This window comes from Natrinema thermotolerans (assembly GCF_031165565.1).
In the GTDB taxonomy this organism is placed as follows: domain Archaea; phylum Halobacteriota; class Halobacteria; order Halobacteriales; family Natrialbaceae; genus Natrinema; species Natrinema thermotolerans.
In genome coordinates this window covers 1-56899 of the sequence record NZ_CP101874.1, presented here as the reverse complement: position 1 = coordinate 56899, position 56899 = coordinate 1, and the positions used below count along the sequence as shown (strand labels likewise).

Annotated in this window: 60 protein-coding genes (1 of these 60 cut by a window edge); 20 read left to right on the top strand and 40 right to left on the bottom strand. The window is 55.8% G+C overall.

The features are described 5' to 3' along the window. Window positions 1–333: the 3' end of an IS5 family transposase gene (locus NP511_RS22355; protein WP_049967185.1), read on the top strand. The gene continues 489 nt to the left of window position 1, outside the view; 333 of the gene's 822 nt are visible here — the last part of the coding sequence; its start codon lies beyond the left edge, outside the window; the stop codon is at window positions 331–333. A gap of 327 nt (window positions 334–660) precedes the next feature. Here NP511_RS22355 and NP511_RS22350 read toward each other — a convergent pair whose 3' ends face one another. The 3 genes from NP511_RS22350 to NP511_RS22340 all read right to left on the bottom strand — a co-directional run bounded on the left by NP511_RS22350 (window position 661) and on the right by NP511_RS22340 (window position 2694). Then, window positions 661–1275 (bottom strand): outer membrane protein assembly factor BamB family protein, encoded by a 615-nt coding sequence (locus NP511_RS22350; protein ID WP_049967184.1) that lies wholly within the window; start codon window positions 1273–1275, stop codon window positions 661–663. A 266-nt stretch (window positions 1276–1541) separates the two neighbouring features. Continuing rightward, entirely contained in the window at window positions 1542–1766 is a 225-nt protein-coding gene (locus tag NP511_RS22345; RefSeq protein WP_049967183.1) for a HalOD1 output domain-containing protein, read from the bottom strand. Then, window positions 1759–2694, bottom strand: coding sequence for an ArdC-like ssDNA-binding domain-containing protein (locus tag NP511_RS22340; protein ID WP_049967182.1), 936 nt, complete (start codon window positions 2692–2694; stop codon window positions 1759–1761). The genes NP511_RS22345 and NP511_RS22340 overlap by 8 nt, the downstream gene beginning before the upstream one ends. Before the next feature lie 861 nt (window positions 2695–3555). Here NP511_RS22340 and NP511_RS22335 point away from each other — a divergent pair. Beyond that, window positions 3556–4530 carry a DUF7983 family protein gene (locus NP511_RS22335; protein ID WP_049967181.1) on the top strand — a complete coding sequence of 325 codons (975 nt, stop codon included), beginning with the start codon at window positions 3556–3558 and terminating at the stop codon, window positions 4528–4530. An 86-nt stretch (window positions 4531–4616) separates the two neighbouring features. Here NP511_RS22335 and NP511_RS22330 read toward each other — a convergent pair whose 3' ends face one another. The 29 genes from NP511_RS22330 to NP511_RS22200 form a co-directional block, all read right to left on the bottom strand. Beyond that, window positions 4617–5009, bottom strand: a complete 393-nt coding sequence (locus tag NP511_RS22330; protein ID WP_049908052.1) for a hypothetical protein — start codon at window positions 5007–5009, stop codon at window positions 4617–4619. 166 nt (window positions 5010–5175) lie between these two features. Further along, on the bottom strand, window positions 5176–5403 hold the full coding sequence (locus NP511_RS22325; protein ID WP_049967180.1) for a DUF8129 domain-containing protein: 228 nt from the start codon (window positions 5401–5403) through the stop codon (window positions 5176–5178). 124 nt (window positions 5404–5527) lie between these two features. Next, entirely contained in the window at window positions 5528–6079 is a 552-nt protein-coding gene (locus NP511_RS22320; protein ID WP_049967179.1) for an HD domain-containing protein, read from the bottom strand. Window positions 6080–6159: 80 nt separating this feature from the next. After that, entirely contained in the window at window positions 6160–6525 is a 366-nt protein-coding gene (locus NP511_RS22315; RefSeq protein ID WP_049967178.1) for a DUF7568 family protein, read from the bottom strand. A 6-nt stretch (window positions 6526–6531) separates the two neighbouring features. Further along, entirely contained in the window at window positions 6532–7032 is a 501-nt protein-coding gene (locus NP511_RS22310; protein ID WP_049967177.1) for a DUF7995 family protein, read from the bottom strand. Window positions 7033–7117: 85 nt separating this feature from the next. Continuing rightward, entirely contained in the window at window positions 7118–7591 is a 474-nt protein-coding gene (locus tag NP511_RS22305; protein ID WP_084158388.1) for a PIN domain-containing protein, read from the bottom strand. After that, window positions 7588–7839: a hypothetical protein gene (locus NP511_RS22300; protein WP_008015331.1), complete on the bottom strand. Its 252-nt coding sequence runs from the start codon at window positions 7837–7839 to the stop codon at window positions 7588–7590. The genes NP511_RS22305 and NP511_RS22300 overlap by 4 nt, the downstream gene beginning before the upstream one ends. Window positions 7840–7872: 33 nt before the next feature. Beyond that, window positions 7873–8046, bottom strand: a complete 174-nt coding sequence (locus tag NP511_RS23065) for a DUF8012 family protein (RefSeq protein ID WP_478212185.1) — start codon at window positions 8044–8046, stop codon at window positions 7873–7875. Window positions 8047–8170: 124 nt separating this feature from the next. Continuing rightward, the gene (locus tag NP511_RS22295) at window positions 8171–9055 is read right to left on the bottom strand and encodes a biosurfactant protein 1 (RefSeq protein WP_084158386.1); all 885 of its coding nucleotides are present in this window, start codon (window positions 9053–9055) and stop codon (window positions 8171–8173) included. Window positions 9056–9141: 86 nt separating this feature from the next. Further along, a complete protein-coding gene (locus NP511_RS23010) occupies window positions 9142–9279 on the bottom strand; it encodes a DUF7563 family protein (RefSeq protein WP_419894497.1) in 138 nt (45 codons plus the stop codon). Window positions 9280–9755: 476 nt separating this feature from the next. Continuing rightward, complete coding sequence (locus tag NP511_RS22290; RefSeq protein ID WP_049967175.1) at window positions 9756–10652, bottom strand: SOSS complex subunit B family protein; 897 nt, start codon at window positions 10650–10652, stop codon at window positions 9756–9758. A 903-nt stretch (window positions 10653–11555) separates the two neighbouring features. Then, on the bottom strand, window positions 11556–11843 hold the full coding sequence (locus NP511_RS22285) for a hypothetical protein (protein WP_136396792.1): 288 nt from the start codon (window positions 11841–11843) through the stop codon (window positions 11556–11558). 347 nt (window positions 11844–12190) lie between these two features. Further along, entirely contained in the window at window positions 12191–12463 is a 273-nt protein-coding gene (locus NP511_RS22280; protein ID WP_006648263.1) for a PadR family transcriptional regulator, read from the bottom strand. Window positions 12464–12649: 186 nt separating this feature from the next. Next, window positions 12650–12943, bottom strand: a complete 294-nt coding sequence (locus NP511_RS22275) for a PadR family transcriptional regulator (protein WP_006648264.1) — start codon at window positions 12941–12943, stop codon at window positions 12650–12652. 184 nt (window positions 12944–13127) lie between these two features. Continuing rightward, window positions 13128–13640, bottom strand: a complete 513-nt coding sequence (locus NP511_RS22270; RefSeq protein WP_049967173.1) for a PIN domain-containing protein — start codon at window positions 13638–13640, stop codon at window positions 13128–13130. After that, a complete protein-coding gene (locus NP511_RS22265; RefSeq protein WP_008452507.1) occupies window positions 13641–13943 on the bottom strand; it encodes a hypothetical protein in 303 nt (100 codons plus the stop codon). A gap of 92 nt (window positions 13944–14035) precedes the next feature. Beyond that, window positions 14036–14362 (bottom strand): DUF7558 family protein, encoded by a 327-nt coding sequence (locus NP511_RS22260; protein WP_084158384.1) that lies wholly within the window; start codon window positions 14360–14362, stop codon window positions 14036–14038. After that, on the bottom strand, window positions 14362–14652 hold the full coding sequence (locus NP511_RS22255) for a DUF8069 family protein (protein WP_084158383.1): 291 nt from the start codon (window positions 14650–14652) through the stop codon (window positions 14362–14364). The genes NP511_RS22260 and NP511_RS22255 overlap by 1 nt, the downstream gene beginning before the upstream one ends. Before the next feature lie 99 nt (window positions 14653–14751). Then, window positions 14752–15216, bottom strand: coding sequence for a DUF8030 family protein (locus tag NP511_RS22250; protein ID WP_084158382.1), 465 nt, complete (start codon window positions 15214–15216; stop codon window positions 14752–14754). Window positions 15217–15922: 706 nt separating this feature from the next. After that, complete coding sequence (locus NP511_RS22245) at window positions 15923–16819, bottom strand: M48 family metalloprotease (RefSeq protein WP_084158380.1); 897 nt, start codon at window positions 16817–16819, stop codon at window positions 15923–15925. A 5-nt stretch (window positions 16820–16824) separates the two neighbouring features. Beyond that, window positions 16825–18126: a phage NrS-1 polymerase family protein gene (locus tag NP511_RS22240; protein ID WP_049967226.1), complete on the bottom strand. Its 1302-nt coding sequence runs from the start codon at window positions 18124–18126 to the stop codon at window positions 16825–16827. 340 nt (window positions 18127–18466) lie between these two features. Then, window positions 18467–21532, bottom strand: a complete 3066-nt coding sequence (locus NP511_RS22235) for a TraM recognition domain-containing protein (protein ID WP_211249142.1) — start codon at window positions 21530–21532, stop codon at window positions 18467–18469. Then, complete coding sequence (locus NP511_RS22230; protein WP_049967170.1) at window positions 21522–22721, bottom strand: DUF8128 domain-containing protein; 1200 nt, start codon at window positions 22719–22721, stop codon at window positions 21522–21524. Before NP511_RS22230 ends, NP511_RS22235 begins: the two co-directional genes overlap by 11 nt. Further along, complete coding sequence (locus tag NP511_RS22225) at window positions 22714–26037, bottom strand: VirB4 family type IV secretion system protein (protein WP_049967169.1); 3324 nt, start codon at window positions 26035–26037, stop codon at window positions 22714–22716. Before NP511_RS22225 ends, NP511_RS22230 begins: the two co-directional genes overlap by 8 nt. Window positions 26038–26042: 5 nt before the next feature. Then, the gene (locus NP511_RS22220; RefSeq protein WP_084158379.1) at window positions 26043–27251 is read right to left on the bottom strand and encodes a TrbL/VirB6 family protein; all 1209 of its coding nucleotides are present in this window, start codon (window positions 27249–27251) and stop codon (window positions 26043–26045) included. Continuing rightward, the gene (locus NP511_RS22215; protein WP_233274400.1) at window positions 27252–28121 is read right to left on the bottom strand and encodes a hypothetical protein; all 870 of its coding nucleotides are present in this window, start codon (window positions 28119–28121) and stop codon (window positions 27252–27254) included. Next, complete coding sequence (locus NP511_RS22210) at window positions 28121–29878, bottom strand: DUF8186 domain-containing protein (RefSeq protein WP_049967167.1); 1758 nt, start codon at window positions 29876–29878, stop codon at window positions 28121–28123. Before NP511_RS22210 ends, NP511_RS22215 begins: the two co-directional genes overlap by 1 nt. 30 nt (window positions 29879–29908) lie before the next feature. Next, window positions 29909–30364, bottom strand: coding sequence for a pilin (locus tag NP511_RS22205; RefSeq protein ID WP_049967166.1), 456 nt, complete (start codon window positions 30362–30364; stop codon window positions 29909–29911). A gap of 1382 nt (window positions 30365–31746) precedes the next feature. Further along, entirely contained in the window at window positions 31747–32646 is a 900-nt protein-coding gene (locus NP511_RS22200; RefSeq protein WP_049967165.1) for a coiled-coil domain-containing protein, read from the bottom strand. A 505-nt stretch (window positions 32647–33151) separates the two neighbouring features. On the opposite strand from NP511_RS22200, the gene NP511_RS22195 reads away from it, so the two are divergent. Next, the gene (locus NP511_RS22195; RefSeq protein ID WP_049907727.1) at window positions 33152–33706 is read left to right on the top strand and encodes a DUF2238 domain-containing protein; all 555 of its coding nucleotides are present in this window, start codon (window positions 33152–33154) and stop codon (window positions 33704–33706) included. A 45-nt stretch (window positions 33707–33751) separates the two neighbouring features. Here the strand turns inward: NP511_RS22195 and NP511_RS22190 are convergent, their stop codons facing one another. Next, on the bottom strand, window positions 33752–34735 hold the full coding sequence (locus NP511_RS22190; protein WP_136396791.1) for a transcription initiation factor IIB: 984 nt from the start codon (window positions 34733–34735) through the stop codon (window positions 33752–33754). Window positions 34736–35743: 1008 nt separating this feature from the next. Between NP511_RS22190 and tnpC the strand changes: the two genes are divergently transcribed. Then, window positions 35744–37177 (top strand): IS66 family transposase, encoded by a 1434-nt coding sequence (gene tnpC, locus NP511_RS22185; protein WP_049967224.1) that lies wholly within the window; start codon window positions 35744–35746, stop codon window positions 37175–37177. 335 nt (window positions 37178–37512) lie between these two features. Beyond that, the gene (locus tag NP511_RS22175) at window positions 37513–38391 is read left to right on the top strand and encodes a mechanosensitive ion channel family protein (protein WP_049967223.1); all 879 of its coding nucleotides are present in this window, start codon (window positions 37513–37515) and stop codon (window positions 38389–38391) included. 333 nt (window positions 38392–38724) lie between these two features. Here the strand turns inward: NP511_RS22175 and NP511_RS22170 are convergent, their stop codons facing one another. Continuing rightward, on the bottom strand, window positions 38725–39867 hold the full coding sequence (locus NP511_RS22170; protein WP_049967222.1) for a tyrosine-type recombinase/integrase: 1143 nt from the start codon (window positions 39865–39867) through the stop codon (window positions 38725–38727). A 956-nt stretch (window positions 39868–40823) separates the two neighbouring features. Between NP511_RS22170 and NP511_RS22165 the strand changes: the two genes are divergently transcribed. The 3 genes from NP511_RS22165 to NP511_RS22155 all read left to right on the top strand — a co-directional run bounded on the left by NP511_RS22165 (window position 40824) and on the right by NP511_RS22155 (window position 43765). Next, the gene (locus NP511_RS22165; RefSeq protein ID WP_084158410.1) at window positions 40824–41207 is read left to right on the top strand and encodes a hypothetical protein; all 384 of its coding nucleotides are present in this window, start codon (window positions 40824–40826) and stop codon (window positions 41205–41207) included. Between the two features lie 143 nt (window positions 41208–41350). Continuing rightward, on the top strand, window positions 41351–41569 hold the full coding sequence (locus NP511_RS22160; RefSeq protein ID WP_136396790.1) for a hypothetical protein: 219 nt from the start codon (window positions 41351–41353) through the stop codon (window positions 41567–41569). A 264-nt stretch (window positions 41570–41833) separates the two neighbouring features. Beyond that, window positions 41834–43765 carry a transposase gene (locus NP511_RS22155; RefSeq protein ID WP_136396789.1) on the top strand — a complete coding sequence of 644 codons (1932 nt, stop codon included), beginning with the start codon at window positions 41834–41836 and terminating at the stop codon, window positions 43763–43765. 281 nt (window positions 43766–44046) lie between these two features. On the opposite strand, the gene NP511_RS22150 is transcribed toward NP511_RS22155, so the two are convergent. Continuing rightward, on the bottom strand, window positions 44047–44226 hold the full coding sequence (locus tag NP511_RS22150; RefSeq protein ID WP_136396788.1) for a hypothetical protein: 180 nt from the start codon (window positions 44224–44226) through the stop codon (window positions 44047–44049). Window positions 44227–44376: 150 nt separating this feature from the next. Between NP511_RS22150 and NP511_RS22145 the strand changes: the two genes are divergently transcribed. Then, entirely contained in the window at window positions 44377–44682 is a 306-nt protein-coding gene (locus tag NP511_RS22145; RefSeq protein WP_136396787.1) for a hypothetical protein, read from the top strand. A gap of 310 nt (window positions 44683–44992) precedes the next feature. On the opposite strand, the gene NP511_RS22140 is transcribed toward NP511_RS22145, so the two are convergent. Next, window positions 44993–45295 carry a hypothetical protein gene (locus NP511_RS22140; protein ID WP_049967219.1) on the bottom strand — a complete coding sequence of 101 codons (303 nt, stop codon included), beginning with the start codon at window positions 45293–45295 and terminating at the stop codon, window positions 44993–44995. Between the two features lie 143 nt (window positions 45296–45438). Here NP511_RS22140 and NP511_RS22135 point away from each other — a divergent pair, with 143 nt between their 5' ends. The 11 genes from NP511_RS22135 (at window position 45439) to NP511_RS22085 (ending at window position 53808) form a co-directional block, all read left to right on the top strand. After that, window positions 45439–46824 carry a DUF2334 domain-containing protein gene (locus tag NP511_RS22135; protein WP_084158409.1) on the top strand — a complete coding sequence of 462 codons (1386 nt, stop codon included), beginning with the start codon at window positions 45439–45441 and terminating at the stop codon, window positions 46822–46824. After that, a complete protein-coding gene (locus tag NP511_RS22130) occupies window positions 46817–48304 on the top strand; it encodes a glycosyltransferase family 2 protein (RefSeq protein WP_049967217.1) in 1488 nt (495 codons plus the stop codon). The genes NP511_RS22135 and NP511_RS22130 overlap by 8 nt, the downstream gene beginning before the upstream one ends. A 402-nt stretch (window positions 48305–48706) precedes the next feature. Continuing rightward, complete coding sequence (locus NP511_RS22125; RefSeq protein ID WP_049967216.1) at window positions 48707–49510, top strand: bactofilin family protein; 804 nt, start codon at window positions 48707–48709, stop codon at window positions 49508–49510. 374 nt (window positions 49511–49884) lie between these two features. Further along, window positions 49885–50184: a hypothetical protein gene (locus NP511_RS22120; protein WP_049967215.1), complete on the top strand. Its 300-nt coding sequence runs from the start codon at window positions 49885–49887 to the stop codon at window positions 50182–50184. Continuing rightward, entirely contained in the window at window positions 50174–50329 is a 156-nt protein-coding gene (locus tag NP511_RS22115) for a hypothetical protein (protein WP_158413773.1), read from the top strand. Before NP511_RS22120 ends, NP511_RS22115 begins: the two co-directional genes overlap by 11 nt. Next, window positions 50330–50914 carry a hypothetical protein gene (locus NP511_RS22110; RefSeq protein ID WP_049967214.1) on the top strand — a complete coding sequence of 195 codons (585 nt, stop codon included), beginning with the start codon at window positions 50330–50332 and terminating at the stop codon, window positions 50912–50914. A 636-nt stretch (window positions 50915–51550) separates the two neighbouring features. Beyond that, window positions 51551–51976, top strand: a complete 426-nt coding sequence (locus tag NP511_RS22105) for a hypothetical protein (protein ID WP_049967213.1) — start codon at window positions 51551–51553, stop codon at window positions 51974–51976. Next, complete coding sequence (locus NP511_RS22100) at window positions 51969–52211, top strand: glyoxalase/bleomycin resistance/dioxygenase family protein (RefSeq protein WP_049967212.1); 243 nt, start codon at window positions 51969–51971, stop codon at window positions 52209–52211. The genes NP511_RS22105 and NP511_RS22100 overlap by 8 nt, the downstream gene beginning before the upstream one ends. After that, window positions 52204–52587, top strand: a complete 384-nt coding sequence (locus tag NP511_RS22095) for a hypothetical protein (RefSeq protein WP_049967211.1) — start codon at window positions 52204–52206, stop codon at window positions 52585–52587. The genes NP511_RS22100 and NP511_RS22095 overlap by 8 nt, the downstream gene beginning before the upstream one ends. Continuing rightward, window positions 52584–53489 carry a hypothetical protein gene (locus NP511_RS22090; protein ID WP_049967210.1) on the top strand — a complete coding sequence of 302 codons (906 nt, stop codon included), beginning with the start codon at window positions 52584–52586 and terminating at the stop codon, window positions 53487–53489. The genes NP511_RS22095 and NP511_RS22090 overlap by 4 nt, the downstream gene beginning before the upstream one ends. A gap of 184 nt (window positions 53490–53673) precedes the next feature. Continuing rightward, on the top strand, window positions 53674–53808 hold the full coding sequence (locus NP511_RS22085; protein WP_257720324.1) for a hypothetical protein: 135 nt from the start codon (window positions 53674–53676) through the stop codon (window positions 53806–53808). Between the two features lie 274 nt (window positions 53809–54082). Here the strand turns inward: NP511_RS22085 and NP511_RS22080 are convergent, their stop codons facing one another. The 4 genes from NP511_RS22080 to NP511_RS22065 form a co-directional block, all read right to left on the bottom strand. Further along, complete coding sequence (locus NP511_RS22080) at window positions 54083–54247, bottom strand: DUF7970 domain-containing protein (protein ID WP_211249148.1); 165 nt, start codon at window positions 54245–54247, stop codon at window positions 54083–54085. Between the two features lie 38 nt (window positions 54248–54285). Further along, window positions 54286–54522, bottom strand: a complete 237-nt coding sequence (locus NP511_RS22075; RefSeq protein ID WP_049967209.1) for a hypothetical protein — start codon at window positions 54520–54522, stop codon at window positions 54286–54288. A gap of 194 nt (window positions 54523–54716) precedes the next feature. Then, window positions 54717–55154, bottom strand: a complete 438-nt coding sequence (locus NP511_RS22070) for a DUF7970 domain-containing protein (RefSeq protein WP_049967208.1) — start codon at window positions 55152–55154, stop codon at window positions 54717–54719. Next, window positions 55151–56077, bottom strand: coding sequence for a ParA family protein (locus NP511_RS22065; RefSeq protein WP_049967207.1), 927 nt, complete (start codon window positions 56075–56077; stop codon window positions 55151–55153). The genes NP511_RS22070 and NP511_RS22065 overlap by 4 nt, the downstream gene beginning before the upstream one ends. Between the last annotated feature and the right edge of the window lie 822 nt (window positions 56078–56899).

Genomic DNA, 56899 nt, shown 5'->3' with positions numbered 1-56899 from the left:
GACTCGAAGATCGCGCCATCACTCATTAAACGAAATGCTGGTGAAGTAGCAGTGCTCCTCGGCGATAAGGGATACGACGACCAGCAGATTCGCGCGTTAGCTCGTGAAGATGGCATTCGTCCCCTGATCAAGCACCGAGAATTTTCGTCACTCCACAAGGCATGGAACGCTCGGTTGGACGACGACCTCTACGGCCAACGGAGTCAGAATGAGACTGTGAACTCTCGCCTGAAACGGAAATATGGCGCATTCATCCGATCACGACGCTGGTGGAAGCAGTTCCGTGAACTCGTTGTCGGCTGTCTCACTCACAACCTCGAAAAGGCACTCTGAACGTTCAATAGAGGGAGCTTAGTCCTCACCATGAGAATCAGCGTATCGGAGAACAAGCCAAATAGGGATTATACTTGCAAGTATGAGGAATACGATGCCAGCCACCCAGTTCACACCAGAGATATACTCATATACACCCCCCATAGCGCCTCTTGTGGCTATTAGGAGCAGTACAAGAAGTGCGAAGACTAAAATAAAGCTAAGTCCCTTTCTTGAGTGTAGGTTACCTGTATCCATACTGTAGAGATTCTAGCTACTTTCAAGTAGTTCTTTCCCTATTCAGTGCGCAATCCTACCTAACGGCTGTTTCAGCGGAAAGGTGTCGAACTAATAGGGTTTCAACAGAGCCACTTCTCCGGGTTCAGTCGTGCGCCACCAGTCGTCGCCGTTACGCGTGAATGCAGCCACCTCGCCGCTGCCGTTGCTCCCTGCGCCGACATAGACACGATCGGCCACGGCAACTCCCTGCGCACTGTGATCTGTCTGTGCGTGCCAGCGTTCATCACCCGTTTCGGCGTTAAGGGCGGCGATTCCGCCCACCGCGACGTAGATTGTATCGTCAACCACGACCGGCGAAGTAGATACGCCGCTATGTGCCCCTCCGTCCACTCGCCAGAGCACATCTCCGTTCTCTGAATCGAGTGCGAGCGTTTCGTTGAGCGTACTCACGTAGACGGTCCCGCAGGCTAAAACCGGACTCGTATTGACGCCGTCCTCGGGGTCGGTTTCCCACAGACGTGTCCCGGTCTCGATATCGCGGGCTTCGATTCGGGTGTCCCCCGCGACGTAGGCAATCCCATCATTGACGACTGGCGGCGCTTCGACACTCCCACCGCCACCTGTTTGAGCACCGGTCTGGGAGAATCGACCCACCTCAGCGTCAGCCGACGGCAGATCACGAGAAGCCACATGGCTCGTGCGAGCGGCATCGTAGCCGTACATAGGCCATGCAGAGACTGTGGGAGAGCATTCGATAGGTGGTTTAGACAAGCCAGTCTCAAAGACGTCTGAGCAGCCGGCAAGCATGGTAGTCCCGCAGGCGGCGAGGACCGTGCGGCGTATCGGTGAGGATTGGCCATCGGAGGGCGGCATACTCTATTGGTTCTGGTAAGATATCATATTGTTTCTGGTATGAAAGAACCCACTCCAAAATAATGCTCAGAGGATCTATGAACGATCCTATGACATCCTTGGCTTGGCGACCCGTTTTACGGGATACGGAGCACAGCTATATCGGATGATGTAACCACCACGCGGAACTCCTCAACCGAGAATCGAACCTCGAGATTAGTATCGGTCTGTGTCCCCGTTGAGCCTACAAGCCGCTCGAGGGCTTCGGCGTCGATCATCCGCTGTAGTTGGTACTCGTCTCGATCGAGGCCCTGTTCCTCGAGTGCAGTGATGATCTCGAGCAGAAGCGGTCGATCACTCATCTTCGACCACCTCACTGACGATGTCGATGATCTCCTGGGCGGTCGAACTGATCCGCTCAAGCCGGTCGAGGATCGTCTCCGGTTCGTCACCGTGCCACGCGGCGAGGTAAAACGCTGAGCCACTGGTATCCAACTCGAAGTGCCGTCCAACGATGTAACCGACCGCTTCGGCCTCGAGTTCGCGCTTCGATCGCTCAGCCTCGTCGTCGACGCCACTGTGTAACAGCGCATGCGCGTACTCGTGAACGAGCGTGACGGCGAGGTCAGCCTCGTTCTCACGATCACGGACGGCGACGCGTGGCTGCTCTTGAGGGCGGTACTCACAGACGCCCTTGGCGTTCCCATGCGACCAGTCTTGGGGTGACACGACCTCTACGTCTACTTCGAGTGAGTTTGCTGCCTCGAGGAGTGCGGGAACCAACTCGTCAGCCTGTCCCTTTGCTTCGGTCTCGAGGTTGGGCAGTGGCTCGCCGTCAGTCTGTGAGATATCGAAGACGGGTGCTGGCCGAAAGCCCACGAGTCCCTTTTCCCAGCTTTCCGGAGGGGTTTCATTATATTCACAGTCACTGCGCTCGTGGTACGACGGGGAGTTTCCGCAGTCGGGACACTGTTTCGCGATGATGGGTGCCCAGATCCAGATCGCTGTTTCCCCTTCTTTGACGTGTCGGTCAAATTCGTTTTGCCACGTTCGGTAGCCAGCAACGCGTGTTGCCTGCGGACACTGGAGTTTGATCAACAGCGTGTTTCGGTGCGAGTAGTCATGGAATCGACTCTGAACATCCAACCACGCTTTGAACTGCTCGCTCGAGACGGCGTCATCGACCTCGTTGACGAGGTCCTGAATCCATGCTTCGATCGTACTGTGCATCTCGTCGTGCCGGGTGTCCGAATCGTCGAACGTTTCCCGGGAGCTGCTGCTCGTAGCCATGTTCGATCACTGCTTCTCGAGTCGAGTCGAATCGAACTGAATTGAATTGAACTCGAGAAGACCTCCGCCCCTCAGGGGTCTCAAAAAGACGCCGGACTCGAGCAGCTGGAGAGCCGCTAATCAGCGGACGCCGCGATCTCCACTTTGATCGGCGCGTCGTCTGGTGTTCCGCTCTTGTTCAGGAGAGATGCTGGGTATGTACCGTACGCCGTCTAGATTATGATGTTATGGCTTATCTGGATAAGCATAGATATTTTATAATTCGCGTAGTACTAGAGTATCGTGGCTATACTCAACACACCCGGAGATTTGTCCGTTGCACCCGGCGTGAGTATCCAGCCCGGTGTAAGATTCTGGACCAAACCAATTCGAGAGAGTAACACTGGAAATATTTTAGTGGTGAACTCGATCGATCTCTGGGAAGCAGCTCACCTTATCCTACGAGATAAGTGCCATTCTAATGTCTATTCTCCGAAGGAGAAGATCAATCGAAATAAGCACTTGTTCGTCGAACTGAAACTGGAGAATAAGCAAAAGTTCGTCGAGGTCGTACCATACACTGAATGGCCTCGAGATGACTCACAAAGCACTGCTTCTGAACGCAAGAACACACATGACACCGAGTGGGAAGACAAGGAACAGAATCTTCAATTCTCAGGAGAGTGTGTGGAAAATCGTAACAGTGTTATGAAAGAGGATGACGTGCGGGGATCGCTGAACGGTCTTCTCTGATTTTGGCTAAGTACGCACATCTACTTACCAAGCAATTCGACGCAGAAATATGCATATCAAACCAGTGAATGTGTTCTCTGACACCCGCCGAGAACAAGGTTTAGTCGGGACGGCGCGTAACTTCTCCGTATGCCATTCAGCGTCAGTTGGCACACGCTTCTTGAGCGTCTGGATGAGCTGCCGGCGGACGCGACACTGATCACACCATTGTCGCACTCTCGCCTTCACATCATAGATATACAGGAACACCGCGTTATCGTCCAGTTTGACGAGTCCAACGAGAAGCGTCCGCTTCAACGCGATCAGTTTGAGACACTCTACCATCAGATACAGACCGCGCACGATGGGTTCGATCTCGATCGGCTGCCGCCAGATGCTGGCCCGTATCCAGCGGTGTTGAGTGTTCATCCCCGGTTCGCGATCGACGAGGACGCGGGTGTGATCGCCGAGACAGACGGACCGACGACGACCCAACTGGCCGACACAGCACACGAACCAGACACCGATGACGACCGCACGGAACCTGAGGGCCTCGATGTCTACTCGGATGCGCTGCTGCTGATCGATGCACTCGAGCGCCACGACGTAACCGACCTGCCTGACTTGGAGACGGCCACCCTCGTAAATCTCTACACACTGCTGTCGGATGTCCAGCGTGACGCCAACGATTTTCGACAGGAAGTCGCCGATGTGCTTCTCTCACGCCTCCATCACGACCGTCCTGTTGCCGGTCAGTATGGCTCGGTCCAGCGCACGAGTCGCCGTAACCGCTCGCTTAAAGACGATGAGGACGTCCTCTCGATGCTCGAGGCGGAAGGGATCGACCGCGAGCGCGTCATGAGCGTTGATCGCCAGAAGGTCGACGAAGCACTCGAGGTGACGACACTCACCGAGTCCGATGTCTACGAGATCAATGAGAGCGAGTACGTTCGCAAGGCTGAGGTCGACGACGACGTCAAAGAGTCACGCCTTCAGGGATTGAAGGACCGGCTTGCCGCCAGCGAGGAGACAGAAGCCGAGGAACTGCAACAGGAAATCGAAGCACTCGAAGAGCGTATCGACGACCTCACGAGTTTCCGGGCGGGGACAGAGGTACAGTACTGACTGCTAACGGCTTGTGTATCCCATTGTCTTCCGAGAACTGTTGGAGTGGTCCCGAGACGGGTCACTCCACGCAAAACCGTGTGCTGTTAGTTTTGCCGGGCCCGCTTGAAGAAGGCGATTGCAGCGCCGAGGAGCACGAGATTCTGGAGGAACGAGGTGAGTTCTTCGTCACGCGAGTCTTCGTCGACGGCCCAGAAATCGTGCATGACCGGAGTCACGCCGATGAAGAACGCGGCAACACTGGCTGCAGACAGCTTGGGCAGTTTCCAGAAGCCGATGCCAAGGCCGCCACCGAGAAGGAGACCACTCGAGGCAGGGACGAGTTTGTCTGCGAGGGGGACACCTTTGGCATCTGCATAGGCGATTCGTCCGTCAAGATTCGTGAGGTTGCGGAGTGCGAGTGCTGCAAGCCCGCTCCCAAAGAGGAGTCGACCGAGCAACGACGGTGGGCTCTCGTGAGCAGAGTCGGAATCAGACATCAACTAGAGCAGAGGGCGCTGGCGGGTTAACTGCCACTATCTCTGACGCTCCTGCCGCTATTTCGAGAAGAGTCATAGACAGTGACACACAGCGAATTGTGGCGTCTGCTCGAAGATGTTCAACAGAACCCTATCGGTGAAATACTATGTCAGATAACGTGTCGAGTTATTCATTGTCCTTCTGCGAACAGAGTTCGTTGGCCCGCTTCTCGAGTTGGCGGAGGATCGGAACGCGTTGTTGGTGCTGGTTTTCGTAGGCGATGCAGGCTCGAAGCGTCTCCATATCATTGATCGTCGCGATGCTGGCGTCAATCAGCCGTGTGTTTGGTGCCTCGAGCCGCTGTGCTGGAGAGAGTTCGCTCGAGTTTCGAGGTTGCTCTGGTGTATCGCTCATTGGATGTTGCCTCTACCCCTGTTGGGGCACGAAAAACTGCATTGCTCTCTGGTTTTTCCGCAAGTGAGAGATGACCACTTGCTACGGTAAGTACAGGGGAAGCACCGACCGTTCGGTGCAGCGGTTATACGGTTCGAAGGTCATCTGTCGCCTGTGACCGGATGGCGGCTGCTGCGACTTCGTCGGCTCTCCTGATGAGTTCCGCTTCGATCGTCGCCGGCTCGACCGGTGTTCGGCTCGTATGGGAGAGCACGATGTGTGCCAGTTCGAGTGGCAGGTCCACTGCTGCAACGACGTAGACGCCGTAGTAGGGATGTCCGAGCAGGTTGTAGACCGGCGTCTCGGCCATCCCGTCGAATTCGGCGAGTTTACTCACGTCGTGGATGAGTGCACCAGCAACTACCGTATCCACTGAGAGCGTGACCTCGCGCCGCTCAAGAAGTGTCTCTGCGAGCGCGACGGCACAGGCAGTTACGTCCCGAACGTGGCTTACCAGCCGTTCGTTCTCCAAACCTAACGCACGCTGTGTTGGGGGCAGCCACGGTACCTCGGTGAGGTCGTCGATGTCGTTCTCTTCGATGGCCATCGCCCACGCACTGACAACGTCCGCTCGAAGATCGTCGTCTTCGATCACCTCGAGTTCGGGAAACGCGGCCCTGACCACATCCTCGCTCATGTCTCTGCTGTCAGTATTGACTACTAAAAGTACTCGCCGTGCAGTGATGCTCACTTCGCAGCTGTCGCTCTCACCTGCTGCTAGCGTTCTGCACCATAGACGATTTTCGAGGGGGCTTCGTAGCCACAGTCAGGACAGTCGAACCATCGCTGGACCTTCGCACCAGCAGCAGATTTCTGGCCGACGATGACGTCGTCGTTTGGACACTCCGGACAAGCGAGTTCGGGGGCTGGGCGGTCCCGGAGTGCATCCCGAACGCTGGTCGCCTCCTTCGTCTCGAAGCCTTGCGACCACACTGGATAGCCGTCGACGAGAATCGCTGCCCGCCACTTGTACGCGTAGGAGTCCGGGGCACGATGCAGTACGGCTTGCGCTCCAGTCTCCGTGTTCCGATACGTCAGCGTAGGTGTTCGACTCTCTCGTGTCCAGTTGGTTATTCGGGGCATGATTACTCAGAAATGGACGTCTGCCGGCACGATCCAGCACGTCTCGCGCTCGTCAATCTCCTCGAGGAGGCGATCGAGGTGTCCGCGGTGGCGGATGCCTGTCACGTGTTGATCATACAGGCAGATTGACGGGCCACGGGAAGCACCGAACTGCTGGAAGGCATGCCGAGCGAGACCCTCGTCGCGCATGATCTCATCGTCGCTGCGTTCCTCGAGTGCTTGCTTCACCCGATTCAGATTTCGTTGGAACGTTTCCGTCGTGGTCTCCCAGGCCCGCTCGAGGAGTTCTTCACCTTCGTCGGACGTAACGGGTGCAGCTGTCGGTAGATCGCCCCACCGTGCTTTTCCAGCCACTGTTGTCTCCTCTTCGTCGAAGGTGACGTAGTAGTCGAACGCTGCGCAGGAATGCGGCTCCGCGCCAACCAGTCGGTCGAACACGGTCTTTCCGGTTGACAGTGCCTCGTCTGCTGTCGATGCCTCTACTAGTGCGTAAATGATCATATGCATCTGGGATACCTCACTGTGCCGACGCTCTGGTCAGTGTTCGCTTGGTCTTACCCAGTGCGCCGGCACCCATTACCGGCGCATAAAATCAAGATGAGTTTTCAAGCAGCGAAATCCCTTGTTCAACCACTGAATCCGTAATAAATAGGCTTGTTTCTGTTTGTAGTGCCCGCATTAGCTCGGCTGCTTTTGATTTCGCAAGTTGGTCACGATGATACGCAAGAACAATAACACCGATTGAACCGTGCACTTCGATACTGAGATCGTTAGCAGCATCTCGCGCTTCAAGATCATCAGTCAACAGAACAGCTGAGCGGTCGGACGCAACCGCGAGAGCGGCAGTTTCACCGGGATCGAGGTTCAGATTCACTGTGAGTTCAGTCGGATCAGCCTCGATGAGTTCGTACTCGAGATTGCTGAGTGCAGGTGGTACTGTACCTGCCTTGAGTTCCTCGTACACGGTCTGAGGGATGAGCAATCCATCGACTGCTGACAGCACGTCAACCGCACCGATTTCGTCGAGGTGAATGAGTGGGCCTGTATCAGCGACCGCGACGATCACGCACTCAGACCCCACTGAACATCGTCTTCAACTACCTGGAGTTCGCGCTCTGCACGCTTGACGCGATCTCGCCCAACGAGGTCAATTGCCGTTTCCCGATCGATTTCGTCGTTGACATACCGCGAGAGAACCAGATCGATCCAGAGATCTTCGACACCGCGTTCCAGAGCCTGTTCAAGGATCTCCGACTCGGCGACATCTCGTGCTTCTGCGATCTCTTGGACACGTTCGGTGAGATCGGTGGCCATGTCTACACAATCGGCTCGGGATGACTTAAACGTCTATGGAGAGCCTGGGATGATGGGGGAGCGAGTAAGAAGGCCCACTTCCTCCAAGAGCGCCGTTGTTGTCTCGATCCGTTCTCTGTCTGCGTCAGTCAGTTGATCGCCCTCGAGATGGTTGAGTTGACTGAGTACACGACGCAGTCTGTATCCTGGTGTGTTGCGTGGATCCATTGAATGCGCCTCAGCCGATCGCGGCGCAGACAAACATGACACGATAGCACGGGCGACCGTTCTGTTAACCAACAGCCACGCTGCACCATCGCCGTCTGTTGGTTAAGCCCTGACGCGGAGCAAGTCATTCTGGGCTCAGCCCATAGCGCGGCGTCCCGCAGACCTGGCACTCCCAGATTGCGTGGCCGGTCCAGGTTTCGTCGGGAACCGATTCATGACCGCTGAATCGATGATCGGTTGTGCGTCCGCACTGGTGACACTCGAGGCGTTCTTTGGTCGGAATGCCACTATCTTGATGCTCAGGTTCACGTTCTTGAGGTGCCTGCTGGAGGGCAATTGCAGGAACTAGCCACGCATCATCACCGACATTGTCGAGCACCGTCGCAAGTCGCTGCTCATCGCGAATGCCGGATCCACCCTCGTCGTAGAGATAGGTTGTTGGTTCACAGTCGTTATCCACCGCTGATTGGTCAGTCCACGCTGTTCGATCATGGGCCGCTGCGAAAAGCTGCTCACCGTCAGTGGACGAGATCCGTACTGCAGCGGGTAGTACAGGCCACCGATCGGTCAATTGGGCTGCAGGCTCGTCCTCGAGATCGTAGATGATCGTGCAGTCGTCGACAGCCTGTTCGGTCGCATTCGAGGCAAGGAGTGTCGCAGCGGCCGCGCCTTTCGCGACGGCACCGTAGAAGATAGACGACTCGACAAGCATGTGAACGACGCCAAGCAGTGTCCACTCTGTTGCTGGTGCGTTTGTCTCAGAAGAGGAGTCCTCGAGATGATTGGTAAGACAGAACAGGCATTTGGTCTGATCAGCTGGGATCGGTGCGCCACAGGAGCGACACTCAGTGTCTGTTTCCGTTGGAGTGTCTGGATATCCAGTCGTCGCCGTTGCAACTCGCTGTCGATTCGGCTCACCCTCAGTACACTCTCTGAGTCTCTCATCTGGGATATGCGACGCTTCGCCGGTCGGACGAAGCTCCTCGAAGTCAGAATCTCGATCAGTCATTGATTGGGTAGAGGGTTGTATGGTCTCGCATCTTGATCAGGTCCCAGTCCGGTAGAGAAGATCTTGGGAATAAGTTCACTTAGACGCTATTGCTGGCGAAGTCCTGCTTCTCGAGCTTCACGGTTGCTGGCACAATGGATACACGCTGGCAGATCACCATTAACAGCGAAAACCCGGTAGTAGTTTTCCGTGACATGAGAGCCACAGCCATCACATTCTGGCATTATCCAAATCTATGTTGTTACTCCAGTAAATATCTTGTTCCAATACTTGTGTAGTTTTTCTCAATGGCATTCTATCTAAGTGGAATTGACTCTTTTCTGGGCCTGGTATTGTTGCGGTTCGATAAGGAGACCACAGTCTTCACAACGAGTTTCGACTGCGTTGGTGGTCACCCGTCCGTTGCATTTGGGACACGGACTGGCGCTCGAGGCGGGCTGGACGTCTTCGTCGAATGTTGTCTCGTAAATCTCTCTGAAAGCCATGATGTTCACGAAGGGCAATGAACAGTTCTGACTACCCTTCACCCACTTGTAGGGCACAGAAACTCACCAGTAGATAGCAGCGTCATGAAACAGATTCATGCTGTGGCGAAAGCCCGGCAGCACAACGGCCACCGGCCGTGAGCAGCCCGGACCGTGGAGGTGGTGGGAGGTGGCGGTGACTGCGTTCACACCAGCAAAAAAGGGGTCTGCTTCGGCTATTCCCACCAGCAGCCGCGCTCGGGGAAGTGGATCGTCGTCCAGCCAGTCACGGCCAGTGAGACACGGCCCTCGTGCCAGTTCCGGGCAGCCTTGTAAATGCGCACCTGCTCGCCTTCCTCAATCCACGGCGCGTCTGAGGACTTCCAGATCGTCACACGCGTCTGGCCACTATCATCTGCGATGAGCCCGACCTGTGCGATGCTTGGATGCGAGGGATCCCACAGGGTTTCGACACGCCCTTCGATGCTCACCTCTTTTCGAGCAACCTCCTCGAGTTTCCCAATGGGGATGACGTGTCCAGGCGCCGTCTGCAACTCCTCGAACACGTTGACGACCGCACTCGTCAGGTCGTGGCCACCGACAACGGCTTCACTCAATCGCCGGCTGATCGCCGCTCGAGACCAGCCATCCAACTGCTTCGCGAGTCGCATCGACTGCTTGTTCACGGTCGCCAACTGCTCCTGGGTGAGTTCCGTCTGGGGATCCGCTCGCTCCGGGTCCGCTATTGGGTCCACGCTCGCCGCCCGTTTCTGGAACTCGAGACGTCGTGCTTTGTTCTGGTTCGCAGCGATTGCTCGCGTCCGTCTCTCACGACCTTCTTGTGTTCCTATCTCGGCCTGGGCACTGATCCGCTTGAGTTCGTCCTCTCGTGCTCGAATCCGCTCTTCCTGCTCAAGGGTCGCGCCATGAATCCGGTCGTCGCTCGTATTGACGATGCCATCCGGGTGGTTCGCATCCACCTTTGCTTGGACCGCTTGCTCGACCGTTGCCTCGAATTCCGGCGTCTCGTCGACGACCGGGAAGCCGTCTTCATCGACCGCCTGCTCGTCCGCCTGTTTGAGTGCCTGTTCATCGACCGTAACGACCTTGCTACTCGAGTTGTTACTAGACATTGGAGATCACTGAAGGCGCTCACGCGTCTGCCACCGCGATGCCCTTACATCGCGATTTTCCGACGACACCGACCGACTAGATCTATCTGCGCGCTCGCGCTCGCGCCTTCGAGAGCGCCCACTGGGCGCGAGCGAGAGCGCGCCTGAATGAAGTGCCCCAACCAGCACCGCGCGGCGACCCGCCCGGAGCGAGCGGCCAGCTTTAAGCCGTTTCTCGTGTCCGTCCCGGACTGCGGGTCCGTGTCCAGCGCGACTGTCGTCGAGAACGCGCGCCGCAGTGTGGCGCGCGACAGCGCAGGCGGCACCAAGCGCTGGAACGCGAAAGCCCGCGAGGGGCGCAACCGAAAACGCGCTTAATGCTGGCGCCGAGACCAGATTTACTTTAGCCCGGAACGGTGAGCGACGCTAGGAGCGAACCGCAGCCCGGAATGGTCGGTCGCGAGCGACGCGGAGGGCGGCACGCGGCGAGCGGGGCGGGCCGATACTCAAGAGCGGGCAACCAACGCAACAGCAGCCCGATCAGTCCACATGGGTGGGGCTGAAAGGGGCTGGCGTACTCGAGGAACCCCGACGATGCAAGCACCGCAACCTGTGAGGAGCGCAGCGAGGCGCGGGACTCGAGCGCGCCAGGGGCTTTCACCCTATTATCGAACGCTCTTGGATAGCACATTGTTGATGGGCCCTCTTGCGATTGTACGCTGATTGCAATAAACTGAGTCCTCGATCAGGAACCGCTCTACGCATAGAACTCAATCAAGCAGACGAGCAATGCAACTGGATCAACAATCTCCTACGGAAGAGCGTATACCGAAAACCTGGACGAGACGCACTCAAACACGCTATCAAAGCAACGCTCTGAAATCAACAATGTGCTACGCAAGAGCGTTCATCTTTAATTCGGCCTCATTTGACGACGACGTTTTCCTTAAGTTTGTAGACGTACTGAAACGGTTGATCGACTACTTCGAGTCGGTGGACATTGTCGTGGCGCCACATATCGGCGAGTACCGAGGAGGCACCCGAGGCGGAATTCGGCTTCGGAATGGAATCGTCCTCAGTGATAGCCCGGTGGACATCGTCTTTGCTCATCCATGCGTTGGTTGAGAGAACGAGTGCGACGTTTCCCCGGTGAGTACCAGCTGTGATGTGCTGGACGTCCGCATTGTCCCCACTTCTGGATGTCGAGTCCATACATAAAAAATGTGACTCGGTGTATATATAACTGTCCGTGAAAGTATTTATAAACAACTTGTTGGTAGAACACTCCTTAGAATTTAAAAAAAACCACTAGACGAGTTCAAGAACTCCCACGCATTTGTATCTTATCTCGAGTGGGGTAAGCTCAATAGCTGCTGACATCGAGTGAGTCGCCCTTTTCTTAATACAGGCATTGACTCCGTGCTGAATTCATTTCTCTCTATTCAGCAGGCGGCTTTTAGCATAGTTCGGATAGATCGATAGCCACTTCGATAACTGCTTGCCCTGTACTTACCGATTCGGGAGGGCAAAGCAAGAATCCAGATCGCTTCCGATTTCGATTAGTCGATGTACTGGGATTCCCACTCATAACGATCCTCGATCGCTTGCTCTCCCTCGTCTGTAATTGCGTAGTAGTTTGTGCGCCTGTCGAGTTGTCCTTTCTCGACGAGTTTCTTATTCACGACCGTATCGAGATTCGGGTATAGCCGACCATGATTGATCTCTGAACTGTAGTACTGCTCGATCTCGTCTTTAACATCCTGTCCAGATGGCTTGTCAGCGCCCACGATCACGTACAGCAGGTCTCGTTGGAATCCTGTAAGGTCGTCCATGGCCCAGCCATTCAGGCGAGATGATATTTGTTATTCTACACGTACGTAGATGTAAGGTAATCCAACTAGTCGATTCTTTATACCACTAGCTGACTCTCGTTCCATTCACGCCATCCTGAAAATATGGTTGTAATAGAGTACTCGGGAGATCAGATCTAGCGCGCACGCTCAGTGGTCAGGGCCGTCTCACTCTGTACTCGAGAGTAGCTCACCGACGTACTGATTTTCCCACTCTCGCCGGGCCTCGAGTTCGCGTTGACCACGCGCTGTGATCGTGTAGTAGTTCGTTCGTTTGTCGGCCTCTCCTTTCTCGACGAGCCCTTTGTCGACGACGTCGTCAAGATTCGGATACAGTCGCCCGTGGTTGATCTCGTTCTCGTAGTACTCCTCGAGTTCGTCTTTGATCGCGAGCCCATGTGGGTTGCTCTGGCCAGCAATCACGTACAAGATGTCACGTTGGAACGCAGTGAGATCGTACATATATGAATGTGAGTATATCGACTGATGAAGGTTCCGGGAGCAAGTGACACCTTAGAAATTTCTCGTATGTTGAAGATGTGGGAACGGCGAGACAGACTTGCACAGGGTCTGCGCCGAACAGAGGCTCAGGTACGGACGGGTATTCAGGGCGGTGACTGAGAACCGATGGGCGACAGCGTCAGTGTCAGGGCTCCTCGAGCAGTGACCGGGCACGTTGCACGTAGTTGTTTGCGTCCCAGCTGCGGGCATCGCTGATCTCGTCGAGAATAGCACGAGCATCGGCAGCTGACAGCTGTTCGGTGCGAACGAGTACTGAGAGCAGCGTTGGCGTCGTGACGAGCCGGGTATCGGCAAGCGAGGCGTGGACCAGGCCGAGTTGATTGAACTCATCACAGAGCAATAGTGTGGCGTCGAGGTCATTCGCGAGGGTGACAGCAGCGTTTTCACCGTCATCAAGCGGAAATTCGGCGTCGAGATCGACCGATCGTGCCTCGAGTGTCTCAGTTCGGTCGAGGACGGTCGTTGCAGCCCGACCGTGTACGTCATCATACGAGGCGATCTCTCGGAGTTCCTCGATGACCACTGTTGGAACGATGACCTCGTAGCAGGACAGACAGAGCGCGAGTGGATCGGGGTCGTCGTCAGCAACGACCCCGAGACTCACGAGGGCAGAGGCGTCAGCGATGAGCGTCGACATTTATGCGTCGGCGACCTCGTCGATGAAGTCCTCGTCCAGCTGCTGTTTCAACACTCGGAGGTTTGCCGCCTCTTCGGCACCGACGAGCGCTTTGAGTTGCTCGAAGGAGATTTCGTCGTCGTAGTAGGCAGCTGCGATTTCCTGCGTGAGCGCGTCGTCATGGGCCGCCTCTTGGAGGTACTCTCGCAACGCAGTTACGAGGACATCCGTCCGGTCTTCCCCGAGGACGTCTGCGAGGGCGTCGGTCCGGTCGATAAGTCGGTGGGGCGCCCGGAACTGAACGCGCTTTTTGTCGCTACTCATTATGTGTACATTGTGAGCCAGCCCACTTAGCATTTGTCGTGTGTACAATGTGAGCCACGCTTCCCTCACGTCGACGACCGGTCGGCCGGTCGTCAGTCAGATACGATATGCTTCTCGAGGTCGCGTGTCCAGTATGTCGCCGGGCCTCCGGGACTACACCTCGAACACAGCTGTAGCGAGCCCTCGAGATGGCCGAGTTCGACTCGGAATCGCGTGAGGGCTGCAAGCGCGTCGACGACGAGCCCACAGCCGTCACAGGTGCAGTGCTCTCGCTCGTCAGGGTCCGGCTCCGCCTGGATAGCGCAGTCGACACAGATGTAGTGAGAGACTCGCTCATCTTTTCCCCACGTATGTGCCTCGCCGGCCTCAGTGCCAGGCGGGGCATCGCAGAAGGCACAGCCAGCGAGCATCTGCTGCATCACTCACCCTCCTTGTCGGCGTTGCAGGCCGCTGTCCAGCCTTGATGGAAGACGGCAAGCTGAGTGCTCGAGTCAAAGGCAGTCCCACTTGGCTCGTGGACGAACACCCGCTTGCCAGGAACCGGCGTTACCATACCGTTATCGATGAGTTCCGTAACGAGCTGTCGAGCGGTTGTCTCGCCGATATCTGCTGTCACGACGCGAGTTGCATCCTGATCACGGGCAACGAGTCTGGCTTCGAACCGGCTGTAATCGTCTGTAGTGTCGTCAATCGGGTTTAGATCAGTCACTGGAACCTGGAAGTATAGTCAAGTCGAAGACACTGCATGATGCGTACTGGTGTCAGTGATCGATATTCAACAGCGAGCTGGAGTACTGACGGCTGGTGATTACTTTTCACCGGGCCGTCGGTCCATTCGAAGTTGCCACGTCGGCTTCACCCTGAACGTATCTGGTTCCTCAACAGAATGGGGATGGCTCTGATTCGTCGCTAATGACGCGGGTCGTGCGAGGCGGTTAATCAGTTCATCACGCACGTCCTGCCGAGACATCATCTGCTTGTGCCAGCCGAGCCGTTCGTCATAATGGAGTTTCTCGAATCTCTCGCCAACCGTATCGGCAGCGATGTACTGCGTCAGTTTAACTCCCCAAACGTTCGACGATCGATACTCGGCACCGACGTCTGCATGTGTGAGTTCGACGAGAACACACTCGACAAATGAGACGAGTGATTCCCGACTTCGGTCGTTCGGAACGCGTAACTCGAGGTCAGACCAGGGTTGCTTGGAGGGCTGCCGGTGAGTTGGTGTCCGATCAATTCCACGGTCTCGTGGGTGCTGTCGCTCAGTGGTCATTCGCTATCTCGGGGCAGTTCGATCGCCCCGCACCCATCTCGGGGCGAAAAAACACTCCGGTGGGATCGTTTTAGAATACGTAGCTCTGTCGAAACCCCATTCTTTAGTTATTTATTCCCGTGGAACCACTGCGCACTACGGGTGCGAACAGAACGGGCTGTAGTAGATCTCCCTCATCCCATTATTGGTAATCTCTATGGACCATATGCGAAAAGTAATCAAATATTTTAAATCCTTTGATGGGGGTACCGTAGAACGAAATGGGGGAGCTGAGTGCTGAAGGCAGACAACACTTAGAAGAAGCATTACAGAACAATGATCCATCAGAGAAGGATTTCCATATTCGACAAGTACTACAGGTGTGGGGTGTAGACGATCTTCCGAAAGAACTGAAATAGAGCGCCCACGTTCTCATCGGTTTGCTGATCCCTCTGTACTTACCGCAGAGGGTTCTGAACCTATTACTACCTGCAGGTTCCAGCAGAGCCGGATACGTACAACGAGAGAAGTCTGATTAAGTTAGCCGGTCGCTGCGGACATTCCATGGAACCGCACCAGTACTATAGTCAGTCAGCGTTCCGACTCAATCGCTCAACATGGCTAATCCGGTCGTCTATCGGAGGATGTGTAGACACTATGCGTGTCCAGCAGTTGCGGATTCGGCGTACAGCTCTCTCGTATAGCCTTCCGGGGGATTGTTCATCAGCTATCTCTGCCATCCGGGCGTCTCTGAGTGTACGTACCCATTGGCAACTTGGTGTGGGTCCTCGAGAAGGTTGACCGCGTATCTGTCTGCTCGATACTTGAGCTGTCGTCGGGTCCACGCGAAGACGACTCGTCCAACGAACACTGCGCTACCAGCAACCAGAAACAGCATCCAGTAGTGCTGCACAAAATACCGAACAGAGAGGAGGGACGAAGCTGTCAGCACTACTGCCCCGACCAGAGAGACGACTGCGTGGTTTTCGTCGACGTGCCCCAGTTCATGAGCTGCAATCATCGCGATGTATTCGTCGTCAAGTGCTTCAAACGAGTACTCGTTGATCAGAATGATTTTGTAAGCCGGAAAGACGCCGGCAGCAAGTCCGTTGATTGTCTGCCCGAACTCGCTAGTAGCTACTCGAAATGCAACGTCTTGGTCGGCACCGATCTCACATGCAGAGCGTTCTCGCTCGTTCAAGGGTCGTGTTGAGACATGATTGCGAATGAATGTACCCGACATCGCCACTACCCCTGCAAGAAGGAACACCGCAACAACAAGCTCGAGTAGTGATTCTCCAAAGATGAGCAGTGCACCGGCGACGGATAATACGAGAACGCTGAATCCGATGACTGTAATCCGCGTAATCGCATCCGTACGTGAACTCTCTTCATCGAGAATCCGCTGCACTTCCGATAGCACATATTGTGCTTGGGAAACGACAGAGTGTACGAGAGCAGATGCCATGTCACTCATGACTGCCAAGGGGATGGCGACCATAGAGAGGTCGACGGTCGGAACAGCCCATCTGACATAGAGAGTACAACCGAGAAATACAGCTACCGAGAGCAGTATCCACGGTATCAGCTCGGCTACAGATCTGCGTAGTAGATGTGTGACCATCAGAGCTACTCCTTTCTTCTGCCAACGAACTGCTTTGTACGAGTCCAGAGTGAATCGTGATCGGGAGACGAATCCACGTCTGTCTCGCGTTCTGAACGCTGATCGTGCATCTCAAGTCGTTTCTCACAAGTTGTCAGTTGATCGCGAAGCGTTCGATTGGTTGCCTCGAGGCGATCGATGCGCTCATTTTTCTGTTCGAGCGTGGCCTCGAGTTCGTCGACACGGTCAGTCAATAACTGGTTCTTCTCGGCTAGGTACGCTGCTCGCGTCCCTTCAGTCCCACCAAGGGTCTGCTCAGTTGTCGATGACTGTCCATCTTGAGCGGGTTCCTGTATGGTCGTCTGCCCTCGCTTCTTGGTCTGCTTTCCACGCGACGCCTCGCTGCTCGATGGGTCATAGACATCGTCTGTGTTCGCGATTGCTCGTTCGACCGTCTTCTCGCCGTATGTCGATCCATCCGCGTAATGGACCTCATCCCATTTGTCTCGAAGCAGTCCCGACTGTCGGAAGAGTTGGTCGACTCGAGCAGCGTCGCCACCGGTCCAGAACGCCAGCAAGAAACACAGCGCCATATCTGCTTCCGACTGACTTTCGTAGCCAGCAGTCGAGCCACGCCACAACCGCTTAAACTTCTCGCCATTCGATGCATTCCGCGCTCGCTTGAGCAGTTCTTCATCCTCGAGCGTCACGCTCTGGCTGGTTTCGTGCGTCGAAGCCTGCTGGTCTCGAACTTCGTTCTCGCTGTCAGATGGCTCTGTTTTAGCGATGTATTCGGTGTATACGCTCTCGAGTGCAGCAGGTCGCTCTATCACCTGTGACGGTGTTGTTTCGACACGATCACCAGTCACAGTGAAGAACCGTGCTGTTTCATACATCTCGACAGATCCACGTCGACTCCGGTCTCCAGGCAGTGACCCACAGACGATAACGTGATAGCCAGTCCCCGACGGCGAGACCTCTGTAAACGACTCGAGTTCGAGGATGATTTCTCGAGCATCTGTTCCCGGAGATTCGGTCTCTGGATCACGACAGTCATCGAGGTCAATCCCGACAAATGGATCATCGTCTGTGAAGACGAATCCGACACCAGCCGCTTCGCCACGCTCGAAATACTCGAGTGCCTCATCGAATGGTCGCCATGTTTGCGGATCAGTTGCTGAGGCATACTCGCCAGTCCCGGGAACAATTGGGACCTTCGTTGCTTTCCCATCACGCTCCTTGACACGCCAGCAGATCCACTGGTCGTACTCCTGTAGAGTCTCAGGAATGCCGCTCGTATCGATTGAATGTGTCTGCTTTTCTTTCATGTATTTCAACACCGCTGTAGCGCCGTGCTACTGTGCTGCCGCCGCATTATCAGCGGCACGATAGATCTCCAATAGCTCTCCCACCCTGCTTTGCCATGTTTTGCGGCGGCAACCCTCTCTATACTAGTTGGTTTTTGCCCCTCATTTACCCTGGACAGTAACGCCGTCTTGCGATTTTTACCCTGGACACCGAGACGAGCACGTGTCCTGAACAGAGATTTACCCTGGACAGTTCGATCCAAACTGCACGGAGAACGTTTCAAGCGCGGTTTTATGGAGCTTTTCTGATTCGGGAATACCCTGGACACGAGGTGATCCTGAAACACAGATGAACTACCCCTCATTCTGATTGATCCACCTCCTCAAGGAGACGGGAACCAGCGTCAGTCAGTTCAATTCCAGTGTGAACAGTGATACGTTCTCCATCTTTCCGCCGTCGGTCGCTACCAATCTCGAGATGGCCACTCAGTTTCCGCCCAAACCAGACATCGTTAGTGTAGTCGAGGTCATGTTCTTCTGCCCACGCCACATAGGCCTGATAGAGTTCTTTCTTCGGGACCAAGCCCTCGGTATCGGCAACGAGGAACTGATCGACAAAGACAGCAACACCATCTCCGTCAGGATCCAACTCGGGTGCGCCATCAGCCGTCTGCTGATCTTGGTCAGGTGCTGGCGAGGTGTCCGTGTCCTCTTGTAGAGACTCTTGATCGGCCTCCAAGAGTCTCTCAATCTCGTCTGACAGGGGCGCAGTTTTACCTTCCACATAGAGTTGTGGTGGTGCGTCTTCAGGCATGATCACCACGCCATAGCTGGCTCGGTCGTATTCTGGATCTGGCAGGTCAGTCTCAGGAACAAAGGGACGCTTGATTGGCGTCCAATCTGCCTCGAACGCATCTAACGTATCATAGATATGGGTTTCTCCCTGCTCATAGACCGTGTACTGATTCGTCTCACGGTCGTAGCTATAGTATGCTGGCACAGTATCCTTCGAGAGTGCAACCGACGATGCCGTTCGAATGAATTCTGTATTGCCGTCCGAGAGGACACGCTCACCGCCATCACGTTTCCAGACCGTTCGTGTTGACTCACCAGTAGCTGGTCGAACAGCCGTCACGCCGCCATGGGCCGTCGCTCCATCGCCAAACGTGATGCGTTCGTCCATATTGTAGAGTTTCTCTGTGCCATCAGCCATTTCTCGGAGTGGTGACGCAAGGATACTCTCAAGCCGGGCTGCCGCATGAGTAACCCTCTCATCTCCCGGCCGCACGACAAACAGGGGAATCCGGTTGTCTTCCTGAGCACGTTTGAGATTCTGCAGGACCTTCGCTGGCCGCTCCGGTGTCGTTGTTTCAGCTTCAAGAGCAAACTCACCGTCGTAATCAGGATGTGTGGCCGTCCCATCAGGCTGTTCACTCCCATCTTGTTCGTAGATATCAACAGTGAAGCCAAGCTTCGTCAGCGCTGCCTCGAGATCGAAGAGAAGGGCATCGTGTTCCGAGCCACCTGCAGAGCGCACATCACCAGTCTCAGGTGTCGCAACGTCTTCGCCCTCGTCAGTGAGTCGAACAACGACCATCTCATTGTTGACACTGAGATCGACATCAATCAACGGCGACTCCTGACGCACATCGGGGAGTTCCTCTGTTGCAGTGTCTGGAGTGAGGGCTTCAGCGGTCTCACCGGTATCACTCTCGAGACGATCGACCACCTCTGCGTCGACATCGGTCACGGGAACCCAGCCGTTCTGGTCGCGAACATCTTCACGTAACTGAACGGTACGAACTGCCTCGGCCATCAGCCGATCAACGATGAGTTCGTCAGGACTTGCCGCCTCATTGTACTCGCGATAGATGAGATTGCGGAGGATCTCGCTATCTGTCAGCGGATCAGTCCCATACCGCTCGAGACTTTGTTCGATGATGTCATCGACGTCGTCTGTCTCACGGAGAGGCGGGTATGGCGGAAACGTCCGAATCAAGACGGGTTCGGAGTATCGGCCTCCAGAGAGAGGAATCCGCGTCCACACTTTGAACTGATTCGTCGTAATGAGGTCTTCTGCGGTGTAGTCGCGGAACCGTTTCATCAATAATTCGGCGTCATCACTGTCGTTGACCGAGAACGTGAGGAGGTTGTCACAGTTGTTCTGCATCGCTTTCAGCGTGTCCTCGTCAAGCTGCGAGGGATACTGCGAGGCAAGAGTCACGGAGAGACGCATCGACCGAGCACGGGCTAGCATTGACTCGATATCGAGATTGTCGCTAGCGATGTCGTCGAACTCGTCACAGAGAACGAAGTAGGGATCCGGCGTCGTATCCATCTCGTACGACCGCCGTTGAATAGCACTCCAGAGATTACGCATCACGCCGAGCGTGACCATCTTCTTGATGTCCGTGTTCTCGACCGGCGTTCGGACGATGACGATTCGATCGTTGTCGATGATGTCTCGGAAATCGATCGTACTCTCACGATGGGCGATAATTCGGCGGATCACCGAATTCTCCACCCACGACTTGATCCGTTTCAGCAGCGGACGAACCGTCTCCTCCTCCATGTCAGCGATCTCGAGGCAGAACTCCCTGATATAGGGGTCCTCGACATCGACTGCGAACTCCTCGCGTCGCTCGGCGTTGAGCAACGTGAAGTACATATCGATGATCGAGAACGGCTGCTCCGACTTCATCATCGCCCGAGCCATCGACTCGGTGATCGCCTCCATGTTGATACCCCAGTAATCGGACGTATCGAACACCGCCTTCAGGTTCTCGACACGGTTTTCGATCTCGTTCTCGAAGTCCTCGGTCGTCTCACACTCGGGTACCTCGAGGAAGTTCAGTCCGACCGTCTTCTCGTGTGTCGTCGATCCGGGTTCGATCCAGACGACGTCCTCGAGACGATGTTTGGGGAGCATCCGGAGTAGTTCTCGAGAGTCACGGCCTTTCGGGTCGAAATACGTGAAGCCGTAACCGGAGTAGGCCCACTGGACCATCATATTCAGGAGTTCGGTCGTCTTTCCGTAGCCAGTCGTTCCAGCGATCCAGGTGTGCCGAAAGAGCGACTCGAACCGGAGCGGTGCCTCACGAAACCCAGTCTGGGGGTCCTCTGAGTAGCCGATCCAGAGTGGAGCTGGTGCATTGTGCATCCCAGCTTCGAACATTTCTCGAATGAACGGGCCTGCAACTGTCCCCTCGTCAGCTGTTTCTGTGATAACCTTCTTTCCGCCAATACGAGTCGTATTCTGTTCTACGATATCGTATTGGTCACCCTCATCGGGACTGGGTTGCTGGTGGGCTGGGGATTCAGCAGTCGTGTTTTCTTCCGGCTGTTTATCGCCTTCAGTAGCGTGCCCATCATGTTGGTCGTCACTGGAAGCCTCATCATCAGATCCGAAGAAGCGATCAAGCACCATCGAATCCCTCCTGCTCTCGCGTTGGCTCTTCAAAACTGACTGCTGTCTCGTTCGGAACGCCAGGGGCCTGCCCATCTACCGGAGAGTCGCCAGGTGATTCGTCAACTGCGTATCGGCTCCCATCTGCTGGCAGCCGATCGCCACGCTGTGTATACCGCCAGTCGATCTTTGGCGTTTCAATCTCCGAATTGGGGATATGTGCGACGCCGGCGAGTTCGTCGACAGTCATAATCATGTGCCGATCGATCCACTCGCGGTCACGCATTCGCTCGACAAACTGCCGAAGCCGTGTAGCACGTTTCCGCTCCCGGCGATGCCAAACAGGCTTGTCGTCGAGGCCCTGCTCAGTGATCGCATTGTAGTACTTCCTGAACATCCCCGCGACGCCACGGGCACGGGCCTCGGCTTCGTCTTGTTCTCTCGAGGTAGCGAGGACGCGAATGTTCACGTGGAAGGCCTGTTGGCCACGCTGCTGTTCGATGGTTTTCGCAGCCCGTTTGTCCTTCTCGCTTGGCGGTCGCGTACGAGGATTGAGCCAGCCGACGGACGTCCCTTGCCGAAGCGCGTGAGCGAGCTCGTCGACGCTATTGTGCTTGAGCTGGTCACCGTCGGTCCACGACTGTTTCGCAGGCCGAAAGACGACCTGTGTAACGACTGTACTCTCGTCAAGCGACAGCATCTCGCTCGTAATTTCGCCGTAAGGATCTGTCTTGAAGCCTTCGCTGTTGTGATGGCGAATCGGATAGTAGGGGATCTTCTCCATCTCGAGCCACGCACCAGCGACGTACTCATCAGAATCGATGACGGGGAACGCGTAGCCCTCCTCAACCGGGAAGACCTCACTGTTGGCGTAGTTGTTTCCGACACGACGACGGAACTTGTCGGCAGCTGCCTCAGTGGCAGCGTGCATGTAGAACTTGATTTTCCCTTCGTCAAACCAGACCTCAAAGGAGTGGTGTTCGCTTGTATTCTTCCCACGGAAATTCGTCGTCACATCGTGGACCGACTGGAGAACACCCGCTCCATCCGCGATACCATTGTTCTCTTTGTAGGGGCGGATCCGTAGCAGCGTCCCTGGCGTATCCGCTTGCCGTTGGACAAACGAGTCGTGCTCTCCAAAGTCGAGTTGCGTCGCCTCGTACTGTGGCGACGAACCCAAGATCGTCTTGATTTGCTTGAGACTAGTCATGATCTTGGGTGTCAGACTCTGTTTCAGTCGTGTCCTGTGCAATAGCTGATTCCCCACCGTCTGGTCGGACAGGCGACTTCTTACCATCCGTCTCGAGGGAATGCTCAACGACCGCATCGAGGACCTCCTCTTTCGTGAGATCGTCTTCGAGAAGTCGACTGGCGGCGTCTGCACTGAGATCGAGACGCGTTGCAAGCGCGTTGCGCTGAGCTTCGTTCTCGACGAACTTTTCGAAGGCGAGCAACTCTGCTGGCTCGTCGCGAATCGCCTGCTCAATGAAGGCCTGATCCTCAGGCTCGTAGTCGATGACTCGTTTCTCGAAGTCGTCAGCAACGATATGCAACGGATACGTCCCGTGTTCTTCGACGCGAACAAGTGCCTGACTGTAGCCAAGATCTTCGTTCCCAGCATCGGCACCCCTGACGTACCGGCGCTGCTCTTCGGTTAGCCCGATCTTGTCAGCCGTCCGGTCATCCAGCTCAGGGAGCTTATGGAGAACCTTGATTGGGCACATGCCGATGATCTTCTCCGCCTGCTCGGTTTCGTAGAACTCCTGGGCCGTCTGAGAGAGTAACACCATCCGAAGCCCCGCGTGACGTTGGTGCCGGAACGCTGTCTCGAGGAAGTCGAGATTCGCTTGATCCTCGAAGAGATAGTGGGCTTCGTCGATCGCGAGTTCGACGTTTCGCTGGGTGTTTTTCGCCTGCTGGTAGATCGTCGAGAGTAGCAGCTGCATCAAGAACGTCTGGCGATCGATTCCTGATGCACTGCCCTCGATCTGACCGAGGTCGATATAGACGACCTTGTTGTCGCCCTCGAGGATATCGATCTCAGAGTGGTGCGAGAGGTTTTCGTAGGAGCCACCCTCGCGGAATGGCTGGAACGCAATCGCGAGTTCGTCCGCATACTGTGCAGCACGCTCGCGAGCTGACTCGGACTCCGCGATATTGTGCTCGTCCGGGTTTTCGGCGATATCACAGAGAATCCGATGGACGTCCTGCATCGTCGGTGAATTTGCCGACGTGTGCGTCGAGACATCGTCCTCAACGATCCCCGCTTGCCGGTAGGCTTCATCAATGACGTACGAGAGGACACCCGTTTCGGTTCCGAGTTCGATATCGCGAGCGTCGAGGAAGTTCTCGAGGACAGCGTAGACTTCGTCTTTCTTCGCCGACAACGGCGAGATCCCGTCACCGGAATCGAGGACATGCTGGGGCGTCTCGCGGATCTCGAGTGGGTTCAGCTTCGTGTCGCCACCGACAGTGATCGTCTTCGCGTTCAGCGCGTCTGCGATCCCACGGAAGCCACCAACTGGATCGACGAGAACCAGCATCGTGTCGTTGCGGCGTTTCATCATCCGAAGGTGGCGCATGATATCGCCGAACGTCTTCCCAGCACCCGGCATCCCGACGACGAGCTCACTGTGGCCCGTCTCAAGCTCCCACGGGTTGAGCTGAATCGGAGAGCCGTTGTGCCCGTGATAGCCGTACTCGATACCCTCGTCCATCATCAAGTAGTTCGATGAGAACGGGAACATCGCGCCGATGGCTTGGTTCGTCAGCGTCGACATGCGGTCACGGCCAAGTTCGTTCGCGCCAAGCGGTGATACCGTTGCAAGTCCACGTTCCTGCCAGCGATTCGCAACCTTGAGCGTACAGTTCGCCGGCGCATCCTTGATGATCGAGCGGAGACGCGTCGTCTGATTATCGAGTTCCTGTTGACTATCAGCGGCGAGGCGAATGAATACGCCACCGCGATAGAACGACGCTTTGTTCGCACGGACGAGCGACCGCATGTACTTCGCCTGATCGATGTCTTCCTGGAGATCCTCGGATTTGAGACTGTTCGAGTCGTGCTGGTTGATCTTCAAATCCGAGATCCAGTCTGCCATCATATCCTGGGCCGACTGGCTGTCGAACGGATCGAGATGGATGCTGATGTCGGTCTGCAACTCCGTGTCGAGTAACAGTCGCTCGAGAAGGCCATCTGGCGGTTCCTCAGGGAATTGCTCAATCCAGAACGTGCGAACGTACGTCTCGTCGTTGATCACGGCGTAGGTCGTCTCCCAGTCGACTGTCGACGGTGCGACCACCGACTGGTGTATTGTCGACGTGTCTGGTAACCGATCGTCAGTTCCGGTTGACGAGTCGTCGACAGCATCCTCGTCGATAGTGTCCTCCGCCCGATCGCTCAAGGCCGTGCTTGACGGGCTATCACTGTCGTGCTCAGCCATCGCATCAAGGACATCATTGGGATCCGGTGTTGCTGGGACACCGTCGCTTATCCCGTGGGAGACGACCGGGAACGTGCCGAGAGCGTTCGTGATATTGCCGTACTCTTCGGGATGGCACGTCCAGTACTCCTTCGTGATCCGAGCGAGGTCGTAGGCATCGACGGGGCTGACCGAACACCGATAGAGCGACGACCCACCACGGCGGAGTTGTGTGAGTCGTGACTCGAGGTGTTCTTCTTTGAATTGCTCTCGCTCGGCGTCGGTCAGATCCTCAGTTTGGAACCGACCGAAGAACCGTCCAAGAGCAGGAAGGTTAGCAAGATAGGCGAGGACACTGTCATCAGTTGCGTCGAAGTGTTCAACATCCTTGTCGTTCACCGCAGTGATAAGGTAGTACTCGCGGATTGTGGTCGTCTCCGAGTCGATTTCGCCGTTGGCAGTCGTATTCGCTCCAACGTACTCCTCGAGCAGCCGTTTCAACACGGGACGTGAGCGGACGTCGGCGTCAGCGAGTCGATCCTGGTGTGCACGGATGGTTTCGTCGTCATCGACCTCGCGGCTAGTGACGTAGATCTTCACCGGAAAGTCGACAGTCGAGTTAGCGAACTCCGAGAGCGACTGGACAGCCTTCGCCCACGCATCGTCGTCCTCGAGGGCCATGTTCGCGGGCTCGACTTTCATCGCCCCAACGAGTGTGCCATCCGTTCGTTCGATCGCGTGTGGGTACACTCGCTGGAGGCGAGTCAGATACCGGACCTCACTATTGTCTTCACCGCCGTGCGTGTACTCCTTGTTCTTGATCGCCCAGCTAAGACGGGCAACAAGCCACTCAGTGAGCCACAGATATCGGGGCTTGACCTTGTGGAGCAAGAACAGCAACGTCACGAGCATGATCCCGAGTCCCAGTATCGGAATTGTCAGTGCTGCCGGAACAAACGTCGCTGCAACGACCGTGACGAACGCCACTGCGAGAAACAGCATGAGTTCACCGATCGTGTAGCCCCGGAAGAAGGCCGTTGTGCCACCCAAGGACTGGTGGATCTTTCGCGCGTTGTATTCGTAGTCTTCAGTGTTGGTACTCATCGAACTCACCACCTCGAGACCTTCTCTTTCGTGTTTTTGAGCCCACGCTTCGCTCGAGTCGACGCCTTCTGTGTAGCTTTGCGAGTATCATCAGCTGCTTTATCGCGCATTCGTCCTGTCTTCGACTTCCGCAAGTTGTTGTAGCGGCCGGCGTGATCCTTCGTTGAGCGAGCCGACGAGCCAAGCTTGTATGCTTTCGAATCGCCGCTCTCGAGTGTCGTCTGGCCGCTTTTCGTGACGGCACCAACCTGGTTCTCTGCGTATCCACGGTGGACGTTTCGGGCACCACGGACCGTCTTTCCAGAGGTGCGCTTTGCCTTTGCAGCGCCAGCTTTGGCCGCTGCAGGATTCGTCGTAGATGCTCCTTTCTGGGCGATCGTCCGCATTGCAGGGCTACTCCAGTAGACCGTCATGACCATCGCGATAATCGCTGCAGGGATCAATGTCAATCCGATAAACAAGGAGAAGAGCCCTTTCACAGAAGTCTCGAGACCACCAACCTCCCATCCAATCCGGAAGAGGATCGCTGGTGGAATCCCAGCAAGCACTAATCCAGGATAAATTCCTGCGACTCGACGTGCCATATTCGCCGCTGGACTGAACGGCCAAACCTCTATCGACCAAAGGACACCGAGTAGCGGCATAATCGGTGTGAGTACATAGAGAGCGATCCAGCGGAAAGCAACGACGAATCCTGCAACGACCAAAAAGAGGTTTGATATGACAACCATTGCCAGAATAGCGAACGTCCCACCGAGAGAAGACCGAATAAGTCCACCAAGTCCTGCTGACATCTCATTAGTTGGGGCAAGAGTCGTGCCTACTGCGTCAAAGAACTGCAGTGGGATCGATACCAATGGGAACCAGACAAAGGTACCCATAAATACGAGCCCAAGCCGCCGTAGGAGCTGTTTTCGACGGTACTCGCTCATGGAGCCAGACCGGAGACCAACGAAAGCAAAAGCGACAATTATCATCATGATGGAAAGTGGGAGAATATATGCGAGGTATACGTCCTGATACAAACTCACCCATGGCTCGTTATCTGGGGATCCGATGACCATATATCCAGAGTCCGATACTGGAGCTGGAACGCCGACAATAGGTGCTAGGATTGCGTCATAAATGTCATTGATCAGACTGAGAAGTGCGTCAGTGAAATCCTCAATGACGTTCTTGATTGCATTCTCGACTTCTTCTTGCAACCATGCCATCTAATTCTCACCTCCGCTAGATATGGATGTGCCAGTGCTGCCATCAACGATAGTGATATCGCATGACTGACTATCTCCGTACTTGATTTGCTGGGTGTACGAGGGATTTGATCCGACTTGGACATGAGCGGTGACAGTCATCGGTTCCGTACCGAGTTCATCACAGTTTAGCGAGTGCACCGCACCATCTGTCGCGTAGACAGATCCCTTAGAGTAGACTGTAGTCTTTCCCGGCGGCAAGTGTGTCTCGTGGTAATATGACTGTGATTCATTTGACAGTAGTCGGGCAACTGGTGAACCCTGCCAGCGAAGTTCAGTAAGTAACGAAGGGATCGTGCCTGTATTCTCAATAACGACTGCTGCGTACTCATCCCAAACAGGCGAATTCTTGTCCCACTCCATGTCGGGATTCTCCGCTGCCCACAGGACATCCGTAATCGCACACTTTGCCTCGAGCGTGATTGTCGTCGTGTCGACCTGCTCGTCTCCATCGAGAGCAATCAGTTCATAGTCCCCAGTGGGGACACTGTCCTCGTAGCGACCGAGAATTTCGAACGATGTCGTGGTCTCACCGGTCGCGAGACGCTGTTGATCGAACAACTCGCCGTTGGGGTCAATGAGGTTGATGAACTCTACTGACGCATCATCGGCAACTTCGATCTCGAGGGTTGCGTCACCCATCTCGACAGAAGTGAAGACATCACTCTCTCCTGCACTAATCCCGTTGCCATCCGCACTGTTACTGGTGTTCGATGGGTCTGTGGATGTACCCGACGTACAGCCAGCAAGAGCGGCTGTACTCACACCAAGGGTAGCAAGGACTGTTCGGCGAGCGATACTGTTGTTGTCTGTATTGGTGTTCTCTGTCATTAATAGTCTCGTAGTCCAAGGACCGCACCGCCAGTCAGGTAGTCAAAGCCGTAGACAGCTAGAGCAGCCGGGAGGAACCAGAGCAGCGTCACGAGGAACAGCTGGACGAGCTTCTGGAACTCGGGATAGTTTGGGGGTACTGTCGTCCGATCCTCCGCTGCTGAGTACAGCTGATCGGCATGCCACCAGTCTGCTGGAACATATTGGCCAGTGATAAGCGAGGATGACCGCTTCTCGAGTTCGAAGACGGCCATTCCGCTCGCGTTCAGCGCAGCCGATTGATTGCCGATTTCGACTTGCCCAGTCGTAACCGGATCGCCGGTCGTCGTCTCCGTGACTGTGGCCTGCACAAGCGTTCCCGACGAGTTCGCCTCGAGAACCGTCAACTCGAGAGTTGTGTCACGAACGGTTCCGTTGTCGGTGACTGAAATCGTCTCTGACTGGCCTCGAACAATCCCGTGAACGGTCACGTCGTCGAAGGTCGCTGCTGGAAGGGTCTCTGATCGGACGGCGATTGATGTCGCATTCGTATAGTTGCCAACTGTCGGAATGGCGATCTCACCGGGAAGAGACGGGCCAGCGTGTTCGCTCCCCCACGCCTCTTCGATCACTAACGGCGGCTCAGCATCTTCCGTTGCCTTGCTCGGCATATCTGGCCGTTTCTGCGTGGGGATAGCGTGGAGCTGTGCCGGACGAACAGACGAGTTCGTCTGAGTCGTCTCTGTGTCCGTCCGAGAGACCATCGTCTGCCAGCCGTCAACTCCCGCGGAATAGAACCACCAGTTTCCACGGAGACGCGCGTCACTGCCAACATCGATTGCTGACCACCGAGTTCCCGGATGAATAACAGCGCCGGTGTGAGTTGTCTCGTTCTCGAACGTAACGCGCTTGCCGCCTCTGTCGTTGATCTGCGTGACAACGGCATGGCGTGAATCAGTCGCTGTTACTTGTTCGGTTGGATAGTCGACTTCTGTTTCCCATGACCCTTCACAGGATCCGATCGAGCTATTGTAATCCGTGCACGTCCGGGTTTCATGGCGAAGACGAGCAGTAATTGTGGCTTCGACAGTCAGATTCTGCGTTCCCGAGAGACCCCGATACTCGAGCGTGGAGCGATGGCCACGATCGGCGTCGAGTACCCAGCTCTCTGTCTGTAGGATAACCGTGTCAATAGCACTCTCAGCAATCGACCAGTGATGGCGAACCGAGCCGCTCGTATCATCGTCTGGAACACGGACTCGATAGTCAGCTATCGTGAGAACCTGGCCATCTGGCGTAATGTACTGCGTCGAGGTATTCCCTGAATGCAGCACCGTCGACGGCTGGACTGCCGCGATACTCGCGTGTGCATCCCGAATGTAGATCCCGTCCTCGAGGTGTGCCCCTTCAGGATGGACAGAGGTTTTCTCGCCACCAGGATCAAAGTCCTGGATATCACCGCTGTTCCACCTCTCGACGTCTTCGATCGGTTTCTCGAACGGAACATCCGTCGACCCTGCAAGCCGGGCCGAAAACTCCAATTCAGAAGGAATGGTGTCCTCGAATTCATCGCTCGAGCGGTTTTGCTGATCAAGGTCTTCAGACCACAACAGCGGGAACCGTGTCTCGTTCACGCCGTAATCTGGCCCATCGGCAGGAATCGCCGTGTTCGAACTCGAGTTCGGCTCGGCAACAGCGACACCGGCAGCCGGAAACACAGCGCCTCCGCTTGCAACGAGAAGCATGACGGCGGCGGCGATTACACGTGACGGGGTCATTAGGATTCTATCAACCGAAAGCTCTGGTGATCAGAAAGGTTTGACACAGTCTGAGAAGCCGAATCCCATCTGACTGCCAATCTTGTCAATCAGTTCGGGCGAGATCAAGGCGAGGACGATGATCCCAAACCCGATACCCGACATCACGAGCTGCTCTTTGGCCTGATTCTTCTTTTCTGGATTCCCACCAGCGCGCATGTACGAGAGGCCAGCTCGACCGACGTAGAATCCCGTTGCAGGAAGACCGAGACCAGCAACAGCGCCGAAAACGATGCCAATACCAGTCTCAACACCGGTTCCACAGTAGACGTCACCCACACTCGATTGGGCAGCTACCGATCCGGAAGCAAGGGCAATGAAGGTCAGCCACACAGCAAGTGAGGTTGCTGCTGGCGCGACTCGTCTGCACGCCTCTCGGAACTTAGTCGGCAAATCGGAGTATTCAGACGACGGTTCTGATGAATTACGTGGGGAATCGATACTCATTAGTGGAGTAATCTGCAGGAATGTTCGAACAGCACTTCGAGAGCTACACTATCAAGACCCGCTTCAGATTGCTCACTTAGCTTACCACGAGGGCTACGAGAACGAGTCTCGGCGAACGACGACTTCTCGGTCAGTACGCCTTGGAAACTGATAGACACGTGTGGCCCGGGTTGTGAGAGGACTGCTACTTCGTCAGTCAATTTGACTGAGCCACACATAATGTTGGAATTACACATCATTTACCACATTTGGGCTGTAAGTTCATAGAATAGCTATTGTATATGCTGTATAAAAGTTTTTTCTAGGGACTATTAACAGGAATTAGTATCCCCAGTGAAATTCATAGATATTTATAGATCTAATTCAATTAACTTATAGAAGTTGATGAACATCATGATATGAATTCTCGTGTCTCGTTCTTTCATGTAATAGAGACAGTTACTCATGTACCATCCAACAGCTATCATCCCGAACCCATCCGGACGGACTGAGAACTACTCACTCTCGAGTTCATAGAAAAGCCGGCCAGAGGCCAGCATGAGGTTCTCGAAGGCTGGATGGTACTGGAAAGCCAAAGATCGGAGACGAAACCAGTTGTGGATCTTGTGGGACGTGCCGATCTCGGCTGGCCCGGACAAGTGTTCCCCCTGACTTGTGATCGAGGAAGGGTCAACGGTACAGGGGCGTAGGTTGACCCGCCTTGTCCACGCTACCCGAAAGTCGGTCCTACAGGAATATCAACCTGTTTCCCAACTGTGCAAGAGTGACGAGCTACTTTCCCTTGGGGCGATATGAAATAGACAATGCTTCTCCTGCTGTCTGCTGGTCTGCTTACCCACTCTCAAGGACATCGACAATCCCGACGGACTCGGCATCATGCGTGAGGAGAGGATCGACGGCCAGCTGCTAAGCGTGTTCGACGACTCGTGTGGAGACGAGTATTCGACACAGTCCGTGTGTCTGAGATGTGCCTCTGACTGAGCGTGAGGACGGTTTCCCCCCCTGACACTCCCCACGCCCAAGTCACCGTTTTGATTGAATTCATATCAAACTTTCTTAATTACCACAATATTACCCAGTGATTCATGGCGTTCTATTGGACAGGATCTCACCATGTCGATCTCACGACGATCCTCTCCTGTGAAAGAGCGATCGTGCAGACCATAACTAACCGGTCATGATCACACCCGTTGTGAGTAGATCCAAAGCCGAATCCCCAGAATCAGCGTTAGAGGGACAAACACTGTCTCTGAAAGGGAGGGTCTTCTCTTACACCTGCAGCTATTAGTAGCGGCGACGTCGTCGTGGTCCGACGACGACCAGATCCGTTCGGTGTGCTCGTTAGAGAGATGCTCCCTCTCGGGATGGGTTCAACCGCTTTCTCACACCTCTGCCCTGTCGTTCTGGGTCACAACGGGTGTGACACCACCAGTGACCCGTCCATTCGAGTCGAGTAACTCGAGGTGGTGGTAGCGGGCGTCAAGCAGTCCCTCAGCAGTCTCGAGATCCATCGCAATGATCTCTTTTGGTGTCTGTTTCGCAGAGACACGTCGTTCAGTGACATCGACGTCCGAACTTCCGATCGCGATCATCTCGTTCCACACGCGCTTGAGTGTCTGTGCGTGGGGACGCTTTCCGAGGATTGCAGTGAGCGCATCCCGGACAGTGTCTCGTGTCCAGAAAATGCCGCTCCCGTTCGTGCGCTTGGTTGCGAACTCGTCCCAGCGCTTCATCACAAGGAGTGCCCGGAATCGGTTCTTCCGCGGTGTCCCCTGATCGACAAGGTGTGTTTTGACGCGGTGCTGGCGGCAGTTCGCAAGGAAATCCAGCGGACTGCTCGAGGGCTCGATGCCACCTGGCAGTTCCTCTGGATCCTCGCGATCGAACGCAGTCTCACCAGTCTCGGCAATCGACTTGGCCTGCTCTGCGTTCGCATTTGCAGTCTTCGCGATTTCCTTTGCATTGTCAGCCGTCTCGTCGGTTTCGGCAACCGACTCGGTGATCTCGTGGAGTTGACTGGCGATCTCCTTTCGGTTGCGATCGGCGCGGTTTTGTTCCTGCTGGAGTTCGTCGACACGCTCCTCGAGGCGGTCGATCGTCTGTGACTGCTCTTGGATGATGGCCCACATCTCTGCGCGACTCGGGAGTTCATCATCACCGTCGTCGGCCGTCAGGTCTGTGCTGGTGTGCGTATCGACGCTGTCGAAGCCAAGAGCGGCGGCAACGTCATGATCAGTGGGCGTTTCTGCGTCAACTGCGTCCGGATCTTTTCCAATTGTCATGGAGGGTTGTTGTAGTCGTGTACTGCTGGTTGTCGGTCGAGTCGCGATGCTGCTGGGGAGAGAGACGACTCTCGACGGAGACGGGACACCATACTGGACAGAGCCACGGCTCCTCGAGAGGCAAACTTTTATATCGATCCGGGTCGCAGGATTGAGTAGCCAACTCAGGGGGCGAATTGACGCCCCCGTTCTCCTGCGACCCACACCGATGAGCGGTGGGTATATCCTCCTATCTTCTTGCCTCACTGATAGTCATGGATATCACTTAAAACTAGGAGTCCTCACTAGCGGCTCTTCCTCAGTATCGAGCTACGGTAATCGCAAGCAGGCCCACGTATCAACTGTGATGAAATCAGTTCTAGATCGTCGTCAGCATGCATCGAGAGTCTATGACTGTCACTGAGAACGATGGACGAGTACAACTAAAACTATCTGGGGCGTCTGGGTCCGTCTTCAGGACGATACTGCTATGTGGTCTGCGTAGTCAGTCTATTGTATACAGAAAATGTCGACAGCTGAACAGGGAGTGGGTCGTGAGGCCAGATATACGCTACTCACGGTGTTCCTCGTCGGACTCCGACGCCGGGATCCAGGCGCGGTCGTCAATGCCGTCGTTGCGGCGATCGGCACATATCTTCCTACGGTCGTCACGCGTGCGTATGGTGTTAAACTCCGACCGTGGCAGCGAGCCTATGTAAACTCTGCGATGGTTACTCATGCTGTCGGTATGCTCGGTCCCTATGACGACGTCTGGTGGTGGGATCACCTTACACACGCACATTCCTCGTCGATTCTGGCCGGAATCGTCTATGTAGCCAGCCGCCGGAAGGATCGTGATCCTGTTCCTCGGGTTGTTGCCGCCGCCATCAGTCTCGGGTTCGCCTGGGAACTCCTCGAGTATGCTATTCACGCAACGGCGAAACGACTGGATCTCGAGCCGATACTCGTCACGTACGGCCGGAAAGACACGTTCTTCGACATCGTCTTCGATCTTGTCGGCGCATTACTCGTGCTTGCGTTCGGTGACCGTGTTCTCGGCGAGTTTGCGGCCAACGAGTAGCTGGTTCGGCGGCTAGTCGTTCCGTAGCAGCAGTGCATCGTCCTCTCAGTAGATACCCATCGCTTCGATCTGCTCTTGATACCGATTCCGGATCGTCACCTCAGTCACCTGCGCAACCTCAGCAACTTCCTTTTGGGTCTTTTTCTCGTTACAGAGAAGTGATGCCGCATAAATGGCTGCTGCGGCAAATCCCGTTGGCGACTTTCCTGAAAGCAGACCCTGTTCAGCAGACTCATCGATAATTTCGATCGCCTTCATCTTCACTTCTTCACCCACCTTGAGGTCAGAACAAAATCGTGGGACGTACTCTTTGGGGTCGGCTGGTTTCATCTCGAGGGAGAGTTCCTTAGCGATATAACGATATGTGCGCCCGATTTCTTTCTTCCCGACGCGAGAGACCTCAGTCACTTCGTCAAGACTCCGCGGGATCCCCTCTTGACGACAGCCAGCGTAGAGGCAGCTCGTTGCGACGCCCTCGATAGACCGTCCACGAATCAAGTCATTGCTGAGCGCTTGTCGGTAGATCACTGATGCGACCTCTCGAACAGAACGGGGGACACCGAGTGCCGACGCCATGCGATCGATTTCTGAAAGGGCAAACTGGAGGTTTCGTTCACCTGCATCCTTGGTTCGAATCCGTTCTTGCCATTTGCGCAGTCGATTCAACTGATTCCGCTTCTTTGAGGAGATCGATCTTCCGTGTGCGTCCTTGTTTTTCCAGTCGATCTGGGTGGTCAACCCTTTGTCGTGCATCGTCTGGGTTGTGGGTGCACCAACCCGGCTTTTGTTCTGCCGTTCGGCATGATTGAACGCGCGCCATTCTGGACCGTGGTCGATATTTTGCTCTTCGATAACGAGGCCGCACTCCTCACAAATGATCTCGTTACTATCGTTGCTAGCAACGAGAGCGCCTGAATCGCATTCAGGACACGTCTGCTCTTCACTCTCATTTTCATGTTCATGTTCATATTCGTCGGCTTCCGTTACCGACGTCTGATCACGTTCGCGCTGCTGCGTTGGCCGCACCATAAATGGACATTCTGACTACTCGTATGGAACTCCAATAATGATTTTGACCCGTACTCAGACTCATTCACAGCGTGTCATAGAATACGACTCACACCCTCTACCTGACGATTATACAGCTCTCAATTCGCGTATGAGCCTGTAGTTTCGCCAGTCATTGGCTTTGTTCAACATATATGTCGTGAATAATGTCTGTTGAGAACCATTGTATGACACGCTCTCATTCAACTAACTATCTGTCTCAAGATCGTCTAGAAATCGTCTCTATGGGCATTAGTCAACTTTCACTTCAGACAGACATCAAGAAGTGGAACCGAACGAGGAGTCGTGAGGTCCGTATGTAACCCTGAAGCGGTACACATCTGTCTTCGAATAAAGGACCACCGCACATTAGTGCAGTCGGTGGCCTGGGTATCATGACACAACTGTTGGTGGGGTTGGGGAGGCGTAGGCTGCCTAACCGTTAGTGAGTTGATTGGGTGGTGTCTTTCTGCAGCAGCCTCCCATTGTAATGGGAATCATTAGCGATACAAAAATCCGATGGCCAAATAACAAGGTAGTCATCAGTCCTCTTGAGGAGGATGATCTCCGCCGACTTGTGCGAGAGCCACGTAGCGGGTATTGACTTCATACGGGCCTATTCATCCAAGATTTGGACAACGCGGACATCGTGTGAAGTACCACGGGCGCGGTGGCCCGTGGCTTCGCCGTAGTCTCTGGCACGAAGCCAGCGGAACGGCCGATGGCGAATTTCATACCGCCCGCGCTCGTCCCTTGGGGACTCGCGTGGAATCAATACACCCCAGCCCCGGTGGGACGGGGAACTCGAGCTGCTTTTCGTTTAGATTTCCGTATGTGTTTAGCCCGGGCTAATTTCGGTACTCTCTCGTAGGAAGCGTTCAACGGACGCGATATGAACAGGCAGCAGACATCGGATACGATTCTCAGGGATGGGCTCCGCAGCGGAGCCCATCCCGTTACTTCTGCTGTCACTACTGGTTGGTGGAATCTGTGAACGCAGACGATTTCACCAAAGAAGAGCTCCTTTCTCGGCTTCTCCAACTTGAGCAACGAGTCGAAGAACTCGAACGGAAGAACAAGCGAAAGGACAAGAAAATCGATCAGAAGGACGAGCGAGAAGAACTCGAAACACGCCTTCGCAAATACGAAAATCCGCATACACCGCCCAGTAAGCGACGGTCGGGGACTGACGAGTCCCCGACCTCGCAGGACGACGAAGACGAGAATGTCCGAACCGATGGCGGTACTCCCGGACGGAAGGACGGTCACGACCCTGAGTGGCGTGCAACAGCAGATCCCGACAAAGAGATCGATGTCACCTGTGACTGTTGTCCCGAGTGTGGCGAACACTTCGACGAGTCGATGGGCGTCAGCCCCCGACTCGTCGAGGAGGTTCCCGATCCACAGCCACCAGAAATCACCCGGTACAACCGTCACTACTACCAGTGCAGCTCTTGTGGAACAGAAACCGTTGCTACACACCCCGACTGCCCCGATGAGGGGCAGTTCGGGGTGAACGTCATCTCTCAAGCAGCACTTTCTCGGTACGATCACCGCCTCCCCTACCGGAAAATCGCTGACCGGTTCGAGCAACTGCATGGATTAGAACTCTCGGGCGCGTCCGCGTGGCACGCGACCGAGCGCGCTGCGCGCGCCGGTCGCTGCGAATACGAACAGATTCGAAGACAGATTCAGCAAGCAGAGATCGTTCACGTTGACGAAACCGGTATCAAACTCGAGGGTGAGCAGGCGTGGATTTGGACGTTTCGGACGAGCGAGCACACGCTATACGCCGTAAGGGAGAGTCGTGGAAGTGATGTTCCCGCGGAAGTCCTCGGCGAGGACTTCGCGGGAACGGTCGTCTGCGATGGGTGGACGGCGTATCCAGCGTTCAGCAGTAACCTTCAGCGATGCTGGGCACATCTTCTCCGGGAAGCCGAAGACGTTGCTAGTGACCACGAGGAGGCAGAACCCGTTTACCGGTATCTCAAGCAGATGTTCGTCGGTCTCCAGTCGTGGCTGGAGACCGACCCGAGTCTTCGTGAGAGAGCACAGATGCATCGCTCATGCCAGAACGGGCTTAGATCACTCGTGGAGCGGTCAGTAACCGACGAACCAGTGGCAACACTACTCGGGAAAATCGAAGGAGGGATCGACCACTGGCTCACCTTCGTCGGTGAGCCAGCGGTCTCCCCGACGAACAACGCAGCTGAGAACGCACTTCGTGAACCAGTCGTTCTCCGGAAAATCATCGGGACACTCCGTAACGATCGAGGTATGTTCGTTCACGAGACGATCTTGTCCCTGCTGGCGACATGGCGCCAGCAGGGACGCAATCCCTACGAAGAACTTCGCCAAGTCGTCAACAACAATGAGATGATCTCACGGACTCACGCTGTACCGGCTGTCGAGACTTCGGGGTAAACTCATACAACTGGACAAACGGACGAACATGCACACAGTTACATGGCATGGACTGCGTGAATTCGAAGCGCGATGTGAATGGGAAGACCAGTATCTCGATTTATAGTCCGAACTCAAGGACAACCGCTCTTCTGTAGGCAAACACTCTTGGTAGAGTTCCGTGACGCTGTAGAAGAGCGTCGCTTGTTGTGGGTGCAGTCGAAAGCATCGAACGTTCTTGCGTAACACATTCGTTACAACTACATATTATATTAAAGAAGAATAATTAAACATATCCGCGTAAGTCGTCGCATATACCCCATCTTATAACTAGTCATGTACCGAATGAAGTTGATATGATATCACTCCAAGCGGCTCCCATTGATCTACAACAGTACATCCCAGATCTCATAAGTGCGTTTACAACTGTTGTCCTATTCGTCGTTTCCTTCGCACTCATCTATTGGATTGGGAAGTCCTTCATGTCCCGGGCAGTCGAACGGGGGCTTGAACACCGTGGCTTTGATCGAACCCTTATTGATCTCGCCGTAAGTACAACCGTTGTAGTGGTTGCTGTCGTTGCAGTTGCGTTAGCCGCGACAGTCGCCGGTTTCGGCGTCGTCCTCGCAGCGTTCGCGACCCTCGCTGGTGCACTCGCACTGGCGGTCGGCTTTGCTGCCCAGGATCTGATCGCCAACTTCGTCGCTGGCGTGTTCATCATTCAGGACGAACCGTTTTCCACAGGTGACTGGATCGAGTGGGACGGTAACTCAGGAGTGGTGCGCGAAATTCAACTTCGAGTGACAAAACTGGACACCTTTGATAACCAGCTCGTCACCGTCCCGAACAGTGACCTCGCGAGCGCAGCAGTAGTAAATAACGAAGCGAACGACAAACGTCGTGTCTCAGTCGGATTCGGAATTGGCTACGAGGATGACATTGAACAAGCCCGTGAGGCCATTATCGATGAAGGATCTCGTATTGAAGGCGTGTTTGACGACCCCAAGCCAACCGCTCCTGTGACGGAGTTAGGCGATTCAGCGGTTGTTCTCCAAGGTCGGGTCTGGATCGACCCCAAGAAGCACAGCTATGGGGCCGTCCGTGCCCGATTCCTCGAGGCCGTCAAAGAGCGCTTCGACGCCGAAGGAATTGATATGCCGTATCCCAATACCGAACTCTCCGGGGGAATCGAAGTTACGAACGCCGACGAGATGGAAGCCCCCTCTGACGACTAATTGCATCCCTGCTACCAATTCAGCTAGTGCTGTCACCCGGTAAAATCGAGTAAAACGGCTGCGCAAAGCGTCCGGTTGTGTGGTACGATGAGATCGATATCGGCCTTCCCATCGGCCAGCACTCCCCTGTGTTGCACCAGCGTGATATCGTCCTCGGTTTTCGTTAAATCCCTCATAGAGGCGCTTGCGAAGCCTTATATCTTCGTCCACGACCGCAGAAAGTACACTCCGAAGCTCTTCGGCGGGCGCCACTGCAAGGAGAGCATCTAGCGGTTGATCACCGGCGACGGCTTGCGTTCAACACTGCATGTAAGGGATAGCTCAAGTTCATTCTCAGCCACGAACGTCGTCAATCGAATCGGAGACGTCCTTCATCTTGACGTCGGCGTAGGCCTCATGGGTAGTCTCGATAGAGTTGTGTCGTAACGCTTCCTGAGCCTTTTCGGACATCCCGCTGGTATAGAGGTCGCGACCGAGTGCCCGGCGAGCGCCGTGCAGCGTCAGATGGTCATACTCGCCGTCCGGATCGATCCCGGCTTCGTCGGTGAGCCGTTTCAACAGCCGGCGAACGCCCTCTTTCGAGATCGACGGCGGCGGAACCTCATGCTCGCGGTGTAGACGGTCAAGCACCTCGGTCTTCCCGGCGTCACCCCCATCCTCGAGCGCCCGAGAGACTTCCTTCTCGCCGAGTGTATCCTCGAGTGTGCGCTTTTTCGAGCCGTAGTGACCGGTCGGAAAGACGGGCCACGCTTCGGTCGTCGGCTCTTGCACACGGTACCATCGCTTGAGGACGTCGTGGACACTCGCAGGAAACGGGGCCTGTTCGTACTCACGGGACTTGCCGTAGACCTCGATCAGCCGCTCGTCGAAATCAACGTCCTTCCACTGGAGGCCGTTGCGCTTGTCGTCTTTTGGATCGGCGAACAACTCAGCACCACGCGCCCCAGTGCCATCGAGCATGACGACGATCGCCCGGTCACGGAAGGCCGTCTCTACATCGGTCTGGATGGTTTCTTCCAGAGCCATGTCCACGCGCTTGGTGGCATACTCGAGCAACGTCTCGCGGTCTTCTTGAGACCAATACTGGCGCTTGCGCTTCCCGTCGTCCTCTGGAAGCGGATCCATCGCAGTGTTCGTATTCGCCGGGTTCGACTCGAGGTGTTGTTCTCGCACCGACCAGGAGAGAAAAGCTCGGACGTAGGCGAAGTAGTTGTGAGCGGTTGAAGCCGCCAGGCTCTCGTCGATTACGACGCGGTCGTAGAGGTGCTCGCTGTAACTGCGGACATCGTGGGGTGTGAGCTCGTCGACGAACTCGAGGTCACGCTCGTCTCGACAGTGGTCAGCGAACTCACGCAGTGGTGAGCGCATGGTCGTCTTCGAACCGTCGGCGTTGATCTTATAGCGCAGGTAGCTCTCGATGGCTTCGTGGACGGTCGTCCCCCCGGAGGAAGCCCGGCGTTCCGTCGATCCAGACATTCGTATGTGGGGTACAGTGTCGACCCTCGTAAAGTCCCTTGGTTAAACGTGAATTTAGACAAGTGAATCAAATAGCACCTAATTTGGTTATTTTCGGTCTGTTCGAGTGGTCTACGGTGTAGAATTACATTCCATAAATCAAATTTCGATATACAAAACCGCCATACTGATTCCAACGAAGTAGCTGATTATCGGTTGAATTATCACGGTTTATCATCTGGCGGTGCGAGGCGTTAGCCGGCGAACTGCTGTGTCAGAAAACAGGCAGAACCTTCAGTCGTGGTTGGTGTCTTCGTTCACACGCCGATTTTCGACTGCCGCGAGCCCAGACGGTCAACGGTGAGAAAATTGGCTGATAGCTTAGCTACGCCGGTAGCGGTGATACTTTTCGCGCCTCACGCATAAATGCGAGAGCGGGATCGTGATAGTTCCATCCACACTCGATAAATGCGCCGCCCGGTCGGACGAGTTCTGCGAGTTTTTGTCGATCAGGGCCGCGTTGACGGTCGTGTATCTCGTCGTATGGTCGTCGGCTTGTGTCTGGTCGAACGGCGGGTCAAAGACGATGCTATCGAACGGTCTGACTCGAACCCCTCGTCAATCGCCGTCACGTCATAATGAACGGTAGACTCTCGTTCGGGGTTGATATCGTTTTGACGACTTCGCTATCGTGTGAGAGGTGCGTCTTCCCAGCGCAGGCGTTCAGCACGCGCCTCTCGATATTCTCTTTAACGGCTTTCCTGAAACCTTTTTCTTCAGATATATTCTTCTCTGAAACAGCCGTTCGATGAGAGCTGCGGATTGATCAAATCGGGGTTTGAGCTTCCCGAAGACATATGAGGACTCATCTCAAATATTTGACTATGAATCGACGGAAGTTCCTTGCTGTCGGTGGTCTTGGGACAGGAGGGTATCTCGCATGGAACAGATTTCAATCTCCGTCAATACCCGATGGTATGACCGTAGAGACGTTATATCTCGAACGAAATGTCTTCGACCCACGTGATGTCTTTGCCCTGAGGGAAGAGTCTTATACACTTATCGCAGACGAAGAAACTGCAGCCAGCGAATTTGACGATGTTGAACAAGTATCTGCTTTTAGTGACGAGACTGATTTCGACGAATCCTATATTCTTGTTGTTCAAAACGGAATGCGATCTGAAGACGATCTCGAATTAGATGCGATTGAACGCACTGAAGACGGACTTCAGGTTGCTGTTTCTATAGATCAACCACTTATCCCCGACCATGATGATCTCATTACACATTCGCTTCTTATTCGGATTACTGATGAGAAAACCGTACCCGATTCAATAGATGTCAGTATAGCCGGCTATTGATGATCGGATTACTCTATCAGTAGATAGTAGCGCGATTTCTTTATTCAGAATCGGCCCTGAAACTGAATCAGGGCAGTTCGGTCATTACACGTGCGAACTGAACAGCAGGAAACTTATTACTGATAGAGTTGGAACAATTATATATGAGTCAAAACAAATCCGATGGTGGGAAGTTCATTGCTTCAATCCATCGCTCAATACTTGGTGCATTACTCGCAATAGCCGGGATTGTGGGGCTTGCTTGGGTAAGGGAAGCCCTCACCGGTGGATATCTATTATTTGGTATCGTTGGAATCGTAGTTGCTGGAATCGCAGTCTATTGGATTTATTACTTGTTCATGGAAGGTTTACAAGAACGGTGAGAGAGGATTCGCTACATACATCACCTATACTGAACGCGAGTTTCACGCACTACTCTGAATAAAGAAACCGTATTACCAACTACTGCTATCAAAATTCAATACCTTCTGTTAGTCTCTGTGTTATGTAGGTCACCTGTAGTGACCGTGACAAGTCAATGTCTTTCATTTACTGAGGGTTCAACAACAGCGTTCATCGATGATATTGATAGCCACTTACCAGTCGGTATCCTTTTAAGTACTGTTTGAATATTATTTCTTCAATACGTGTCGGGTTCGGGAACAGAAGACTTCGGGTCAAACCGAATTAGGATCGATTTCTCCGAAACAGTCTACATTGGCGGCCCTATCGACGTTTCTCTACAGGGACGCCTTCCGTTCGTATCCGAACCAGACATCACGCTTGTCGCCGCGATGCTCGGATACTCAGGCGAGATCCCCGACGACCGCGCCGAGTGGCACCACAACTACACACCTATCGAGTGTTGGATGTCGGCACACATCCTCCGTGAAGTCAACGGGTGGACGATCAAGCAGACTGCGAAGCGAATCCGAGCGGAGCGCGACATGCCACAGACGCTCGGGTTCTTCGAAGAAGAGCCAAAACCCGGTGCCCGTGGCGACCCACCGAGTTACACACAGCTGCGGGACACGTGGGAAGAGACGTTCACAGATCGACACCGTGGCGCGGTCAAAGTCATCGCCGAGCGCCTCGTCGAGTACTGCCGCGAGAACGGCTTCCCGGCACCAGAGGACGTATTCCTCCCAGAAGAAGAGGTCGAGGTCGAGGAGCCGACCGAAGACCACCCTACCGTTCGGGAGTTAACGATCGAAAAGACTGCGGACGTGTGGGAGCACGCCCGTCCAATGGTACTGAAACACTGGTACCTGAAGCGCCACCACAACTGGCAGATACCGGAAGCGAGGTTTTTCGACGGTCACGCAGCTCTTGCTACGGCTGGCGACGACGTTTTCCCCGAGTCTGGGCTCGGGAATATGTTGGCGAAGTCCGGACACGACCAAATCCACTACCCCAGCACACACCGACGCGAGCTCAAGAAGTTCACCATCGAAGAGATACGCGAGTTGCATCAGGAGGTCACGCGAGATCTCATCGCAGAAGCCCGCCGTAAAGGCGAACTCGTCGGGAAAATGAAGGTGGCGATCGACCAAACTAAAGGCCATCCGTGGACAGGCGAGGTCGTGCGGAACGCCGACGGGAGCAACGCTGAAGACTGGGTACTCGGGTACAAGAACGACAACGACACACGCCCACAACACTACTTTCAATGGGCGACCGTCCAAGTCGTCGGCCTCGATGTCCCGCTGATTCTCGACGCGATCCCGGTGAAGCGCGGGATGACGAAGGGCGAGACCGTGGACAAACTGATGGCGACTGCGAACGAGCTACTCCACGACCCGGAGATAGTGATGATGGACGCTGGGTTCGACTCGGAAGCGGCGAAGAACTCTACCGAGAAACACTCCACGTACTACCTCAACAAGAAGAGCCGCGACTCGGACGATAAACGGCGGATGCGCAAGATGTGGGAGAACCGCGAGACAGTGCGCATCATCGAAGAGGAAGACCGGCCCGGCATGCCGACTCGGAAGACAGTCTACGTTCCGCACGTGCTCGCCGACGGAGAGGACGAAGGTGACAACGACGGCCCGTCCGAGCTCCGGCAGGGACTCCTCTCCGACTTCCAAGAGGCTGGTGGGGACGAACTCCCCGACCAGTCGCCGTTCGACTCGCTGGTTGACGACATCCGAGAAGAGGAAGGGGAGAAAGGGCTCAGCGAAGACGACATCGACGGCGCTGAACAATACGTCGTCTTTGAGACGAATCATCCGTTGGCGAACAAACGTGGCGGTCGGAACCGAGAGACAATCCCGGAGGAAGAGCAGATACACGCTGCTGCCCGAATGATTCGTAACTACGGCGACCGGTGGGGTATCGAGAACGGCTACAAGAAGGTCGGCCACTTCCTGCCCCGTTCGGGCAGTAAAGACCCGGTGCTACGGTTCTTCGGGTTCATGTTTGCGTGTACGCTGTGCAACTGCTGGCGGCTCGTCGATCTCCTCGTGAAGCTGTCCGTCGAGGACGATCCCGACTACACGCCGTTGGTGACGGCGAGTCGGTTCCTCGCTGTGGCGGAGGGAATGTTCGGTCTCGGGTCGAAGCCACCGCCAGACTAACGCAACGCCTTCCTTCGGTTTGCTGAATCGTGAGCGGCGGCGCTGTCCGGTGTTAGTCTAAACCGGCTTTTTTCTATATTGATATGGTAAGTTACGGTATTTGATAGAACAGCGAGCGGCTATTTTCCCGTCTGCATCTCGAAACCGACCGGGAGCCAACCGATATCTACCCTACTTCGTTGGAATCAGGCCATATGTTCCGCTAGAAACGAATACGTCGAAAAACAACGTCTGACAGGGTTTAGAACGCCCGTATAAAATAGAGGGGCTTTGATCTCCTACTACCTCTGCTGTGTGAAGGTAATGTACACTGTAAGTCCGGCTATCAGTGCGATGATGAAACCAAACAATGTTCCGCGAACTCCAACATGGCCAGGGACAGCGTCCGTGACTATCGACCAAGAGAGGAGGCAGAGTATACTTACAAGGCCTCCGAGGACCATCGCTGCAAATTCACTCATGGATTGATTCCTCCGAACTCTGTTTCCGATGCGTTGGAAGCATCAACTGTGTCAAGTGCCGATAGTTACTTTATTCGATCATGAAAACAGGTATTCGCAAAACGAAGAACGCCATTCGGCAATCGCCGAGGCGGGTTCAGCGAATACAGAATGATAGATTCAGAGCTTCCAGAATGGGTGCAAGATCCTCTTGAAATCGACAACAACCGTACTCTCCAGCAGCACCATGTTGCTGAAGTACTTGTTCATGAGGAGCGCCCTTACTACACGATTCGACGTATAAAGGCCGAACTTGACGGGAATTTCGATAGAGAGACTATTAGAGACCGCCTCCGAGAGATGGAAGAACTCGGGGTTATCGGCCAAGAGTCGGTGAACAATGGTACGATCTACTGGCTCGATCGGGAGGAATCAGACTGGCCGATCCCACCCGATGTGAGAGTTGAGGGGGGATAATAGCGAGCCGACTGTCCGTGAGTTCATAGGACAGCCGCATGTTCAGGTATTGGCAATCGGAATCTTCGCTGCTACCATTTCTGGAATGATCGTCTGGTTTGGCTCACTACAATCGATCGGCACGGTGTCGTCACCGTTTTCGACTACACGAATCCTATCTGTGGGACTAACGACCATCCTCATGTCGTATATCGCGATCATATTTTCCTTCCTTATCTGGGTACTCCAGAAAGGGTGGGAAACAGTGGAAGTCGATATAGACCAATTGTTAGGGCGTGAAAACCAAGAATAGGACTTCGGCCCTCAGAATTCAAACCGAGCCTTCTCCAGCGAACGCCTCGAGCCCGGCCTGATACTCGAGTTGGTCAGTTCGCCGGCGTTCGTAGGCGGCCCGCGCCTCATGTTCTACGTCGATCGCCAGCACGTCGGCGGCGTCCCCGTACTCGCGTTCGGTGGCGATCGCCGCCGGCGCGGTGCCGGCACACGGGACGATCACGCGGTCGCCGGCGTCGACGTAGGTCTGGATCCACCCCAGCGCCGGGGCCAGCGGTTTGACGGTCTCCCAACCCCAGTCCTCGCGCTGCCGTCGGCAAGCACACCGGAGTGCACTCAAACATGTCCGACCCCTCGAGGAGCCGACTGATCCGCTGATGCGTTCAGTAGGACGGTATTACTATCAATATTGTTGTCACATGCGCCGATCAGACTCAAGTAGTCAAATGATTACAAATATAGTCGTTCTCCTTGGACTAGCCGATGACACAGGGGGGAGCGGGGTCCGGATCAGTCTGTCCGCAGTGTGGCTCTTCAGCAGTAGTAGCGATTCAGATAGTCGAACACGAATCCTGCGGTGCGATCAAACCAGCGGCTGAGTTCCAAACCGAAGATGGAATGCATTGTCCGGACTGCGATGTCCCGATCAACGAGGTGACGACTATCTCCGATGAATCGACGGGCGCATGCGAGGACTGTAAGCATATCTTCAAGATAGATCGGGACTCATCGAATGGCGATGCGTCTCAGCGGCGCGAGCCGACTGTCGTCCGCAAAGATATCCGCTCGCGGCTGACAGCGACCTCACCGGCTCCTGGCCGTCCTCTTCAGGTGGTGGTAGTGATGTCCCTGATTGCGTTGCTCGTTTTAGCGACGATGCTCGCCCCGATCACCCCATCGCTCCGAGACAGGGGAACTGAAACCAGAAGCGAGCCTATAGCCTCTCCCACCGAGACACAGCCGGAGCGATCAGTGAGCGGGACCGGGACATGGATGGACTACCAATCGATCGTAATCTTCCGAAACGACGACGTGCAGCCGAACTATCGGTCGGAGACGAGACGTGCCGTTGATCGCGTGTTCATTGAGGAAAATGTGCCAGTGACACTGGGTATTGTTCCGGCAATCGACAATGAAGAACTCCCTGACGAGTTCTGTCGCTCGCTTCGAGAGCAGGCGAACTCGCATCCGGACACGTTCGAGTACGCACTTCACGGATACAGCCACGAGGAACGAACCGACTTCCACGGCGGCAGCGAGTTTGGCGGACTCCCGGCCGAGAGACAAGCAACCCTGATCCGGGAGGGAACAACTGCCCTCCAAGCGTGCCTCCAGCAGACGCCGACGACGTTTATTCCGCCGTTTGACAATTACGACAATGCGACCGCGGCTGCGCTCGCTGATGAGGAGTACGCTGCCCTCTCCGGCGGCACATGGTTCACGGAAGCCTACTACAATGAGACTGGCCCGTTCGAACGAAATGGAATCCGTCATCTGCCCGCATCCCGGTCGTTCGTTCGGAACTGGACGACCAACGAGTTTTACGCTCAGTCCCGCCTCGAGGCGGCGTTCGACGACGCGTATCGAGATGGAGAGGTGTACATCCAGACCCTGCATTACCCGACATTTACCACCGAATCTAGGCAGGATCGTCTCCGCGGACTTATCAATCACATGCAGTCCAGAGACGGCGTCACGTTCATGACAGTCGGCGAGTTCGCCCACAAGTACGAGCACGGCGAAATCAAGCGGACTGGCGACGGATGGCGAGTACTGGAATCGGCTGACGATAGGATGTCACAGCCGCAGATTCAGACCGTCGAACCCGGGCCTCGAAACGTCGATCAATGGGGGAAAACAGATGCGTGACTCACTCACGGCTCGCGGCCGGACTCCGGTTGTCGCCTGTCTCGCTACTCTTGTTCCATACATCCTTCTTGGATGGATTCTACCGAGGGAGCGACTGTTTGCGATCGCGACCTATGCGGTCGTCCTTGGAGTATATCTTGGCTGGTCGTACTATGTTGTTGAACGTCGTCCCGCGTACCGGCAGTGGGTCTCACCGTCGCTTCTCGGTCTTGTTCTCACCCTCTGTACAATCAGCGTCGTAGCGCTTGAGTGGGTTCCCCTCTCGGCCATCGCGCTCGTCCATCTAGGCGCGCTCACCGTCATTTTCTGTTACTGGTTGATTCCGTTTGCTGCCCTCTATCAGGCGGTGACGACCCGAGACGAATTTGAGGATATCTCGGAATACCCCTCGATCACGGTACTCGTCCCGGCATACAACGAGGAGGGGTACGTCGGCCGGACAGTCGCTGCTCTCCTCGGAGCCGCGTATCCAGACGGAAAAAAGGAGATCATCGTCATCGACGATGGTAGCACCGATGGAACGTACGAGGAGGCCTGTCGCTATGAATCCGATACCGTCACTGTTGTCTCGAAGGAAAACGGGGGTAAGTACTCGGCGCTCAACTACGGTCTCCTGTTCGCTGAGTCCGAGATTGTCGTCACCGTCGACGCCGACAGCATTGTCGAGACCGACGCGCTCCGCGAGATCGTCGCCCCGTTTGTAGCGGATCCGATGGTCGGTGCGGTCGCCAGCAACGTCCGGATCTTCAACCGCGACTCGTTCGTAGCCAACTGTCAGGTTCTCGAGTACGTATTTGGGATCAATGTTTTTCGGCGAACGTTCGACCAGTTCTCCGCTGTCTCCGTCGTTCCCGGGTGTCTCGGCGCTTACCGTCGGGACGTCCTTGACGAAGTCAACGCGTACGACCCTCACACGCTGACCGAGGACTTCGATACGACGCTGAAAGTACTCAGGCAGGGATACAAAGTCCGGTTCAGCAAGGCAGTCGTCTACACTGAGGCCCCAGACACGTGGCGAGACCTCTACAAGCAGCGACTCCGCTGGTATCGAGGAAATCTTATGACCCTTAGAAAGCACCTGTTCAACGAGGTTCAGCCAAGCAATCGATATCTGAACCGGATCCATCTACCATTCGCCCTGTTGACGATGATCATCTCACCCCTCGCAGGGATCATCATTCTGGGTAGTATCGGTTACATGGCAATAACCGGAGGGTTTGTGACAGTTCTCCTGTTGGCTACAATCTATACCAGTCTCATCGCGCTCCTGAACGCCCTCGCGATCAGCATTGAAGGAGAGAGTTACTGGTATCTCATATACACACCTCTGTTCGTAGTAGGATACAAGCAGTTTCACGACTTTGTCATGCTGAAAAGTTGTATCGACATCATCCGCGGCACGGAACTGGGATGGACAAATGTCTCGCGAGTCGATCAACGAGATCGCCCCGAACTACGACCGGAACGTCAGTCCGACTGAGCGGTGTAGTTGGTCGTCAAACGGCACCGACTGCATACCCCAGTTCGACCAAAGGGCGCCAGTGACCTCTTGTGGGGACCATTCTGCAACGCCGAAGGACAGTAGAAGACAAAGCGAGTTCATCGTGAGAGGCATCGACCCGCGGGTCTTTGAATGGGACCATCATACTCGGAATTGAATGTTGATGCTCGTAGGCGGCCCGTACTTCTGATTCCACGTCGACCGCCAACTCGTTGACGTTGTCTATAATATTCAACTAAACTAGGATGGGGTGCTTCATCAACAATCTTGTATACAAGGAGGAAGACTTTTCATCTCTAGATACGTATCAATTACTAAATGCGCCGCCGCTCACGAAACAGGGGATCCAGTTCTGATGGGTTGAGCCGCAGGCGCGTGTTAATGCTCTTGGGTGCGGGACTGATCGGTACAGGTCTCACGTCGACGGATGCTTTCAGCAACCTCAATGCATCGCGCAGCACGGAGATTCAGACTGCCAGTGACCCGAACGCGCTGTTGGGTATCGTCGATCGGTCGTCGAGCGCGCAACTGAACTCCTCGGGTTCAGCAACCATCTACGGTTTAGACGATAACGCGAACGCGTTCTATAAAGATGACATCTCTGCGACGGTAATGGAAGTGACGGACGCGACCGGAGACGTTGATGACAACCCCGGTCTCACTGCGGATATCGCCGCCGGCTCTCAGGAGGACTATAATGTCGATATGATCTGCGACAATGACGGTGGGACGACACTCAACGGGCAGTACGAGGTGACTGTCGAATTGACCGTAAGCAGCAACCCAGCAGTGGTGGCCACACGAACGACTGACTCGCAGGTTAGCATCACCTGCAAGGACGCTTATACGGTTCCTGACAACGGAAAAGAGAAGGGAAGCATTGAGACGGGGAAAGATGTCACTGTTGGAAATAACGGCCAAGTCAAGGGCGATGTCGAAAGCGGCGGGACCGTCACTCTCGGTCAGAACGCCCAGATCAAGGAGGATGTCGAAAGCGGCGGGAATGTCACTCTCGGCCAAGGCGCCCAGATTAAAGGCGATGTCGAAAGCGGTGGGAACGTCACTCTCGGCCAAGGCGCCCAAATTAAAGGAGATGTCGAAAGCGGTGGGATATTGTATATTGGCTGCAACGCTCAGGTCAAGGGGGAGAAAGAAGCCGCTGACGTGGTCTTCTATAGTTGCTGATCAAGGCTGTTCTCTACTCTATCGACTCAGGCTCACGGGCTCCAAGCACTTCATCCACAGCCCTGTAGCGGGGCTCATGATAGTCGTAGGAAGACAGAGGAGCCAGTCGGTATTCGAGAGGAATAGTTCCATCGGGAAGGAACGAACAGGTACGCGAGACGGGTGGGGCCTACACCCGTTTTCGGCCGACCGCCAATCGGCCATACAGAACTGTCACGGCCGGTCACAAATGGGTTTGGAGCGATTGCAGTAGGTGAGAGGACATCTATGGCCCATCTGTCGAAACTGTACTTATAGCAACCATATGAGTAGTATTGGTGTAGGATTCCAGCGACTGGCACACGCTAGCCGGCCAGAATCAGGAGGCCGATGCAATGAGTACCGACCAACAGGCGGCACGACCGATCGGCGGCGTACAGCTCCACGACTACGACCCGCTGGCAGACGTCGGCAAGGATCAGGTCCTGCGGTGCCGGGACCCCGAGACCGACTGGTTGTGGTTCTACGACGAGCGCGACGGCGAGGTGCGAAAGCACCACGAGTACCACGACTACGCGCCGACGCCGGTCAGTCGGACCGACGTGGCAGAGACGGCCACGCGAGAGCACGTCGAGTCCTACTCGGTCTCGCGGGCGCATCTGGACGTTCGCACGGGTGATAGCGATGACCGGTGAGATCTGCGAGACGTGCGGACTCGAGAAGATCGGTGGCCGGTGTCTCACCCGCTGGTGTCCGGATCGCCACGCGAGCGTCGACGCTGTCTTCGGGAGCGAGACGACGAGCCAGGAATCGAAGCCCGATCGCAGAGGTGCAAGGTAGATGGGAGTGACAAAACCCGACGCACTGGACCCGCGAGCGCCCCACTGGTCCGACTTCAGCCGGATCAACGAGACGCCGAGCGAGTGGACCTTCAAAGTCCTCGAGTGGGACGGCGACCCGGACGCCGATGGCGTTGCCGATCGCGGCGAGGCCGAAGTCGTCCATGGCGATCATCGGTTCGTCGTCACGACATGGCTCCAGTCGCGTGACCGAACACACGATCGCTACTGGGGCGTCGCCTACGAGACCGTCAACCAAGACGGCGAGGACGAACCGCTCGCATTCCATATCAGCACGTCACAGTCGATCGCCCGGAATAATCTCGGCCATGCGCGGGATGTCCTTGATAACGGCGAGCCAGAGCCACACGTCCTTATTCGAGATCACGTCGGCGGCCCGCGTGAGACCTTCGAATACCCCGCAGAACACATGGCCGAGAAGGCGGCCGATCTACAAATCGAGTTGAAGATCGGAAACGACGATCGGGAGTATATCGTCACCGTCCACTCGAAAGCCGAGTGGGAACGGACGCTCGAGCGCGAGCGTGTCCTAGAGTCGATGGGGATGGGTGGTCGTGATGTCTGAGGTAGACACGAACTGTGGGATCCAAAAGAAGAGCAAAGTTGGGCCAGATCAGAGCGGGGTCGACCACTCGTGGTCGCAATTCGTACAGACGAAATTCACAAGGGCTTCTCCCTCGGAGGCATACTTTGCGACCTGCTCTCCCAGCCCATCATCACAGTTAGGGCAGCGAGCCAACATACGGCAACTGACTTCTAACCAGCATAGGGACATCAGTCTGCGGCCCCAGTGTATTGGGTGTAAAGATCTTCATAACGATAGACGATCCGCTAGCACGGATTACAGACAAGAAAACAATCGTGGCCAAAAACTGCGTTCGCTTGGAAGAGGGGCAGCCGAATTAGTTGTAATCGGCCCGATTCACCTTAGCGCGCGGAAATCATCCGATCCACAGGAACAGGCCGCTGTTCCAATGGGACGGATTGTGCCGTCTAGGAGTTGTTTCGCTGCGTATACCGATTCGCAGCGAACGCACACGGCCACAAACCGATTGTGGTCGCGCAAGGCGATCACCCCATCCTGTTCTGGATACGGAGCCATCTTCAATTCCTGTGAGAGACTACAGGTAACTCGGTATCACGAGAAATTCTGCCCTGCTTGTTTGGCGGCTACTGATCAGACCGGAGGTGTTGCCTGACGATGTCCTCGAGCAAACAGCCACTCGCGGACGACAACCGAGTGACGACCCGCTTCGAACGAGATCAGCTCGAGACGCTCGGCGAGATCGCCGACGAGTACGCGAATCGGAGCGAAGCGATTCGGGACCTGCTCAGTCGGGCGGCTGTCGCCCGTGACCCGCCATGGCTCGAGTGCGATCCATGCGAGCGAACCCGTCCGATCCCGCGATCACTTACAGAAATCCTGACGATCGCCGCCGATGCCGAGACTGTCCTCGAGGCCCACCGCCGTCTCGGGAACAGCACCTATCGGACGACCGAAACCGTGCTGGCTGACCTCGGGTTCGTCGACGACGGTAAACTATGCGAGCAGGCGATCCGGAAGTGCCGGGCCACACGGCTGCGACGCTGGTACTGCGATCTCAAGGACGGTGAGAACGATGGGTGACGACGAATCCGTTCCGACGCCGGCCGAAAGCGAACTGACGGACACCCTCGAGACGGTCGCCGAGACCGAGACGGCCTACTGCCGGCTGTGTGACGAGCCCGTAATCAGCGGGGCGGACGACTGGGGTGAGGTCCTCGAGGCGCTGGCCGAACACGGCATCGAGGACCACGACCTGCCCGAGGACGAGCCCTGGACGAACGACATGCTGGCCGCGGAGCGTGATCCCGATGGGTGACCTGCAACTTCGCGACGAGACGACCGTCCACGATCGCGGCGGGATGACGCGGAAACTCGTCTACGACGTGCCCGCGCCGTGGCTCCTCCACGGGCTGTGCCGAACCGGGGCCTACGTCTCTCACCACAGAGGCCGAGCGACCATCGACGTGGCTCTCGAGCATGATGGCGGCTACGCGAGCGGGTTGCTCGTCCCGACCGACGGCGTCCCGGCCGGCGAGCGGTCGTTCGAGGAGTACTTCTCCGGCGGCCCGACGCGGCCCTTCGACAAGGCGGCGATCACCTTCCGCCCCGATATCCACGACGTCGACGACGTCGTCCCCGCAGTCGATCGGGCCGCCGAGTGGGCCGCCGAGATTCGAGGTGAGAGACAGTGACCGATCCTGACCAAACGCAGATCGATCCGTTCCGCGAGTTGAACCGCTACGACGATCGCACCGAAGACTGGCGCTCGAGTACCGTCTACGAGCCGCCACGCCGGACGGTCGCCAACGGCTGGGCGAAGTTCCACGCCGACCGCGGCTGTGGGTCAGACCGCGTGCGCTACGTCGAGGGCAGCGGCTCGGTCGCCTCGAGCGACACGTACGACTACGATCTTCGGTGTTGGTCGTGTGGCTACCGCGTCGACGAGGACGCGGTGCTGTTCGTCGGTGGTGAGTGGTTCCGGGAACACGGCTGGCGACACTTCGGCCGGCCGGTAGACGACCTTTCGATCCCGGCCGACCGCGTCCTCGATCTCGGTCCCAATCCCGACCAGAACGAGCTGATCCGTGCGTTGAATCTGACTCGGATTGAGCGGAAGGCGAGTGTCTTCGGGCTGAGCTTCGGCAACGAATCGTACGACGACTGCGAGGACTGTGGTCAGGAGACGTATCTGCTCTTCGACGGACGGTGTCGGATGTGCTACGACGGTGAGTGGACCGACCGGATGCAACAGACGCTCGACGCCGCCGAGCGATCCATCCGAGAGCGGAACGGGTCGTTCATCCACCGACTCGGGGACCAGATCGATCCGCTGTCGATCAAGGACCGGGCCTTCGAGGATAAGATCCTCTGGCGGCGACACGACGCCGAGCCGGTCCCGAAGCTGGTCGAAGTCACGCAGTGTCTCACCGACGACTCGGACGGCCACTGGGAGTACGTCCTGACGGACATAGCGCATACCCGCGAGTGGCGGTATCACGAGGACGATCTCGCCGACTGTTTCTGGGATACCGGCCTCTACAACGGCGACCGCGACGACCGGATTCGTGACGTGTGGGAACGCGTGAAAGAGTGACTTCCAGACTGCCGAGCTTTCTGACGGTAGTACTAACCAGTACTTAGTAACCCATCGAATCTGCGTTCGCTGGCGTCGCTGTGTCTCTCCCGACCGAATCGAAGGTTCGGGATAGGGACGAAATCGGCCCGAAATCGGGGGCCCCGTCACTCTTAAGCCGGGTTCGTCGGATTCGACAGTTGCGATGAAAGCACTGCTATACGGGTTCGCGATCGGATTCGGCAGTGTCGTAGCACAACTGGGCGTTCGGGCGCTCCGACAGTGGCTCGAGCGCCGGCGAGGTGGCGGCAAAGGTGGAATGGTGGCGATCGACTGGTAGAAGAGCAGACGACTAGTCGGCCACCATATTATAAAAGAAATTAGAAACGGGCCAGAGATGCGCTTACAACCGTCTTCTTGGTACCCCCTACCCCACCCCGGTGTTTCAATACGGGATATATCGTGTCTGAAGATGATACAATGAGCCCAACTGTCGTAGGCGTACTAATGATGATGGGTGTGATCGCTGCAGCCATTGGTGTAGTAGTAGGCATCCGCCTAATGTCGTAAGGTGATCCACGCCAAAAGACACAGAGAGCAAACAACTGGCGCTATCAGTCCGTCGCGCCGTAGGCTTCCTCGCACATGAGGTCGGCGACCGCATCGGGGTTCTCGAAGGCGTGTTTCAGCGCAAACTCTCGAGCGTTAGTTTTCGAGACCTCGTCGGTGTCGAATCGGTCGGCTAACAGTGTCTCGACTGTCGAAAGGAACGCGAGCAAAAGAATCAGTAAACACGATCTTAGCCGTGCTGGGTGATCTACGAGATGAGTTGTGAGCCGTGGAATAACCACACCAGCATACCGAAAGCGATCGTGTAGGATGCGTACCTGTACATTTCTTTGATTCGGGTCGCCCGATATTTGTCGAAGTCGCCGTTATCGCGCGGTTGGCCATAGACAGCGTCCTTCGCCTTGGCATAGGCCAGGATCGCTCCGAGTGCAGCAACCACCGCGAGAGCGGGATACGTCCGAGCGAGTTCGCTGAGTTCGTACATAGTTTCAATTTTGATATGTTGTCGTTTGCTCAGCGATTTACGCAAACGACACAGTCTACACGGACGGAAGGTCCATAGTCTTGATCCCGGGTTGAACCCCCCGGGGGTGTGCTGCCACTCGAAACGCGCGTGCGTATGTCTGCGGTAGAAGTCCGGTTTCTGGAAGTGTTATCTATTTCTGATAGATAGTGGCGTTACGCCTCTCGACGCTTCTCTTTCAGCCGCTCTGGGAACTCATCGAGATGCTCGATCGCGACCTCGAGGACGATGTCGTGGATCTCCCGAAGTTCGTCGTCCCGGATCCCTTCCTCCCGGAGATTCGGTGTGAGCTCCATGTCGAGTTTGTCCTCGAACTCGGTCCACGTCTCCTCGCGAGCGTACAGCGGACTCTGTTTCACCTCATCGTAGGGGAACGCCGGCCCCGTCTCGGTCGGGTCTCGGTCGGGAGTGGCGTCCTCGTCGTCCTCGCTGTCGGATCGATCAACTTCGGACGGGTCGGGGCCGACGTTTTCGAAGTGGTCGCTTTCGGTACGGTCCGTCTCTGGCGGCGTCTTGTCTTCGCTCGAGTCCTGGTCGTCGTCCGGTTCCTCGTCAGCGTCGGGGGCGGGCTCGCCGAGATCGAAGTCCGTCATTGGTCGATCCCTCCGCGTTCGATGATATCCGCGATCTGGCCAAAGTACTCGAGCTGTGGGTTCTCCGGGTCGTAGGCCGTCAACGGCTGGCGGTTCTCGTAGGCGTCACCGACCGCGCCAGTGTGTCGAATCGGCGGCTTCGGCGGGTCGATCTCACCCGCATCGATCGCGTCCCATTCGTCCGGCCGGATCCGAGCAAACGGCGGGATGTGGTTGTCCAGCACCGTCTCGAGGTCGTAGTCGTCCGAGAGTGTTCCCCGCTGGGCATCGACGCCGTCACGACCGGCCAGCAGGTAACTCGCGAAACTCTCCTGCGTGTTCATCGCCTCGAGTAGCTTCCGGTCCTTGGTCTGGTGATCGATCCGCGCCGAGAGGTCGTTTGGGACCGTCGCGAGGATTTCGAACTCGCCCGGGAGTTGTGCCCGAATCGGTGCAACCAACCGCGTCGCCGTCTCGCGAAGACCGTTCAGGGCTTCGGGAGCCGGCATGAGCGGGAGGATCGCGTTGGGCGCTGCGACCACTGCGTTGTTCGTGAGCTTGTTCCGAGTCCCCGGTACGTCGAACAGCATGTAGTCGTACTGCTCGCCGAGATGCTTGTCGACGAGTTCCTGTTTAACCTTCAAGTCCGAGGCCAGCACCGAGTCTTTCGACAGCTCGTCGGTCACGTCGTCGAGGTTCAGCGACGGGACGAAATCGAACCCGTGACCCGGATTCTTCACGATCGCGTCGAGTGTCGCATCCCCGAGCAAGACATCCGAGAGATCGGTCGCCGATTCGTTCTCGCGGGTGTAGTAGCCGAGTCCCGTCGAGAGGTGCCCGGCTGGATCGAGGTCGACGACTAACACGTCGTGGTCGCGGAAGTCGCCGAGGATCCCGCCGAGAATGCTTGCGAACGTACTCTTTCCGAATCCCCCTTTCAGCATTGGGAGACAAACAGCTCGTGGTGTGTGGTTGGCTGCCATTGTGTGACTCCGCCCGCCGCAGCGACGGTCTCGAGACCGATCGGCTGTGTCGGCAGGCAATCCGAACATTCTGCCCACCCTACTTATTTCCACCGAGGCCAGTTGGCTTGGGTGGCTCAGTTGCCTTAGGTGGCTTAGGTGGTTCAGCTAAGTTGTCTGAGTTACCTTAGGCAGCTAAGTTAGCCGGTAGAGGTAGTTCAACGGAGTCTGCTGGGACAGTCAGCGTTGCTACTCGAGGGGGCGTAGGAGTCACAGGCGGCAGAGCCGCCCCAGTTGAAGCTGGTATTTAGCAGCCGACCGAAGCCGGCGATCAACAGTACGGAAGCGGTCGGCAAAGGAGTTGTGTCCCGGCGACAGTCGGACAGCACGAAAGTCGCCGCCGCCCGCTACGGTCGCCCCGACCAGGTGAGCGGTAACAGGGCGGCCGGCGGCACGACGGCGACCGGACCGTCCCACGGGATCGGCTAAGCCGTTTCGATCGGATAGCCGAGAGAATCCCGTCTGTCGGCACAGCCGTTGATTATGGTGGCTCTCCTCGTGACGATTGTCGCGCGCTCTCTCCGCGCGACGAATCCCCACCACCTGCCCACTGCCTTCGGCAGCGATCACTCAGTCGTTGGCTGCGTTCGGCCGCCCTGCAAGCGGTCCCCTCTCGTGCCACTGTGTATTGGCATTGGGCTGAAGCCGATCGCGGTTGTTACGTTATCTGTCGCGTTCGCACTGGCGCGACGACCCCCACAAATCGCGGGCGGGCGTTTCCCACTCTCCGTGCCGCTCGCGACG

Coding starts and splice junctions, on each gene's coding strand:
- NP511_RS22240 (WP_049967226.1), bottom strand. CDS start 18,126: ATGAAAGAAAAGCAGACACATTCAATCGATACGAGCGGCATTCCTGAG.
- NP511_RS22280 (WP_006648263.1), bottom strand. CDS start 12,463: ATGGACGACCTTACAGGATTCCAACGAGACCTGCTGTACGTGATCGTG.
- NP511_RS22345 (WP_049967183.1), bottom strand. CDS start 1,766: ATGAGTGATCGACCGCTTCTGCTCGAGATCATCACTGCACTCGAGGAA.
- NP511_RS22235 (WP_211249142.1), bottom strand. CDS start 21,532: ATGGTGCTTGATCGCTTCTTCGGATCTGATGATGAGGCTTCCAGTGAC.
- NP511_RS22230 (WP_049967170.1), bottom strand. CDS start 22,721: ATGACTAGTCTCAAGCAAATCAAGACGATCTTGGGTTCGTCGCCACAG.
- NP511_RS22075 (WP_049967209.1), bottom strand. CDS start 54,522: ATGTACGAACTCAGCGAACTCGCTCGGACGTATCCCGCTCTCGCGGTG.
- NP511_RS22250 (WP_084158382.1), bottom strand. CDS start 15,216: ATGACCACTGAGCGACAGCACCCACGAGACCGTGGAATTGATCGGACA.
- NP511_RS22165 (WP_084158410.1), top strand. CDS start 40,824: ATGACCGTAGAGACGTTATATCTCGAACGAAATGTCTTCGACCCACGT.
- NP511_RS22070 (WP_049967208.1), bottom strand. CDS start 55,154: ATGACGGACTTCGATCTCGGCGAGCCCGCCCCCGACGCTGACGAGGAA.
- NP511_RS22270 (WP_049967173.1), bottom strand. CDS start 13,640: ATGTCGACGCTCATCGCTGACGCCTCTGCCCTCGTGAGTCTCGGGGTC.
- NP511_RS22320 (WP_049967179.1), bottom strand. CDS start 6,079: ATGAGCGAGGATGTGGTCAGGGCCGCGTTTCCCGAACTCGAGGTGATC.
- NP511_RS22210 (WP_049967167.1), bottom strand. CDS start 29,878: ATGACCCCGTCACGTGTAATCGCCGCCGCCGTCATGCTTCTCGTTGCA.
- NP511_RS22265 (WP_008452507.1), bottom strand. CDS start 13,943: ATGAGTAGCGACAAAAAGCGCGTTCAGTTCCGGGCGCCCCACCGACTT.
- NP511_RS22260 (WP_084158384.1), bottom strand. CDS start 14,362: ATGCAGCAGATGCTCGCTGGCTGTGCCTTCTGCGATGCCCCGCCTGGC.
- NP511_RS22340 (WP_049967182.1), bottom strand. CDS start 2,694: ATGGCTACGAGCAGCAGCTCCCGGGAAACGTTCGACGATTCGGACACC.
- NP511_RS22275 (WP_006648264.1), bottom strand. CDS start 12,943: ATGTACGATCTCACTGCGTTCCAACGTGACATCTTGTACGTGATTGCT.
- NP511_RS22125 (WP_049967216.1), top strand. CDS start 48,707: ATGCTCTTGGGTGCGGGACTGATCGGTACAGGTCTCACGTCGACGGAT.
- NP511_RS22110 (WP_049967214.1), top strand. CDS start 50,330: ATGGGAGTGACAAAACCCGACGCACTGGACCCGCGAGCGCCCCACTGG.
- NP511_RS22065 (WP_049967207.1), bottom strand. CDS start 56,077: ATGCTGAAAGGGGGATTCGGAAAGAGTACGTTCGCAAGCATTCTCGGC.
- NP511_RS22175 (WP_049967223.1), top strand. CDS start 37,513: ATGATATCACTCCAAGCGGCTCCCATTGATCTACAACAGTACATCCCA.
- NP511_RS22170 (WP_049967222.1), bottom strand. CDS start 39,867: ATGTCTGGATCGACGGAACGCCGGGCTTCCTCCGGGGGGACGACCGTC.
- NP511_RS22285 (WP_136396792.1), bottom strand. CDS start 11,843: ATGGACTCGACATCCAGAAGTGGGGACAATGCGGACGTCCAGCACATC.
- NP511_RS22205 (WP_049967166.1), bottom strand. CDS start 30,364: ATGAGTATCGATTCCCCACGTAATTCATCAGAACCGTCGTCTGAATAC.
- NP511_RS22325 (WP_049967180.1), bottom strand. CDS start 5,403: ATGAGCGATACACCAGAGCAACCTCGAAACTCGAGCGAACTCTCTCCA.
- NP511_RS22190 (WP_136396791.1), bottom strand. CDS start 34,735: ATGGTGCGGCCAACGCAGCAGCGCGAACGTGATCAGACGTCGGTAACG.
- NP511_RS22120 (WP_049967215.1), top strand. CDS start 49,885: ATGAGTACCGACCAACAGGCGGCACGACCGATCGGCGGCGTACAGCTC.
- NP511_RS22310 (WP_049967177.1), bottom strand. CDS start 7,032: ATGCATATGATCATTTACGCACTAGTAGAGGCATCGACAGCAGACGAG.
- NP511_RS22100 (WP_049967212.1), top strand. CDS start 51,969: ATGGGTGACGACGAATCCGTTCCGACGCCGGCCGAAAGCGAACTGACG.
- NP511_RS22215 (WP_233274400.1), bottom strand. CDS start 28,121: ATGACAGAGAACACCAATACAGACAACAACAGTATCGCTCGCCGAACA.
- NP511_RS22200 (WP_049967165.1), bottom strand. CDS start 32,646: ATGACAATTGGAAAAGATCCGGACGCAGTTGACGCAGAAACGCCCACT.
- NP511_RS22335 (WP_049967181.1), top strand. CDS start 3,556: ATGCCATTCAGCGTCAGTTGGCACACGCTTCTTGAGCGTCTGGATGAG.
- NP511_RS22115 (WP_158413773.1), top strand. CDS start 50,174: ATGACCGGTGAGATCTGCGAGACGTGCGGACTCGAGAAGATCGGTGGC.
- NP511_RS22245 (WP_084158380.1), bottom strand. CDS start 16,819: ATGGTCACACATCTACTACGCAGATCTGTAGCCGAGCTGATACCGTGG.
- NP511_RS22145 (WP_136396787.1), top strand. CDS start 44,377: ATGATAGATTCAGAGCTTCCAGAATGGGTGCAAGATCCTCTTGAAATC.
- NP511_RS22300 (WP_008015331.1), bottom strand. CDS start 7,839: ATGGCCACCGATCTCACCGAACGTGTCCAAGAGATCGCAGAAGCACGA.
- NP511_RS23010 (WP_419894497.1), bottom strand. CDS start 9,279: ATGCCAGAATGTGATGGCTGTGGCTCTCATGTCACGGAAAACTACTAC.
- NP511_RS23065 (WP_478212185.1), bottom strand. CDS start 8,046: ATGGATCCACGCAACACACCAGGATACAGACTGCGTCGTGTACTCAGT.
- NP511_RS22150 (WP_136396788.1), bottom strand. CDS start 44,226: ATGAGTGAATTTGCAGCGATGGTCCTCGGAGGCCTTGTAAGTATACTC.
- NP511_RS22330 (WP_049908052.1), bottom strand. CDS start 5,009: ATGTCTGATTCCGACTCTGCTCACGAGAGCCCACCGTCGTTGCTCGGT.
- NP511_RS22105 (WP_049967213.1), top strand. CDS start 51,551: ATGTCCTCGAGCAAACAGCCACTCGCGGACGACAACCGAGTGACGACC.
- NP511_RS22295 (WP_084158386.1), bottom strand. CDS start 9,055: ATGACTGATCGAGATTCTGACTTCGAGGAGCTTCGTCCGACCGGCGAA.
- NP511_RS22290 (WP_049967175.1), bottom strand. CDS start 10,652: ATGTCTAGTAACAACTCGAGTAGCAAGGTCGTTACGGTCGATGAACAG.
- NP511_RS22350 (WP_049967184.1), bottom strand. CDS start 1,275: ATGTACGGCTACGATGCCGCTCGCACGAGCCATGTGGCTTCTCGTGAT.
- NP511_RS22135 (WP_084158409.1), top strand. CDS start 45,439: ATGACACAGGGGGGAGCGGGGTCCGGATCAGTCTGTCCGCAGTGTGGC.
- NP511_RS22315 (WP_049967178.1), bottom strand. CDS start 6,525: ATGCCCCGAATAACCAACTGGACACGAGAGAGTCGAACACCTACGCTG.
- NP511_RS22095 (WP_049967211.1), top strand. CDS start 52,204: ATGGGTGACCTGCAACTTCGCGACGAGACGACCGTCCACGATCGCGGC.
- NP511_RS22225 (WP_049967169.1), bottom strand. CDS start 26,037: ATGAGTACCAACACTGAAGACTACGAATACAACGCGCGAAAGATCCAC.
- NP511_RS22160 (WP_136396790.1), top strand. CDS start 41,351: ATGAGTCAAAACAAATCCGATGGTGGGAAGTTCATTGCTTCAATCCAT.
- NP511_RS22085 (WP_257720324.1), top strand. CDS start 53,674: ATGAAAGCACTGCTATACGGGTTCGCGATCGGATTCGGCAGTGTCGTA.
- NP511_RS22195 (WP_049907727.1), top strand. CDS start 33,152: ATGTCGACAGCTGAACAGGGAGTGGGTCGTGAGGCCAGATATACGCTA.
- NP511_RS22130 (WP_049967217.1), top strand. CDS start 46,817: ATGCGTGACTCACTCACGGCTCGCGGCCGGACTCCGGTTGTCGCCTGT.
- NP511_RS22220 (WP_084158379.1), bottom strand. CDS start 27,251: ATGGCATGGTTGCAAGAAGAAGTCGAGAATGCAATCAAGAACGTCATT.